Genomic DNA, 56,192 nt, shown 5'->3' with positions numbered 1-56,192 from the left:
TCGTCCAGGCGCAGCAGGCGGCCGGCGGCCACCGCCGCGCCGAACACCGTCGACACGGATCCATGGAAGCCGCGCTGCATGCGGCCGGGGGTCAGCGATTCGTCGATGCGGCCGGCAACCTCGTAGCCCAGCACCATGGCCGCCAGTACCTCGCGACCCGGGCGGTTCAGCCATTCGGCAAGGGCCAGCGCGGTCGTGCTGACGATGGTGCCGATATGGGCGATGCTGCGCAGGTCGCTGTCGTCGGAGGCGGCGGCGTCGCTGGCCACGGCATTGACGCGCGCCGCGCGGGCGACGGGCAGCCGCGCGCCGTGGAACCATAGCGTCGCCTGCGGCGCGCCGCCGTCGTCGATCTCCAGGCCGCGCAGGATCGCCGCCGACTCGATGCGGTACCCCATCGAAGCGCTGGCGATGGTGCTGGCCAGGCTCATCTTGGCATGCTCCAGCGCCAATGGCGGGATCGCGGACAGCGGGGTGTGGACGGCGTGCGCGGCCAGGATTTGCGCGACGGTGCGCGTGTCCGCCGCACGGATGCCGTTCGCGCCATCTCGGGCATGCATCGTCATTGCGTGCCCCCGCGCAAGGACTTGAGGACGGGCAGCCATTTCTCCAGATCGCGCCCGATCAGGGCCGTGAAATCCGCGGACGGTGCCAAGGGCGTCGGCGCCACGTCATAGCCCTGTTCCGTCAGCCTGGTCCGCAGGGCGGGTTGCCGCATGACCGCATCCAGCTCCTTGTGCAGCCGCGCCACGCGATCCGCGGGCACGCCGGCGGGCGCGATGATGCCGAACCACAGGGTGACTTCGTAGCCCTTCAGGCCGCTTTCGTCGAGCGAGGGCACGCCGGGCAGCAAGGGCGACCGCCCCCGGCTGGTGACGGCCAGCGGCTTGAGCTTGCCACCACGGATCAAACCGATGGCGGCAGGGATGTTGTACAGCCCCAGGTCGACTTCCTTGCTCATGACGGCGACCAGCCCCTGCGGCGCGCCGGTGTAGGCCACATGCATGAGAGGCTTGCCCAGGGACTGGCCCAGCACCACGCCGGCAATGTGATGGCTGGTCCCCACGCCGCTGGACGAGAAGCTGAACTTGTTGGCGGGCGCGGCCTTGATGGCCTGCATCAATTCCGCGACCGAGGCGTAGGGCGAACCGGGCGCGACGACGAGGACGTTGGCCACATCGGCCAGCACGGCGATGGGCGTGAAGTCCTTGACGGAGTCATAGCCGGGTTTGTCGTACAGGGCCTGGTTGGTGATCAGCGTGCCCTGCGCGGCCAGCCCGATGGTGTAGCCGTCGGCGGCGGCGCGGGCGATGTCCACCGTGCCTATCGTCCCGCCCGCGCCGGCCTTGTTCTCGACGACCACCGCCTGGCCCAGCTGGCCGGCCAGCTGCGTGGCGACGGCGCGCGAGAGCGTGTCCGCCGCGCTGCCGGCGGCAAACGGCACGATCATTTTCAGCGGACGCGAGGGATAGTCGTCGCGGGCGTGCGCCGGCGCGGCACCCAGCAATAACGCCATGGCCGCGGCTGTTGCGGCGCGGCGAAAGATTGCGATACGCATGATGTCTCCTCCTGGATGTTCCCGATACACCGCCGGGTCCTGTATGTTGAGAATTCTTGTTGTCCCGGATCACGACTATAGGAGGCGGTCCGGCGAGCGTCATGCGAATTTCTTTGGCGATCGTTGAGGATCATTCACGCATCATGCATAAGTTGCGCAATATCCTGGGACCGCTGCGCGTCCTGGACGCGGTCAATCGCGCCGGCGGCGTGGCGCGCGCGGCCCAGACCCTGCACGTCACGCCCGGCGCCGTCAGCCACCAGATCCGCGCCCTGGAGGCGGCGCTGGATACCCGCCTGTGCCGCAAGGAAGGGCGCGAGGCCGTGCTGACGCCCAGCGGCATGCAGCTGGCGTCGCGCGTGGCGGAGCTGTTCGATCGTGTAGAGGAAGCGGTACACGAGGCGACGTCCCTGGGCCGCGCGCGCCGCGTCCGGCTGAAGGTGATTCCCAGCTTCGCGATCAAATGGCTGATGCCTCGCATGGCGGGTTTCTATGCCTCGCATGGGGATATCGACCTGGAAGTCGCGACGGTCGCCCGGGCGGACGACGTGGGCTTGGGCGACGCGGATTTCGTGGTGCGGCGCGGCCACGGCAAGTGGCCGGCCGTTCACGCACAAGCGCTATTCGACGACGTGCTGGCGCTGGCCTGCGCGCCGTCGCTGGCGGCGGAGATCCGCCACCCGCGCGACGTGCTGGAGCACAAACTGCTGCACTCGATGATCGCGCCGGTCAGCTGGGATGCGTGGCTGGCTCAGGCCGGATTGCCGTCGGCCGGGGCGCGGCTGGTGCCCCTGGCCAATGCCGCGCTTTGCCTGCAGGCGGCAGTGCAGGGTGCGGGCATCGCCCTGACGCAGCAGGCTTATATGCGGGATGAGCTGGCCCGCGGGATGCTGGTGCAGCCGCTGGATATCGCCTTGCGCAGCGGCGAAGGCTATTTCCTGGTGAGCGCGCCCGGCACGCTGGACATAAAGCCGTGCGCCGAATTCGCGGCCTGGGTGGCGTCGGTGGCGTGAGGCGGCCGGGGCATCCTGCGTCCCGCGTCGAAAAGCGTTGCTTCACGCCTGCCGCGCGGCCCTATCCGATGCCGCCCATGCCGGCGCCACGGCGCCGGCAAGCCGCCGCGTTCAATCCAGGTGGATATTGCCCTTGCGGATGACCTCCGCCCACTTGGCGTCTTCCTTCTTCAGGTAATCCGCGAACTCGGCCGGCGTCGAACCGACCGGCTGCACGCCCAGGTCCTTGAAGCGCTTTTGCACATCGTCCTCGGCCAGCGTCTGCACCAGGGCGTCGCGCAGCTTGGTCGCGATCGCATCGGGTACGCCGGCCGGCAGGAACACGCCGTTCCATTCGTACACTTCGTAGCCGGGGATCACGGTCTCGGCAACGGTGGGGACGTCCGGCAGGCGCGGCGAGCGCTGCGGCGAGGAGATCGCCAGGGCGCGCAAGCGGCCGGCTTCGACCAGCGGCGAGGAAGCCGCCACCGTGCTGAACATGAAGTCCACCTGGCCGGTCATGACGTCGGTGATCGCCGGGCCGCCGCTCTTGTAGGGAACATGGACCATGTCCAGGCCCAGCTTCTGGCGGAACAATTCCGCCGCCAGGCGCTGGACCGTACCGCTGCCGCCGGAGGCGAAATTGATCTTGCCGGGGTGGGCCTTGGCCTGCGCGATCAGGCCCTGTACATCCTTGTAGGGCGAATCCGCTTTGACGATCAGGATGTTGGGCGCCAGGGACACCAGCGACAAGGGTTTCAGCGCGTCGCTGGCATACGGCATCCGGGGGAACAGATGCGGGTTGATCGAATACGGCGTGGCATCGTAAAGCATGGTGTAGCCGTCCGGCGCCGCCTTGGCGGCGTAGGCCGCGCCGATGGTACCGCTGGCGCCCGGCCGGTTCTCGACCACGATGCTGGTACCCAGCCTGACGGCCATTTTCTGGGCCAGCAGGCGGGCGAGCGCATCGGCCGAGCCCCCTGGCGCGTAGGAAACGACGATCGTGATCGGATGGTCGGGGAATTCCGCGTGAGCGGCCGCCGCGCCCGTCAGGGCCAGCGTGGCAGCCAGGACGCGCGCCGCGCGCCGGAAGAATGAGGGCCGAACGGCCGTTGCTGCGGACATGGATGTCTCCTTCAAGTGATGGCTACGGTCCCCGCGGGAACCGGTGTTTTATGGGGCGCGGTGCCGCGTCCCGATGTGCGATGCGTGCCTGCCGTCGGAACGCATCGCCGAATGCGTGCTGCTTCTAGCGTTAACAGGCCCTAGCGGCCGGGTCCTGCCGTTTGCAGGCGGTAAAGCGGCACGCCGGGCTGCGGCGCGCGGGTCGTGAGAATGGAGCCGGAGACCGATTCCGTGCAGAAAACCGTGCGCCGGTCCGGCCCGCCGAAGGCGATGTTGGTGGTCGACATCCCCTTGGGACTGCGCCAGATCGTGATGGGCTCGGCGCGGGGATTGAGCAGCCAGACATAGCCCAGGCCGGGATTGCAGACCAGCAGGTTGCCTTCGGCGTCCACGGCCAGCCCGTCGGGGCCGCTGGGCCCGTAGGACGTAAAGAACTGGCTGACCTTGCTGACGCTGCCGTCGGCCATCAGGGGAACGCGCCAGACGCAATTGCCGCGCGTGACGGCCAGATACAGCACACGGCCGTCCGGCGACAGGGCCACGCCGTTGGGGCTGGGCACGTTGTCCAGCAGCAGGTCGAGCTGGCCGTTGGCGCGCAGGCGATACAGGCGTCCGTTCGGATCGTGCAGGCCGCTCTGGCCCTGGTCCGTGAAGTACAGATTGCCGTCGCGGTCGAATACCAGGTCGTTCACGCCCCGGAAGCGCTCGCTGTTGCGGCGCTCCAGGTACGGCGTTACGGCGCCGGTCCCGACGTCCAGCAGCATTAGCCCGTTCTTGTAGTCGGTGATCAGCAGGTGGCCGGCGTCCAGGAACTTCATGCCGTTCGGCTCGCCGTCGTATTCGGCCACCAGCGTCCAGGCGCCGGCCGGATCGACGCGGAAGACGCGTCCCCAGGGGATATCGGTCACATAGAGATTGCCGGCATCGTCGAAGACCGGTCCTTCCAGGAAGGAGTCCGTTATCGCGCCGCCGCGATTGGCGTCGGCCCAGGCGCTGCGCGCCGGCTTGCGATACGTCTCGGGCATGGCGGACCAGACATCGAAGTCGACGACGGCCGGCGGATGGGTCAGGAACATCGAAGGTTCTCCTTCATTCTGGAATCGGCGCGGAATAGCGGCCCGGCGGGCAGAACTATTCGGCCTTCAGGCCCAGTTCCTTCGCGAGGGCGGTGTATTCATCGATCTCGTGCGCCATTTGCGCCTGAAACGCATCGCCGCAGGTGTGCCGCGGCTGCATGCCCAGCGCGTCCAGGCTTTTGGCCGTGCCGGCCGCGCCGGAATAGGCCGCCGCCACCTGCTCCAGCCGCTCGCGTGCGTCGGCGGGAATGCCGGCCGGCGCCAGGACACCGTACCAGGCGTCGGCCGCGAATCCATGGACGCCCGCCTGCTCGAAAGTCGGCACGTCCGGCAGTTGCGGCAGGCGCTGCGGTGCCGCTACCGCCAGCGCGGTGAGCTTGCCGGATTGCACTTGCGGCAGGACCGAACCCAGGGTCGCGAACGAGCTGTCGACCTGGCCGCCCATCAGGTCGGAGATCGCCTGCGCGGCGCCCTTGTACGGGATATGGTTCATCGAAGTGCCCGTCAGCTTCAGGAACTGCGCGGTCACGAAATGGCCGGAACTGCCGGTGCCCGGCGTCGCATAGGTATGCTTGCCCGGTTCGGCCTTCAGCCGGGCCATGAAATCGCCCAGGGTCTTCGCCGCCATGGAAGGGCCGACGACCAGCACGGTGGGGCTGACCGCGACGGTGCAGATCGGCGTGAACGAGCGCAAGGCATCGAACCTGACGCGGCTGCTGTATAGAGCGGGGATCATCGTGTGATTGGTGGCGCCGAACAGCAGCGTATAGCCGTCGGCCGGTGCCTTGGCGACGGCTTCGGCGGCCAGGATGGTGTTGGCCCCCGGTTTGTTCTCCACCACGAAGGATTGGCCGAGCGCCTGCGCGGCGTACGACGCGAAGCTGCGCGCGACCACGTCGGTCGGGCCGCCGGGAGAGAAGCCGACGATGATGCGGACCGGGCGGTCCGGATACGCGGCATGCGCCGCGGCGGCCGAAGCGGCCAGGACGATGGCCGCCGCCAGGCGGGCACGGAATCGGGTCATGATGTCTCCTCGGGATCGCGCCGGTGGCCGGGCTCTGCATTGCCCGGTCTTTCGGGGCGGGATCCGTCTTGTCGTTGAACAGCTTGCGGTCGAATCGTCTTCGGTAAGGCGCTACACGGTCGCGATGGGCGTGGCGGGCGATCCGACGGCGCCCGGCAGCCGCAGCGGCGGCGCGGTCAGAAGGAAGCGGCTGCGGCCGTGTGTCCGCAGCCAGCGAGCCAGCGGCGTCAGCCACCAAAGCTCGCCCAGATGGATGCCGTTCTTGAACAGGCAGTGCTCGTGCAAGGGCAGGCGCGGTCCACGCAGCGGCTGGCCCGGCCCGCCGAACTTGACCGGCTGGACCAATTCCACGGCGGGGTTGTCGGAGATCAGGCACGCCAGCCGCGTATCGACGATCCACTGCAGCAGCCGTTCGTCGTGGCCGTCCAGTCCGCTGCCGGTCGCGCGCAGATGCGCGACGTCGGGCTTGCCGCGCATCGACACCAGCATGTCGCCGAAGCCGGTATGCAGGCAGACCATGTCGCCGGGCTCGACGACGATGCCGTCCGCGTCCATCATGCGCATCAGCGCGTCATACCCCACGGCGCGCCGCTCGCGGCCCACGTGATGTTCCAGGTCGATCAACACCGCGCGCCCCTGCGCGCCATGTTCGGCCAGGTTCTCGATGCCCAGGGCGCGCGCCCGAGGTCCGGGGAAGCGCGCCCAATCCGCCACCGCCTTGGGGTCTTCCGGCGCCGCCTGCAAGTCTTCGCCGGCACGAAAGCCGTTGTAGAAGACGGCCTCGGCGACCCCATCGCCATCGGCATCGAAACGGCTGCCCATATGCGCCAGGCTGTCCCACTGCGTGGAGTACTGCGTGTTCATCAGCAGCACGTCGTCGCACACCACGTCGGTCAGCGCGGGGTCCTCGCTGGAGTAGGACCAGCAATAGCCCTGGACACCGGCGCTCTTGCCGTCGCGCAGGGTGGCATAGCGGCGCGGCGGCAGCCGGCGCGGATTCAGCGCCATGCCGCCGGGCAGATCCAGGGGTAGGGACAGGCAGAAGGTCAGTCCTTCGCGTACTTCGGCGATACCCTGCATCACCTTGGCGCGATCTACCAGATTCATCCGGCCGCGCTGGTCATCGTCGCCGAATTCTCCCCAACTGCTGCCGGGTGGCGCGTGCTTCCATCGTTTGCCCATGGCCTTGCTCCCGTATCAATCGCGCGGCGTCGACTGCCGCAGCACGGCCAGCGCGTTTTCGGCGGCGGCCACGCCCATCTTCACGTAGGCTTCGCGCGTGACGCCGCCGATGTGGGGACTGAGGATGATGTTGGGCTCGGTCTGGAAGGGATGGCCGGCCCCCATGGGTTCGCTGGCGAAGCTGTCCAGGCCCGCGGCCTTGACCTGGCCGCCGCGCACCGCGCGCAGCAGCGCGTCCTCGTCGATCAGTCCGCCGCGCGCGGTGTTGACGATCACCACCCCCGGCTTGCATTGCGCCAGGGTGCGTTCGTTGAGCAGGCCGCGGTTGTCTTCCGTCAGGGGGCAGTGCAGCGAGATCGCATCCGACTCGCGCCAGATCGCCTCCAGGCTCACGCTTTCGATGTAGTCGGGCAGGTCGCGGGCATAGGGGTCGAAGCCGATGACCCGCATGTCCATGCTGGCCGCCATCCGCGCCATGCGGCGGCCGATGGCGCCCAGTCCGACCAGGCCCAGCGTCTTGCCGGCCAGTTCGGTGCTCTTGTGCGTGGCCTTGTCCCAGTGGCCGGCGTGCATGCGGCAGTCCAGCGCCACCACCGATTTGACGCAGGCCAGCAGCAGCGCGATGGCCTGTTCGGCGACGGCCGCCGCATTGGCGCCCGCCGCCGCGACCACCGCGATGCCGCGCGCCTGCGCGGCTGCCTTGTCGATCGTGTCGGTGCCGCTGCCGTGCTTGGATATCACCTTCAGCGACGGCGCCGCCTGCATGGCGGCCGCGCCTACCTTGCTGTAGCGCACGATGATCGCGACCGGATCGTGTTCGCGGCACAACGCTACGATGTCTTCTTCGCTGGGGGTCTTGCCGGCGTAGACGACGTCATACGCTTCCAGCAGTGCCAGCGCCTGCGGCGCCAGATCGGCCGCGGTGACCAGGATCGCCGGACGGCCCGATCGTTGCGCGGATGATGCCTGGGTCACAGCGTTTCTCCTTCCTTCAAAACGCCCGCTGCGCGCAGGGCCGAGCCCAGCCACTTGGCCGCGGTGTCGCCGCCCTTGATCGCCGCGATGCGCGCGGCCTCGTCCTTGACCTTCTTGTCGGCGGCCGGCAGCAGGCCTTCGATCTTGTCGCGTTCGACCACCACCACGCCGTCGTTGTCGCCGATGATGAAGTCCCCCGGATGCACCGTCACGCCGCCCACCGTCACGGGGTGGCCAATGCGCCCGCCGATATTCTTGGTCGGTCCGTTGGGGTTGGTGCCGGCGGCGAATACCGGGTAATCCATTTCGATGATTTCGAGGCTGTCGCGCGCGGCGCCGTCCATGACCACGCCGGCCAGTCCCAGTTGCTTGCAGGCGGTCATCATGATGGTGCCCATCAACGCGGAGCTCAGATCTCCCTTGCCGTCGATGACCAGCACATCGCCGGGTCGCGCCAGCGAGATCGCCGCGTGGATCATCAGGTTGTCGCCCGGCCGGACTTCCACCGTGAACGCGGGGCCGGCCAGTTTCATGGAGGGATGCAGCGGGCGGATGCGGCCGTGCAGGGCGCCCCGGCGTCCGGCCACGTCGGCCAGAATGGCGGGCTGGAAGCGTGCGGCCTGCGCGACGATGTTTGCCGGAACGCGCGGGAAGTCCTTGACGATATCGGGAGTGCTCATGGTGATTCCTGTTGCATGGGAGCGGGTGCGGGACCCTGGTGGTTGTGCGAGGGAGCTCAGGCCTTGATGTGCGCCTCGCGAATCAGCCGGCCCCACTTCTCGTAGTCGGCGCGGCGCAGCGCGTCGAGCTGTTGCGGTGTGCCGCCGGCGAGGGTGATGCCCAGCTTGTCGGCCAGCTCGGCCACGCCGGGGCTGCGCAGGGCCTGGCCTATCGCGTGGTTCAGGCGGTCGATGACCGCGGCCGGTGTGCCGGCCGGGGCGAACACGGCCTGCCACTGTTCGACGACGAAATCCTTGAACCCTTCTTCGGTCATCGTGGGCGTGTCCGGCAGGGCGGGCAGCCGCGCGGCCGAGGTCACGGCCAACGCGCGCAAGGCGCCGCTTTTGACGTGCGGCAGCGCGGCGGCGGCCGGCGCGAACATGAACTGGACCTGTCCGCCCAGCGTGTCCTGCAGTGCCGGCGTGTCGCCCTTGTAGGGAACGTGCAGGAATTTCGCGCCGCTTTGCCGCTGCAGCAGTTCGCCCTGCATTTGCAGGATGGTGCCCGTGCCGCCGGATGCGAACGCCAGTTTCCCGGGCGCGGCCAGGGCCGCCTTGACCAGGTCCTTGACGGACGTATAAGGCTCGCGGGCACCGACGACCAGGATGTGCGGGATGGTGCCGATGGTGATGACCGGCGCGAAGGACGCGATCGGGTCATAGGGCAGCTTGCCCATGATGTGCGGCGCGATGGCCTGGGGGCCGATGGACGTACCCAGCAGCGTGTATCCGTCGGGCGCGGCACGCGCGACCAGCGCGGCGCCGATGGTGCCGGTGGCGCCCGGCTTGTTCTCCACGATGACGTTGGTGGCCAACAGCCCATCCAATTGCTGGGTGATGCTGCGGCCCAATACGTCCGTGCTGCCACCCGGGGGATAGGGTACGACCCAGGTGATGGGCTTGCCGCCGGGCCATGGCGCGGCGGCGGCCGCGGTACGGGAAATCGTGGCGGCGCCGGCGGCCAGCATCGCGCTACCGGCAAGAAAGCGCCGGCGGGTCGGCCGCGCGCAGTTCGATAGTGTTTTTTTCATGGTGTCTCCCGGTTCAATCGATGTGCGCGCCGGATTCCCTGACGATCTGCCCCCAGCGGATGCGGTCGTCATGGATCAGCTTGCCGAAAGCGCCCGGTGTGCTGGTGCGTACGGCGGCGCCCTGTGCCTGGAAGAGCTTGCGTGTCGACGGCGCGTCCAGGGCCTGCACCAGGACCTTGTTCAGGGTGGCAACGACGTCGGCGGGCAGGCCGGCGGGCCCAGCCAGTCCGAACCAGGTCACCGCGTCGAAGTTTTTGAAGCCGGATTCCGCGAAGGTGGGGACTTCGGGCAGGTCGTCGCTGCGCTTGGCGGACGTCACTGCCAGCGCGCGCATCGCACCGCTGCGGATGTGGCCGATCAGCGTCGGCACGGAGGACATGTACATATCGATCTGTCCGCCGATAAGGTCGGTGGCCCCTTGCGCCGCCCCCTTGTAGGGGATGTGCGTCAGCTGGATGCCGGCGGCCTTCTGGAACATCTCGGTGGCCAGGTGGGCCACGGTGCCGTTGCCGGACGTGGCCACATCGATCGAACCCGGCTTGGACCTGGACGCGGCCACCACATCGGCCAGGGTCCTGTAGGGCGATTTCGTGGCGACGACCAGCACCAGAGGCGCTTCCGCCACCAGCCCGATCGGCGTCAGGTCCTTTTCCGGGTCGTAGGGAAGCTTCGAATACAGGGTGGGATTGATGGCCAGATTGCTGGTCTGGCCGATGACGAGCGTATAGCCGTCGGGCGCCGACTTCGCGACCTGGTCCACGCCCAGGTTGCCGCCCGCGCCGGGGCGGTTTTCGATCACGAAGTTCCAGCCGTTCATCTTGCCCATCTCGCTGGCGACCTGGCGCGCCAGCGCGTCCGTGCCGCCGCCCGGCGGGAAGGGCACGATCAGGCGGATGGGTTTGTCGGGATAGGCCAGGGCGGCCGTGGCGTGCAAGGCGCAGGCGCCCACGGCAAGGGCGGCGATGGCATGGCGCAGGAATCTCATCGTTGTCTCCATATGTTTTTATCGAATGCGCGCATTGTGGTCCCGTGTTCCACACAATACAATGCCATTTCGTGCATTGAGACATGTTGCGCAGAATGAACGATATGGAAAATGTTCCGGGCCCCGCGGAGGCGGACGGATCCGCCGAGGACGGCGTAGTGGCGGTGCGCCGCGCGATGCGCATCCTGGAGGCCTTCGGCGTCGAAGACGCCTATCTATCGCTGGCGGAGCTCAGCCGCCGGACCGGTTGCCACCGCTCCACGGTGCTGCGGCTGGCGCGTACCCTGGCGATGGACGATTACCTGGCGCAGCGGCCGGACGGTAACTGGCGCCTGGCGCGGGCGGCGGGATGGCTGGGCGCCTGTTATCAGGCGACGTTCAATGTGCTGGAAGTGGTCCAGCCGGTGCTGCGCGAACTATCGGCGGCCACCGGCGAAAGCGCCACGTTCTATGTGCGGGAAGGCAAGCAGCGGATCTGCGTGGCGCGTGTGGAAGGCCCCCGCTCGATACGCCATCACGTGCGCGTGGGCGCGGCCCTGCCGCTTGAACTGGGCAGCCCGGGGCGCGTGTTGCTGGCGTTTTCGGGCGAGCCCGGCGAACCCTACGAATCGGTGCGGCGGGCCGGCTACATGATGTCCCTTGGGGAGCGGGACCCGGAGGTCTCCAGCATCTCCGCGCCCGTCTACGGGATCAACTGGAGCCTGGTCGGCGCGATTTGCATCTCCGGTCCGCTGTCGCGCCTGACCGGGGAGGTGTTGCTCGGACACAAGGAACACATTCTGTCGGCCGCCAGCCGCCTGTCCCGGGCGATGGTCGGCGTGCGCCAGGGGCAGCCGCGCTAGGGCCTGTTAACGCTAGAAGGAGCCTCGCATGAGTACGCAAACCGGTGGATGGCAAGGCACGAAGCGCTGTCGTGGTGGCGCCACGGCGAGCATTCGTAACGCGGCCAGTGCGAGGCTCCTTCTAGCGTTAACAGGCCCTAGGCGTTTGCGCACAAGCGGGTCGTCGCGCCGGGATCGCTCGCGGGTGGATTGCAGCGCCGCGCGGCCGGTCTATGTCTCCGGCGCCGAGGGGGATTTCAGCGCGCCTCGTCCTCTTGCTGTGCGAGCTTGTCCCGCTGCGCGCGCAGGCCCGCGAAAATGGATGCTGCGACGTGGTGCGGGAAACGCGGCGGCAGCATCGCCGCGGCCGCATCGATGGCCGGTTCGGTGGCGTCGATGAGTTCCCGGATGAGCGTGTCGACGGTTTGCCTGTCCAGGCCGATCTCTGCCGCATGCGAGTACCAATGCCGTCGGCGGATGTCGGCGATGCGGTAATGCAGGCCGCTCGCGCCCTTCACGCCCATTGCCATTTTGGCGCGCTGCGGCGCGAGTTGCGCGCGCTTGCCGCCGATGATGGGATGTGCCGAAAGGATGTCGTACAGCGGCGTCGCGTGATATCGGCCGCCTGCCAGCAGCGCGATGCTGAAGTTCTTGGCATGGCCGTCGGTGGCCGCGAGCATCCAGAAGAAGATCTGTGCCTTGTAGAAATCGCGCACGTCGCGCTCGCGTTGGGAATTACCCAGTACCTTGCCGATGATGTCGGTGATGCCGGGGCCGCCATCGGCCTGGTATTTCCGCAGCGGCGATACGCCCAGCGCCTGGCACATGTCTTCCTGCGGCAGGCGCACGATCGCGCCGGTGTCGGTGAAACGGCGGTCGAAGCGTTCGACGACCAGCGCCTTCTGGTCTTCGAAATGGGCGATGTCGCAGTGCGCGACGGCCAGGCCATGGGCCGCCGCCAGCCTGGAGCACAGCCATTCGTTTTCCACGGAGGTGTGCATGTCCGCCTGCATGGCGCCGACCAGGCCCATCGGCAGTTTCAGGATGTGGGTGGTGGGCGTGCTGCCGCGCGGACGCAGCCAGCGTCCCTGATGACGGAGCAGCGCGGTTTTCTCCTGCGCGCCGGCGATGGACAGGCGCAGGTCCGCCGTGCGGTCGTCGTGGCCCAGGGGCGTGCCGCTGACGGCGGATCTCAGGATGGCGGCAATGTCGGCGTCGGTAAGCGGGTCGGCTTCGATATGGTCCAGCCCGGTCGGAACGTCATCGGGCGGCAGCAGTTGTATGGCGCCCACGCAATCCCGGCCCAGCACGGCCAGCAGATCGAAAGGGGCGGTGCTGTTCGCGCGATGATGCTGAGCCAGCCTGCGCCGTATCGTGTCGCTGTCCGGCAGCAGATTGTCGAAGAAGTCATGGACGACCGGACCCTTGTAAGGGGCGTTGTCGTAGCGGAAAGGCAAGGACAGCGACAGCGGCCGGCCGGCCGGATGCTCGATCCACGCGGGGTCGTACGCGAGCGAGGTTTCCCCGGCTTCGTTCGCCCATCGGCCGACCCGTGAGCCGTTCATCCAGATATCCAGCTGGTGCGTGCGCCGGGCCATCTCACCACTCCAGCCTGGATGCGGCGGGATCTTCCTGATCGATGGGCCGCAAGGCCAGTTCGACCCGCAGCAGCTGGAGGATCCGGTATATCCGTTCGAAGCTGGCCTTCGCGGGGGCGGCTTCCAGCTTGGCGTAGCTCTGCTGGCTGATGCCCAGGCGGGCGGCCAGCTGGGCCTGGGTCAGGCCCCGGGATTTGCGGAAGCCCTGCAGCACGGGGCGCAGCTGTTGCAGGGTTCGGACGGGGTAATCCACGGCGGGTCTCCACGCGGGAAGTCATGCAACAGTCTATAGGCTGTATTCCCGGAAAACAACTTTCAGGTAGTATTTTCGGTTAACAACCTATCGGCTGTAATCGAGAAAAACAACCTTCAGGGTGTGACCAGCGGTTCGTCCCGGTTGCCCGCGCCCAGGAAGTGGCTGGGACGGCGCAGGGCGGGGTCGAAGGGATTGATCTGCGCGCCGATCGCGCGCGCTTCCTTGTGCAGCATTTCGACGATCAGCGGCAGTCGCTCGCCGCTCAGGCGTTCCTGCGGGGCGGCGACGCTGAGCGCCGCGATCGTGTCGCCGTTGCGGTCCTCGATGGGAACGGAAAGCCCGGCGATACCGGGGTAAAGCCCCGGTCCGTCGCTGTACGCGTAGCGGGATTCCAGGCATTGCTTGATGCGGACCCGCATCGAGATCTCGTCGATGAAGCCCAGGTGATGCAGGCGCGGGATATTGAAGCGGATGACTTCCTCGCGTTCGGCGGCGGGCAGGCTGGCCAGCAGGACCAGCCCGGCCTGGCCCAGGCCCAGCGGCACCCGGCCGCCGATGTCGCCGGTGTGCGAGCGGACCGGGAAGGGGCCATCGATGCGGTCCAGGCAGATGGCGTCGAAGCCCTGGCGCACCAGGATGAAGATCGTGTCGCTGAGCATGCCGCACAGGCGCAGCATGGACGGCCGGTAGATCTCGCGCAGGTTGGAGCGGTAGCGGCCGGCGGCCGATCCCAGGGCATAGAAGGCGACGCTCAACTGGTAGGCCTTGCTGCCGGCCGGCTGTTCCACCGCATCTTCCTGGATCAGCGCCTGCAGCACCCGGTGCGCGGTGGCGGGCGCCAGCCCCGTCCGTTTGGCGATATCGGTCAGGCGCAGCGGCTCTCCCTTGGCGTCGGCCAGGGCGCGCAGCACGGTGAAGGCCCGTTGCAACACCCCCGGCCCATTCGAGTCGTTTTCCGGTACTTCAGATGCGGCCATTCTGGATTCCATCCAATTGGATAAAACAGTCGACGACAGACATCATAATTCTACTACTCGGAATAAAACAAACAAATCATCAGTCCTACGGAAAAACCCCATTGACCCGCGTTCCCGCGCACTCCTAGACTGCCGTTGCGTTGAACGGGCGGGCCTCCCAGGCCGGGCGGCCACCCATCACGGAAACGGCAGGGTGCGGCATGTCATTTCTTCGCCTGGAAAAGCTATCCAAGGACTACGGCGATCTGCGCGTGGTGCGGGATCTCGACCTGTCCGTGGAGCAGGGGGAGTTCGTTTCCCTGCTCGGGCCGTCGGGCTGCGGCAAGACGACCACGCTGCAGATGATCGCCGGCTTCGCCGATGTGACGCGCGGCCGGGTCGTCCTGGACGGCCGCGACATCACGCATGCGGCGCCGAACACGCGAGGCCTGGGCATCGTGTTCCAGACCTATGCCTTGTTTCCCCATCTGACGGTACGGGACAACGTCGACTTCGGACTGGCCATGCGCAAGGTGGGCCGCGCCGAACGGCGCGACCGCACGCGCGAGGCACTGGCGCTGGTGAAACTGGACCAGCACGGCGACCGCTATCCGCGCGAATTGTCCGGCGGCCAGCGCCAGCGCGTGGCCCTGGCGCGCGCGCTGGTGATACGGCCGCCGGTGCTGCTGCTGGACGAACCGCTGTCCAACCTGGATGCCAAGCTGCGCGAGGACATGCAGTTCGAACTGCGCGCCATCCAGCGCAAGACCGGCACCACTACGCTGATGGTGACGCACGACCAGGCCGAGGCGCTTTCGATCAGCGATCGCGTCGTCGTCATGCAGGAGGGGCGCGCCACACAGATCGACCGGCCGTACCGCATGTACGAGCATCCCGGCAGCGAGTTCATCTCGCGATTCGTCGGCAAGACCAATCTGCTGCCGGGCACCGTGACGCGCGCCGGCGAGCGCGCCGAGGTGCGCAGCGGCGAACTGAGCCTGGACGTGGACGGGCAGGGCCTGAGCCTGGGCGATGCCGTGCGCGTCTGCCTGCGTCCGGAAAAACTGCGGTCCGTGGCCCTCGGGCAGGGCAGGCTGACCGGCACGGTCGCCACGCGCTACTTCCTGGGCAGCCAATGGATGTACGAGCTGGATACGCCGCTGGGCGTGCTGACGATGCTCACCCCCAATGACGGCCGCGCGCCGCATGGCGACGGCGACCGCACCGGCGTGGACTGGCAAGCCGACGTCGCGCGGGTACTGCCGGCGCTGGAGGCGGCCGCATGAGCGCCCCCGGCCTGGACGTTTCCCGCGCGGCGGCATCCACGCCGCGCCGCAGGATGGACGGACTGCCGGCCGTCCTTGGCGCCATGCCGATCGGCGTGGTGTTCCTGGCGCTGGTCCTGACGCCGTTGGGCCTGACCTTCGTCTTGACCTTCCGTCCCTTCGACTACAACACCGGCATACAGCCGGGCATGACGCTGCACCATTACGCCACGGTGCTGAGCGACCCGTATTTCCTGGGCATCTTCTGGCGCACGCTATGGATATCGGTGCTGACCACCGCGATCTGCGTGGCCGTAGGCGTACCCGAGGCCTACATCCTGAGCCGCATGCGCGCGCCCTGGCGTTCGATTTTCCTGCTGGCGGTCCTGTCGCCGCTGCTGATATCGCTGGTCGTGCGCGCCTTCGGCTGGAGCATGCTGCTGGGCCCCGCGGGCCCGCTGGGGCAGGTCGCCCAGGCGCTGGGATTGGGATCGCTGCTGTACACACCCACCGCCATCGTGATCGGCCTGGTGCACATCATGCTGCCCTTCATGATCATCCCGGTGTGGACGTCGCTGCAGAAGCTCGATCCCTCGGTGGAGCACGCCGCCTATTCGCTCAATGCCTCGCGCCTGCAGACCCTGCTGCGCGTGGTGTTGCCCCAATGCATGCCGGGCGTGCTGTCCGGCAGCCTGATCGTCTTCGGCCTGAGCGCCAGTTCCTTCGCCATCCCCGCGCTGCTGGGCGGGCGGCGGCTGAAGATGGTCGCCACGATCGTGTACGACGAATTCCTGACCGAATTGAACTGGCCGCTGGGCGCCACGCTGGCGATCCTGCTGCTGGTGGCCAACGTCATCATCATGATGGCCTACAACCGCGTCATCGAGCGGTCGTATCGCCGCAGCCTGGGATAGCAGACCGCATGCGCACGCAAACCATCGGACGTCGACGCGGGGCAGGCCGTCATTCCCGCGCCAGGTTCCATCCCCGGGAGTCCGGCGGACATGCTTAAGAACGGCCCTCTCGCGCTCGCCTTCAATGCTCTGGTGGTGGCCTTCGTGCTGGCGCCCCTGGTGGTCGTTTGCCTGGTGGCTTTTACGCCGGCCTCGACCTTGAGCATTCCCACCCATGAATTTTCGCTGCGCTGGTTCCGCGCCCTGTTCGCGCACGCCGATTTCATGCAGTCCTTCCGCAACAGCCTGCTGCTGGCAACGCTGTCGGCCACGCTGGCGGTATGCCTGGCGCTGCCGGCGGCCAGCGCCATCACGCGCTACCGCTTTCCCGGCCGCGACGCGCTGAACGGCCTGCTGCTGTCGCCGCTGATGATCCCGCACCTGGTGCTGGGCGTCGCGCTGATGCGCTTCTTCGCCCTGATCGGCAGCAGCGGCAGTTTCTCCTGGCTGGTGGCCAGCCACGTCGTGATCGTCACGCCCTACGTGCTGCGCCTGCTGGTGGGCTCGCTCACGGGCTTCGACCGCTCCATCGAGCACGCGGCGCTCTCGCTCAACGCCAATCGCGCGACGGTCTTCTTCAAAATCACCTTGCCGCTGATCGTGCCGGGCGTCTTCGGCGGCTGGCTGCTTGCCTTCATCAATAGCTTCGACGAGCTGACGATGTCGGTGTTCATCACCGCGCCATCCACCGTGACGTTGCCGGTGCGCATGTATATGTATGCGACCGAATCCATCGATCCCATGATGGCGGCCGTATCCGCGACGGTCATCGCCCTGACGGCCGTCGCCATGCTGCTGCTGGACCGCATATACGGCCTGGACCGCGTTCTGGTGGGACAGCGATGACGGCCGCCGGCATGCAACCGCTGCTGACGCGCCTGGGCGAGCGGGACCGCGCGCCGGTGGACTTCGTGCTGGACGGCCAGGCCGCGCGTGCCCTGGCCGGCGACACCGTACTGACCGCCGTGCTGGTGCAGATGGGCCGCCTGCGCGAGACCGAATTCAGCGGCGCGCCGCGCGCCGGCTTCTGCATGATGGGCGCCTGCCAGGACTGCTGGATGCGGCTGGAGGACGGCACGCGGCTGCGCGCCTGCTCCACCTTCATCGCGCCGGGCATGCGTTTGTTGTCATCCGCGCGCAAGGAGGACGGCCATGCGTGAAGTACGCCCCGTCATTGTCGGCGCGGGGCCGGCCGGCATCCGCGCCGCGCAGGCGCTCGTCGCCGCGGGACTGCGGCCCGTCGTCCTGGACGAGGCGCAACGGGCGGGCGGACAGATCTACCGCCAGCCGCCGGCGGGCTTCCAGCGTCCGGGACGCGAACTCTACGGATTCGAGCATCGCAAGGCCGAGCGGCTGCACGCAACCATGCAGGCGCTGATGCCGTCCATCGACTACCGTCCCGGCTCGCTGGTGTGGAATTGCGAACAGGGTGTGCTGGACGTCCTGCGTGACGGCCGCAACGAGGCCGTGGAGTACACCCACGTCATCCTGGCCACCGGCGCGACCGATCGCGTGCTGCCTTTTCCCGGCTGGACCCTGCCCGGCGTCTACACCCTGGGCGGCGCGCAGGTCGCGCTGAAATTCCAGGGTTGCGGCGTGGGCCGGCGCGTGGCCTTCATGGGCACCGGCCCGCTGCTGTACCTGGTGGCGTACCAATATGCCAAGGCCGGCGCCGACGTGGCCGCCGTTCTCGATACCGCAACCGCCGCGGACAGACTGGCTGCCTTGCCGGGCATGCTGCGCACGCCCGCGCTGGTGGGCAAAGGCCTGTACACCATGGCCTGGCTGCGGCTGCATGGCATCCCCATGTATGCCGGCGTGCTGCCGGATCATGCCATCGGCTATGAAAGGGTCTCCGGCATCGTCTGCCGCCGGCGCGACGGCGCGGGCGGCGGCAAACCGCTGCGCATCGCTTGCGATGCACTGGCCTACGGCCTGGGATTGCGCGCGGAGACGCAGCTGGCCGCGGTGGCCGGCTGCCGCTTCGTTTATCACGAACGTGATAGAGCCTGGCTGCCCGAACGCGACGCCGCCGGAAGGGCGTCGGTGCCCGGCGTATATCTGGCCGGGGACGGCGCCGGCATCGCCGGTGCGGACGCGGCGGAACTGGCCGGCGAGCGCGCCGCCCTGGCGATGCTCGAAGACCTGGGCATGCTCGCAAAGCCGGCGCGCACTGCGGTCTTGCAGCGCGGATTGGCGCGGCAGGAACGCATGCGCGACGCGCTCGAACGCGCGTTTCCCTTTCCGGACGATTGGGCGGCGTCGCTGGACGACGACGTCATCCTGTGCCGCTGCGAGGAAATCACGGTGGGAGCGCTGCGTGCCTCGGCACAGGTCGATGGCGCGTGCGAGCTCAATCGCGGCAAGGCCCTGACCCGCGTCGGCATGGGCCGCTGCCAGGGCCGCATGTGCGGCGCCGCGGCCGCCGAGGTACTGGCGCGCGCCAGCGGTGTGGCGCTGCCCCAGGTAGGCTGGCTGCGCGCGCAGCCGCCCATCAAGCCCATTCCCATCCAGCTGTTCTCCACGGACGCGCGATACGAGCCGTCCGTATACGCCGGCAGCATGCCGCACGCGGCCGGCGGCTCGGGGCCGTCCGGGCAGGGCAGGCCCTGATGGAGCGCCTAAACACCGAAGTCGCCGTCATCGGTGGCGGCATCGTCGGCGCCAGCGCCGCGCTTTTCCTGCGTCGCCGCGGCGTACCGGTGGTGCTGCTGGACGCGGCCGCCTGCGGCGCCAAGGCCAGCGGCGTCAACTACGGCGGCGTGCGCCGCCAGGGCCGCCCGCTGGCGCAGATGCCCTTGACGCAGCGTGCCCATGCCCTGTGGAGCGACCTGCCCGGCCTGATCGGTATCGACGGCGAGTACCAGCGCAGCGGTCATCTGAAACTTGCCTACACCGAGGCCGACCTCGCCGAACTCGAACGCTATCGCGCCAGCACGCGGGGCTTCGGCATGCATCTGCAGATGCTGGATCGCGCCGCGCTGGAGCGCCGCTTCGCGTGGCTCGGAAGCAGCGTGGTCGGCGGTTCGTTCTGTCCGGATGACGGGCACGCCAACCCGCGGCTGGTGTCTCCGGCATTCGCCCTGGCCGCGCGGCGCGCCGGTGCCTGCGTGCGCGAGCACACCCGCGTCGACAGCGCGGCGCACGACGGCGAACGTTTCGTGCTGCGCGCCGGCGCGGCGCTGGAAGTCCGCGCCCGCCTCCTGCTGAACTGCGCCGGCGCCTGGGCAGGGCGGTTCGCCGCGGCGTTCGGCGAACCCGTGCCGGAAACTTCCATCCATCCCTTGATGATGGTCACCGAACCGCTGCCGCGCTTCATGACGGCCAGCCTGGGCGTGCAAGGCGGCGGCGTCTATGCGCGGCAGGTGGACCGCGGCAATTGCGTGATCGGCGGCGGCCGTGGCGTATCGATCGATGCCGATCTTGCCCGGCCCGGCCGCGCGCAGATCGGTACGCTGATGGCAAAGGCCGCGGACCTGCTGCCCACGCTGCGCGGCGCGCACATCATCCGCTTCTGGTCCGGCGTGGAGGGCAGCATGCCCGACCACAACCCGGTGCTGGGCCCCAGCCGCACCACGCCCGGGCTGTTCCATGCCTTCGGCTTCTCCGGCGCGGGCTTCCAGGTCGGGCCCGCCGCCGGCGAGGTCCTGGCGGACCTGGCCGCCACCGGACGGACCGCAATCCCCATTGATGCATTCCGCATCGACCGTTACGCTGCCGACGCTCATGCGGCCGCGGATCGCACGGAACTCGGCCATGGGCATTCGCTGGAGTCGACATGAGCAACCGCAATCACGATCGCAAATCACGCGTCCTTCGACTGGCCGGAGCCGCCATGCTGGCGGCCCTGTCAGTCCTGCCGGCCGGCGCCTGGGCGCAACAGAAAACCCTGTACGTCGGCATGAACGGCGGCGACATGGAGCGTGCGTTCACGCAATACGTCTTCCCCGATTTCGAAAAGGCCAACAACGTCAAGATCGTCGTGGTCCCCGGCACGTCCACCGAAGTCCTGGCCAAGGCGCAGGCCTACAAGGACTCGCCGCAGATGCACGTGATGTTCCTGGACGACGGCGTCATGGCGCGCGCGGTGTCCATGGGACTGTGCGAAAAGCTGCACGCCGATCCCGTGCTGAAGGATCTCTATCCCACCGCGGTCATGAAGGACGGCATGGCCGCCGGCATCGACATGGGCATGACGGGCCTGGGCTACAACACACGGCTGTTCAAGAAAAACGGCTGGGCGGCGCCCACGTCGTGGATGGACCTGGCCGATCCCAAGTTCAAGGGCAAGGTCGTCTTCCAGTCGGCCTCGAACAGCACCTTCGGCCTGCATGCCTTCCTGATGTACAACCGCATCGAAGGCGGCGACGACCAGCACACGGACCCCGGTTTCGCCAAGTGGAGCAGCACCATCGGCCCCAACGTGCTGGAATACATCCCGAATTCGGCCAAGCTGGCGGAAATGATCCAATCCGACGAGGCGGCCATCTTCCCGCTGACGCCGACCGCCATCTCCCGGCTCAAGAAACGCGACATCCCGGTCGAATACGCGCAGCCCAAGGAAGGGTCCGTCATCCTGATGGTGGGCGAGTGCGTCATCGCCAAGAACAGCGAACCGGATCTTTCGCAGAAGCTGGCGCTGTACCTGCTGTCGCCGCAGGCGCAGGCCAATGCCTTGAAGTACGGTGGGCATTTCCCGTCCAACCGCAAGGTGCAGGCCGACCCCGCCAACCAGGACATGCTCAAGCAGTTCCAGACCTATATGGAAACCGCCAAGGTCCTGGACTGGGATGCCATCAATGCCACCCGTCCCGCCTTCAACGCGCGTTGGAACCGCACCGTCGAACGGTAAGCCGGATGCGCTACGATCCTCGCAACGGCGCTTCGACAGGAAGCGCCGCGTGCGCGGGCAGGAGATTCCTTCAATGAGCAATACGACTTTCGATTTCAAGGGCAAGGTCGCCGTGGTGACTGGCGGCTCGCAAGGCATAGGCGAGGCATGCGTGCGCCGCCTCGCGCAGGCTGGCGCCGCCGTCGCGATATGGGACGTCGCCGATGCGCCGGGCCAGGCCCTGGCCGATGCGCTTTCGCGCGACGGCGGCCGTGTCGGCTACATCCATTGCGACGTTGCCAGCAAGGCATCGGTGGACGCCGCCGTCGCCGCGACGCGGCAGGCCTACGGCAGCATCGATCAACTGGTCAGCAACGCGGGCATCGTGCGCACCGCCAACTTCCTGGACATCACGGAAGAAGAATGGGACGCGGTGCTGAACGTCAACCTGAAAGGCGCTTTCCTCGTCGGCCAGGCGGTCGCGCGCGTCATGGTGGAGCAGGGCGGCGGCGCCATCGTCCACATGAGTTCGGTGAACGCCGTCATGGCGATCCCGACCATCGCTTCGTACAACGTCAGCAAAGGCGGCCTGGCACAGCTGACGCGCGTCATGGCGCTGTCGCTGGTCGATCACGGTATCCGCGTCAACGCCGTGGGGCCGGGCACCATCGCCACCGAACTGGCACGCAAGGCCGTGCTGGCGGACGAAACCACGCGCGCGCGCCTGATGAGCCGCACGCCGATGCGCCGCCTGGGCGAACCGTCCGAAGTCGCCGATGCCGTGGCGTATCTGCTAAGCGACGCGTCCAGCTACATCACCGGCGAAACGCTGTATATCGACGGCGGTCGCCTGGCATTGAACTACACGGTGTGACAGGCCCGGTGTGACGGGCCCCGGGGGGGGGCGCGGTCCGGCAGTGCGTGCGCCGGCCGCGCGGGATCCGGCGGCGTGCGATCCTGCCGGTTGCGATCCGGCGTGCCGGCTCGCCATCGCTCAATAGGAATGTTCCGGGGCCGGGAAGCTGCCGTCCTTCACCGCGCGCACATAGGCCTGGACGGCATCCTGGATGCTGCTCGCGCCGTCCATGAAATTGCGCACGAAGCGCGCCTTGCGCCCTGGGAAGACGTTCAGCATATCGTGCAGCACCAGCACCTGCCCCGAACATCCGGCGCCGGCGCCGATGCCGATGGTGGGGATGTTCACATCGGCCGTGATGTCGGCGGCCAGCGCGGCGGGGACCATCTCGTACAGCAGCATGCTGGCGCCGGCATCGCGCATCACGCGCGCCTGCTGCTTCAGGTGCGCCGCGCCCGCATCGTCCTTGCCCTGCACCCGATAGCCGCCCAGCGCATGCACGAACTGCGGCGTCAGGCCCATGTGGGCGCACACCGGTACGCCGCGCTCCGTCAGGAAGGCCACGATGTCGGACATCCACGGCGTGCGGCCGTCCATGCCTTCCACCTTTACCATCTGCGCGCCGGCCGCCATCAGCCGCGCCGCGCTGGCATAGGCCTGCCGGGGGGATTCGTGATAGCTGCCCCACGGCAGGTCGGCCAGCACCCAGGCGGTCTTGTTGCCGCGCGCGACGCATTCGGTGTGATACACCATGTGCTCCAGCGTGACGGGCAGCGTCGACGATTGCCCCTGCACGACATTGCCCAGCGAATCGCCGATCAACAGGATGTCGACGCCGCTCTGGTCCAGCAGCGAGGCGAAGCTGGCGTCATAGCAGGTAAGCATGGCGATTTTTTCGCCGCGCTGGTGCATGGCAACCAGCGTGGCCAAAGTGATGGGCTTGCGAGGCGCTTGCGCGTCGCCGGCGACGGTAGGATACATAGGCGTGCCTGTAGTGGTGGAACATGGGGCGGCGCATCGCCCCGCGGCGATGCACCAATAAGGCGCATTCTATCGGCTGTCGCCGGCGATGGGGATGCCAAGCCCCGGCCGTAGCCACCGAACCCGCCAAAGCCTTGCTGCCGGGCGGCCATGCCGCGGTGCTGGACGCCGCCGTGTACCCGCCAGGCACCCGGGGACCAGGACCTCCATGTCCGCGTCATCCTTTTATGCATCGTTTCCGGGATGGGTGCTAGGACTTTCGCCCACTAGAATTTTGCCGAGGCGCGCGGAATGTCCGCGTGGCACCCGGGGGGCGATTCCGCATGCGTTTGTGCCGCAGTCTTGCCGTGGTGGTGCTATGCCTGGCCGCTGCCGGGCGCGTGCCTGCGTGGGCGGCGCCGCCGCTGGACGCGGGCCAGGCGCGCGATATCGCCGCCGACGCCTACGTCTACGCATATCCGCTGGTGCTGATGGATGTCGCGCGTCGCGTGCAGACCAACGTGCAAGTGCCGGACACCGCGTTCGGCGGCGGTGCGCCGGTCAACCGCTTCACGCACATGAGCCGGCCCGCGGACCCGCTGCTGCACGGTCTGCCTTACCCCGACGTCGACACGCTGTGGTCGCTGTTGTGGTTCGACGTATCCAGGGAACCGCTGCTGATCGAGGTGCCCGACGCGCGCGGCCGCTATTACTCGATCACCCTGGCCGATATGTGGTCCGATGTCTTCTCGGCACCGGGCAGCCGCACGGCGCAGGACGGCCTGCACGTGTATGCGATCGCGGCATCCGACTGGCACGGCAAGCTGCCCAAGCCGGCGGAGGTGCTGCGCGCGCCCACGGATGCCGGCCTGCTGCGTCTGCGCGTGGCGTATCGCGACCTGCGGGACCTGGGCGCCGCGCAGGGTTTCCAGATGGCCGTGGAAGCCACGCCATTGTCGCGCTGGGGCAAGAAGACGGTGCCGCCGGAGGGGCATTTCGACGTGGCGTTGTCGCGGCGCGCGCCGGTCGATCAGGTCGGCGAGATGCCGGCGCAGGAATTCTTCTCGGCGTTTGCGGAGCTGGCCTCGCGTTATCCGCCGCATGCCGGCGATGACCCGATTCTGCAGCGCATGGCCAGGCTGGGCCTGGCGCCCGGCCAACGTTTCGACCCCTCGCGCCTGCCCGCCGACATACGGGCCGCAGTGGAGGCCGGCGCGCTGCGCGGCCAGGCCAGCGTACGCTCGCCCATGCAGCCACGGCCGCGTGGCAAGGATGCCTGGCGCATGCCCGACCGGCGCCTGGGCAGCTACGGCACCGACTATGCGCTGCGGGCCCGGGCCGCGCGCGTGCAGCTCGCCACGCCTTTGCCGGAAGACGAGATCGTGCTGCGCGCCGCCGCCGATTCGGATGGGCGGCAGCTGGATGGCAGTTTTCGCTACGAGGTGCGCTTCGATCGCGGCCAGTTGCCGCCCGCGGACGCGCTCTGGTCGATGACGCTGTACAACGACCGGCGCGAACTGTACGACAACGCGGTCAATCTGTACGCCGTGGGTAGCCGCCACCCCTTGACGCCGGCGGCGGATGGCACGTCCACAGTCTACGTGCAGTACGCACCGCCCGCGGGCGAACAGCTGCGCAACTGGCTGCCCGCGCCCCAGAGCGGCCGCTTCACGTTGATGCTGCGCATGTACCAGCCACGCGAGGATGCCGTCGAGGGATTATGGCGGCCGCCGTCGATACGGCGGATCCAGTAGCGAATCGGCGGAGCGCCGTTCAGCCGGCCAGCCCGCCGAACACCGAAGCGGCCACCAGCATCACGCCCACCCACAGATTGGCCCGGAACAGGCCCAGCCCCAGCTCGGGACGGTCCAGGTCCAGCTTCTTCAGCTGCCAGGCGAGGTGGGCGCCGATCAGCACCATGCCGGCCGCGTAGGGCCAGCCCAGGCCGACCGCATAACCGCCCCAGGCCCATAGCGCCAGCGTGGCGATGTAGAACCCGGCGATCCATGTCTTGCCCGCGGCACCGAAACGCAGGGCGGTGGAATGCAGGCCCAGCCTGCGGTCGTCGCGCACGTCGATGTACGCGTAGATCGTGTCGTAGCCGATCTGCCACAGGATGGTGCCGACGTAGACCGCGATCGCGCCCAGGGGAACTTCGTTGCGGGTGTCCGACCAGGCCATCAGCATGCCCCAGTTGAAGCACACGCCCAGGACCGCCTGCGGCCAGTAGGTGACGCGCTTGCACAGGGGATAGATCACGACGATGGGCAGCAGGGCCACCGCCAGCCAGCGGCTCATGGGATTGATGGCCAGCAGCAGCGAGGCGCATACCGCCAGCTGGGCGAACAGGAACCACAACGCCTGCCGCAGTGTCAGCTGGCCGCTGGTCAGCGGTCGGTAGCGCGTGCGTTCGACGTGCTTGTCGATGTCGCGGTCGAAGATGTCGTTGATGGTGCAGCCGATGCCGCGCATCAGCAGCGCGCCCAGCGAGAACACCACGACCCGCCAGGGCGTCGGCCAGCCGTCGGCCGCCTGGGCCAGCGCGGCCAGCGCCGGCAGCAGGGTCAGCCAAGTGCCGATGGGACGGTCCAGGCGGCACAGCCGCGCATACGGTCCCCAGGACCGGGGCAGCCAGCGGGCCACCCAGTCGTCGAACTCGATGTCGTTCAGGTCGATGCGGCCGGTGGGGTGCTGCGTGGACATGCTGCCGCCCTCAGCCCAGCTGCGCCTTGATCAGCCGGCCCAGCGTCGCCATGCCGCTGCGGATTTTTTCTTCCGGCACGGTCACGAAGCTCAGCCGCAGCGTGTTGCGCGGCGCCGGCGCATTGGCGTAGAAAGGCTGGCCCGGCACGAAGGCGACCTTTTCCTCGATGGCCTGCTGCAGCAGCTGCGTGGTGTCGATGCCTTCGGGCAGCGTCACCCAGATGAACATGCCGCCCTCCGGCCGCGTCCAGGTGGCGGCGGCGGGGAACTCGCGCTGCAGCGCGTCCAGCATGTAGCCGCACTGCTTGCGATAGAGCTCGCGCACGGTGGGCAGGTGCTGCTCCAGGAAGCCGTCCTTGACGATCTCGTACACCGCCATCTGCGTCAGCGTGGACGTGTGCAGGTCGGTGGCCTGCTTGGCCTGCACCATTTTGTCGATCAGCTTGCGCGATGCGGCGATATAGCCCAGGCGCAGGCCGGGGGCCAGCACCTTGGAAAACGAACCCATGCGGATGATGTGCGCGCCGACCTCGCCGCCCAGCGACAGCAGGCTGGGCTGGGGCTCGCCGGCATAGCGCAGTTCACCGTAGGGGTCGTCTTCCACGACGGGCAGGTTCAGGCGCACGGCCTGCTGCACCAGGGCCTCGCGGCGCTGGCGGCTGAGAGTGCGGCCGGTGGGGTTCTGGAAATTCGGCAGCGCGTACAGGAAACGCGCGCCCTGGGCGTTGGCCGGCGTCAGGGCTTCCGGGATCAGGCCGCCCTCGTCGGAGGCCACGGATTCGTAGCGCGGCTGGTACAGGCTGAAGGATTGCAGCGCGCCCAGATAGCTGGGCGTTTCCACCATGACCTTGCTGTCTTTGTCGATGAGCACCTTGCCCAGCAGATCCAGCGCCTGCTGCGAGCCGGAAACGATCAGGATCTGATCGGGCGCGACTTGGGCGCCTTTGCGGTTCAGGTCGTCGGCGACCCAGGCGCGCAGGGGGCTGTAGCCCTCGGTGGGACCGTATTGCAGGGCGGCGCGGCCATTCGAGACCAATACCTTGTCGAACGCCTGGCGGACGACGTCCACCGGGAAGCCGCCGGGAGCCGGCAGGCCGCCCGCGAAGGAGATGACGTCCGGCCGCTCGGTGACTTTGAGGATCTCGCGGATGGCCGAGCTGGTCAGCTGCAGGGCGCGTTCAGAAAAGGTGCATTCGGGTTCGAAGGGCTTGTCCATGGAAGGTAGGCATCAAAGAACGGGGAAAACGGCCACGCGGGCGGCCGCCGGAACGCCGTGCCCGGCCAGCGCGGCCGGGGGAGGGATCCAGGGCTGGAAACCATTGACGGGAGGGCGGAGGCTAACGAGGGACGGCAAAGCGGTATTCTCCCACTTTTTGCCGTGCCGCCCGGGCCGCCGCCGTCCCTGTGCGCCGAAAAGCAGACGTCTACCGACTGTCCCCGGTTTTCCCGGCCGCGCGCCACGCCGGCGCGCGATCCGTTTTGGAGCCATTCGCCATGTTTTCCGCCGTTCCTTCCACCGCCGCCACCAAAGCGGATCGCTATGCCGAACTGGTCGAACAGGCGCGCGGCCTGCTGGCCGGCGAACACGACCGCATCGCCAATGCCGCGAACTTCTCCGCCCTGGTGTACCAATCCCTGCCCGACCTGAACTGGGCCGGTTTCTATCTATACGACGGTACCGAACTGGTGGTCGGGCCTTTCCAGGGCAAGCCGGCCTGCGTGCGCATCGCGCTGGACCGCGGCGTCTGCGGCGCGGCCGCCAGCCAGCGGCGCACGCAGGTCGTACCCGACGTACATGCCTTCCCGGGCCATATCGCCTGCGACGCTGCGTCGCGTTCCGAGATCGTGGTGCCCTTGGTGCACGAGGGCGCGCTGATCGGCGTATGGGACGTCGACAGCCCCTTGCCCGGGCGCTTCGACGAGGACGACCGTGCCGGCATGGAAGCGCTGTGCGGCGTTTTCCTGGCCAGTTTGCGGGGATGAGATCGCGCCGCTAGGGCGCTCTGCCTTTCGGGGAGCGTGTCGCAGGACATGCGCCGTGGGATATGTGTTCCCGGGCATGCGTCCGCCAAGCCTGACCGCCACCAGGATTGCCATGGTGTGTTCACCGCTCCGCCATGCAGGTATGATCACGGCCATGACGACCGCCGCCCACCTTTATGCCCCTGCCCATGCCGCCGGCATGGCCGGCACGTGCGCGTCCGTCGTCAAAGCCAAAAAACAGCCGCTCATCTGACCGGAGCAGCTGTTCCGTCAGAAGAGCGACGGAACAGCGGCAGGGCGGGTCTCCTTCTTCATATCGTCCTTCTCCATACGTATCCGACGCGCTTTTAGCGGACTTCCAGCGGTCTTGCATTGGAGTCGATATGGATACGCCTACTCTCGCCACCGAACCCTTGCCGTTGCGCGCGGCCAGCCGCGCGCCCGCATTCCGCGGTATCTGGGTCCCCCTTGTCACGCCTTTCCGCCACGGCGAAGTCGACCGTGCCGCGCTGCGCCGCCTGGTGCGCCACTACCGCGGCGCCGGCGTGCACGGGCTGGTGGCCTGCGGCAGTACCGGCGAAGCCGCCGCGCTGGATGCCGGCGAGCAGCTTCTGGTGCTGGATACCATCCTGTCCGAAGCCGGCGATCTGCCGGTGGCGATGGGCCTGTCGGGCAATCACCTGGGCCAGGCGCGCGAGCGCATTCGGCAGTTCGGCGAACGGCCGCTGGCCGGCGTGCTGGCGTCGGCGCCCGCCTATGTGCGGCCGGCGCAGGATGGCCTGCGCCTGTGGTTCGAGACCCTGGCGGACGCCTCGCGCGTGCCGCTGGTGCTGTACGACATTCCCTACCGCACCGGCGCCACCCTGGAAACCGCCACGCTGCTGGGGCTGGCGGGGCATCCGAATATCGCCGCCATCAAGGATTGCGGCGGCTCGCTGGACAAGACCATCGCCCTGATCGCCGACGGCCGGCTGGCCGTCATGGCGGGCGAGGATACGCAGGCCCTGTCCACGCTGAGCCTGGGCGGAGCGGGCGCCATCGTCGCTTCCGCCCATGTGCGGCCGGACTTGCACGTGGCGATGTTCGAGGCCGCGCAGGCGGGGGCCTGGGATCGCGCGCGGACCTTGTTCCACGCGCTGGCGCCGGTGATCCGCCTGCTGTACGCGCACCCGAATCCCGGGCCGCTGAAGGCGGCGCTGGGTGCGCTGCACGATTGCGAGGACACGCTCCGTCCGCCGATGACGGCACCCGGCCCAGGCTTGCGCACCGCACTTGCAGAAGCCATCGCGGCCTTGCCCACGGCATGCAAGTGATCTAAAACCCCATGACCGGCTCCGACGAGCCGGCACCTCAATACGCACACATAAGCGGATGCATGGGAGACAGGCGATGACGGTGGCGAGAGGCGGGCAGGCGATGGAGCGGCCGCTGGGGCAGGCGGCCGCACGGACAGCCCCGGCGGAGGGCCTGGAATTCGACTACGTCATCGTGGGCGCCGGTTCGGCCGGCTGCCTGCTGGCCAATCGCCTGTCGGCCGACCCGGACACGCGCGTGCTGCTGCTGGAAGCGGGCGGCCCGGACAGCTGGCACTGGATCCATATCCCGGTCGGCTACCTGTACTGCATCGGCAATCCGCGTACCGACTGGTGCTACCGTACGCAGGCGGATCCCGGTCTCAATGGCCGCGACCTGGGTTATCCGCGCGGGCGCGTGCTGGGGGGCAGTTCATCCATCAACGGGATGATCTATATGCGCGGTCAACGGCAGGATTACGACGACTGGGCGGCGGCGGGCAATCCCGGCTGGGGCTGGGACGACGTGCTGCCGCTGTTCAAGCAGACCGAGGACTACCACGGCGACGCGGGCCCCTATCACGGCAAGGGCGGCGAATGGCGCGTCGAACGCCAGCGCCTGTCCTGGGACCTGCTGGACGCTTTCCGCCGGGCCGCCGCGCAGGCCGGCATTCCGTCCATCGACGACTTCAACCGGGGCGACAACGAAGGCTGCGATTATTTCGACGTGAACCAGCGGCGCGGCGTACGCTGGAACGCGGCCAGCGCCTTCCTGAAGCCCATCATCAAGCGGCCCAACCTGCGCATCGTCACCGGCGCGCACGTTACCCGCCTGGCCTTCGAAGGCCGGCGCGCGGTGGGCGTGCGCTTTCGTGGCGACGCGGGCGGCGAACAACTGGCGCGGGCACGTGCCGAAGTGATCCTGTGCGCGGGCGCCATCGGCTCGCCGCAGCTGCTGCAGGTGTCCGGCATCGGCCCGGGCGCCTGGCTGCAATCGCGCGGCGTGTCCGTGCTGCACGACCTGCCCGGCGTCGGCGGCAATCTGCAGGATCACCTGCAGCTGCGCCTGATCTACAAGGTGACCGGCGCGAAGACGCTGAACGCCATCGCCGGCACGCTGTGGGGCAAGGGCATGATGGGACTGCAGTACCTGTTCATGAAGCGCGGGCCCTTGACCATGGCGCCGTCGCAGCTGGGCGCCTTCGCGCGCTCCGGGCCGGAGCACGCGCGCGCCAACGTGGAATATCACGTCCAGCCCTTGTCGCTGGAAAAATTCGGCGAACCGCTGCATGCCTTCCCGGCCTTCACCGCGTCGGTATGCAATCTGCGGCCCACCAGCCGCGGCCACGTGCGTATCGTCAGCCCGGATGCCGCCGACCATCCGGAGATCCTGTGCAACTACCTGTCCACCGATGAAGACCGCCGCGTGGCCGTGCAGAGCGTGCGCCTGACGCGGCGCATCGTTTCACAGCCGGCGCTTGCCGAATACCAGCCGCAGGAATACCGTCCCGGCCCGGAATTCGAGAGCGACGAGGAGCTGGCGCGCCTGGCCGGCGACATCGGCACGACGATTTTTCATCCGGTGGGCACATGCAGGATGGGCGCCGACGCGGGGGCGGTGGTGGACGCGCGCCTGCGCGTGTATGGCGTGGAAGGCTTGCGTGTCATCGACGCGTCCATCATGCCGACCATCACGTCGGGCAATACCAACTCGCCCACCATCATGATCGCGGAGAAAGGCGCGCGGATGATAGTGGAGGATCGCCGCGCATCGCACCACCTGGGCCACGCCGACGCAAGGGTAGGCGAGGGTGTAGAGACGGTGTGATATCCCGGTAGCCGGGGAATCGATACCTACGATCGCTTGCGCAGTGCCGGCCCGTAACAGTCAGGCCGCGGCAAGCCGGCCTGCCCATTCTTCCGGCGCATTGTCGATTTCCGGGCATCCGGTTCGTCGTCAATGCATCCCCACCGTAAGGAATTTTCCATGAAATACCTTGGCCTGGCCTACTTTACCCCCGAAAAATTCGCCGCGATGGCGCCCGACGACGTCAAGGCATTGGTCAGCCAATGCCCTGCATTGGACGAAAAGATGCGCGCCACCGGCAAGGTCCTGGTCTCCGCGTCGCTGGGCGATGCGGACACGTGGACGACGCTTCGCCCGCGCAATGGCGGGACGCGCATCACCGACGGGCCTTATACCGAGGCGAAGGAAATGGTGGGCGGACTGTTCATCATCGAGGCGGACAGCCGCGACGAGGCGCTGCGCATCGCATCCATGCACCCGGCCGCCACCCTGGGCGAAGAAGGCGGATGGGCCGTCGAACTCATCCCCATGGATTTCTACCTGGCCCCATGAGGGTTCGGGCGGTTGGCTCAAGATGCTTGGGCTCTCTTTGCGTCAAAGACCAGGACACAAACACGGGATGTGCAACCGAGCCAGCGAATTTGGCCATGCCATGGCGGCTGAGTCGAGGAACTCGTGCACCTCGTGTTCCTCCGCGTTTCGCAAATCAACGGCTGCGCCCACTGCATCGACATGCACAGCCGCGATCTCCAGATGAGGCGTATGCCGCCGCTTCGGCACACTTCACGCCCAAAGACCTGGTCGACCTCACGATCACGATCGCCGCAATGAACGCGTTCAACCGACTGGGGGTGCCATTTCGGCTTCCTGTCGCCGCGATGTCGTGATCTGGCTCGAACACGCATATAGCCAATGATTTTCAGCGGCCGCCCGGCCGCTTCTGGCGGTGGACGGACGTCGATGCGGGACCGCGCATAAGGCGCGGCCCGCTGCAAATTCGCCACGCCACCGCCTCCGCGGGCTTTCCTCCCCGGGGCGCGAGCGCCATGCCACGTCCGCCGGCGCGACACCGCAACAACACACGTGCATCCAACCGCTTTGCTTAGGGCGGATGCACGTTCTCTCGCCTATGCCCTAGGGCATTTTCCCTGACCGCTGGCTGATGCGGCTCCCCCGGGTGTGTCTGCCACCGGGGGACGGGCCGCGCCGCCTTCATCCCTCTCTACATCCCGAGTCATGCGGCGCGCGCTCCGCCGCCTTCCCGACGCCTGTTCGCCGTAGGCCGAATCGTCAATTGGTTACGAGTCGATTCAGCCGAATCATGGGCCAGCGCCTCCGCTTGCGCCGCACTACGCCAAGCGGAGGTCCTCCACCGTAGATATGGCAGGCCCGTATATGAATCTGTTCCATAAGACAGTCTGGAACCCGGCCAGGCAGCAATACATCGTCACTTCGGAAATCGCCCGCGGACGCGGCAAATCGGCGTCCACGTCATCCAGCCGCGCGCGTCGCGCCTTGTCCTCCGTACCCGTGCTATCCCTGATGGCCGCCGGCATGCTGGTCCCCGCGCTCGCGTCGGCGTCCAGCTGCAAGACCGGCACGCCCGGCCAATCCGCGCCCGCCGGCGGACAGTGCGCGGTTGCCGACTACAACCCGCCGGGCAGCAACGGCGGCGTGGGCGAGGCCGTGGTGAACAACGGCCAGACCGTGACGCTGCACGGCACGTCGGTCGTGGGGACCGGCTACAACGGCAACACGACCGTGCCGGCCGACACGGTGAACGTCATCTCCGGCACCTTCGGCTCCAGCGCGCTGGTGACCGGGCCGCAGAACGTCGCCGTCAGCGCGCGCAATCCCGCCACGGGGGCCAATGTCGTCTTCCGGACTTTCGATTCCGCCGCCATCGCGGACCAGTCGAACCTGGCCACGCCCGTCAACCAGTTCGAGGACGTGAACGGCGACATGTACTACAAAGCCTCGCTGGGACGCGTGGAGAACAGCGGCGGTACCTTGAACGTTAACCTCGGCGCGACGCCAACGGCCTCGCCGTCGTCGAACGCCATCCTGATGGTGTCCAAGCAGACCTATCTGACTTCCGCCGACGGCAGCGGCAACGCGGACAGCCGTGTCGTCTGGCGCTCACGCAACCAGATCGACATGGGCATCGATCCCGGGCTGCCCACGCCCGACGCCAACGGCCGGCTGACGGTGACGGTGCCCGTGACCACCTACGCCGGCACGGTCAACTTCAACGGTGTGGACTATGCGGTCACCAACGCGGCGCAGCTCGCGGCCTATAACAACGTATTGGTGGATGCGCTGAAGAACGGCGTGCTGACCTCGCAGCTGGCTTACGACACGGCCTTCGCGCAGGCGTTCACCACGGTGGAAACGCCGGTTACCTACATGACCAACACCTCGGACGGCGACCTGACGCGCGTGCCCAACGGCGACCGCTACGCCATACTGGCCAGCGGCGCGCGCGGCAGTGCCACCATTGCCGCGGGCGCGCAGCTGGACATGGTGCGGGCCTCCGGCGCGGTCAAGGCGACGGATGGCGCCACCGTGACCAACCACGGCATCCTGTCCGGCAACGTCATCCAGCAGGTCGCCCAGGTGGAAAGCGGTTCGCATTTCATCAACGCCGCCGACGGCGTGGTGTCCGCGGGCTACCTGGCCGGCGACAAGGCCAACACGGCCACCGATCCCCTGTTCTACTACACCGGCTCCGGCATCATGGCCACCGGGGCCGGCACCACCGTCGAGAACAACGGCGTGGTCAACGTATCGGGCATGAGCTTCAACGGCTACACCACCACCGGTATCGGCCTGGCCAACGGCGCGGCCGGCACCAACAACGGCATGGTCAACGTCGGCGTCAATCCGGGCTATACGGCCACGGCGGTCGGCGTCAACGTCAGTGGCGGCAGTGCCTTCACCAACAGCGCGACAGGCACCCTCTATATCGGCCGGGCCGCCCAGTACGCCACGACGGACGCCGTGCCCGATGTGGAAATCGCCGGGCCCACCTATGGCGTGCGCATCATGGATACCGGCGATACCGCCGTCAACAACGGCCGGATCGTGGTGGGTTCGCAGGCGCAGAATGCGGTCGCCATGTTCTCGACCGCGCCGCTGAATTCGCTATTGCTGAACAACGGCACCATCGATATCAACGGCGCGGCCGGCGGCATGCCCCTGGCCAACATCGGCATGCTCGCGGACGACAACGGCGCCGCGGGTACCGGGGCCATCGTCCGCAATGCCGGCACGATCAACGTCAATGGCGTCAACGGCATCGGCGTGATGGTCAATGCGGACCCCGGCATCGCCGCGAATGCGGAATCCACCGGCACCATCAATGTCAACGGCAACGCCGACCCGGCCAGCGGTACGCGCAACTTCGGCGTCTGGGTGGACGGCGCGCAGGGCGCCGCGTCGGTCAGCGGCGCGATCAACCTCGGCGGCAATGGGGCCATAGGCGTCTTCGCGCAGAACGGCGGCACGGTCAACGTGGCCGCGGGTTCGGTACCGCAATTCGTGGGGGGCAGCGACCAGATCGGCTTCTTCGCGGCCGGCGCCGGTTCCGCCATCAACGTGTCGGCCAGCACGATGGCCGTAAGCACCGAACGCGGCACGCTGTTCCGCGTGGCGGATGGCGCGCGCTTCACGGGCGCGTCCGTCGCGGGCGCCTTCGATACGACGGTCTCGGGCACCGATGCGCGCGGCGTGGTCGCCACGGGCGTGGGCACCACGCTGTCCACCGACAGCTCGACGTTCCGCGTCACCGGTGCCGCGGGTTCGGCGGGGGGCGCCGTCGCCATCGTCAATGAGGGAGGTGCCGCCGGCACCATCGACGCCGGCACCACCATCCTGCTCTCCAGCGCCGGCGCGACGGCCGGCATCGTCGATGGCCAGGGCCATGACCTGACGGGTGCGGCCTGGGGCAATCCCATCGCTACCACGCTGACCAATAACGCGGCGATCCAGTCCGCCACCGACGGCGCGGTGGGGTTCGTCGCGCGCAACCTGGGCACGCTGGTCAACAACAATGCCGTCACCCTGGCCGGAAGGTCGTCCATCGGCGTGGTCGTCGGCGCGCAGGGCACCGTGCGGAACAACGCCACGATCCAGGTCGCGCACGGCGACGGCGCGCTGGTCCAGGGTGCCAACGCCACCCTGGTCAACAACGGCGTGATACGCGCCGACGACGGCAACGCGGCCGTGCACCTGACGGGCGCCGGCGCATCGGTGGCCTTCTCCGGCACCGGATCGATCCAGGCGCAGGGGACGGCGGACGGCATTCTGCTGGACGAGACCGCGGTCGGCGGCAGCGTGGTCGGCACGGCGGGCAGCATCGTGGTGAACGGCACGGGAATGGCGCTGGATAACCGGGCGCCCGGGGGCGTCATCGCGCTGACGGACACCACCCTGACGACCAGCGGCGCGGGCTCCGCGGGTATCAGTTCATCGGGGGCGAACGGCGACGTGATCGTCACGGGCGGGCGCATCGACACCAGCGCCGCGGGCGCGGCCGGCATCCATATCAGCAGCGCCGGTACGCTGCAGCTGTCCAACGCCACCATCGTCACGGCGGGGGACCTCGCGCCGGGCATCATGCTGGACAGCGGCGCGACGGCAGCCCTGATGGGCGGCTCCGTATCGGCCAGCGGCGCGAACGCCGCCGCCTTGCAGGTGGAAGGACCGGCGGGGGCCGCCAGCGTCAACGGAACGCTGCTGCGCAGCGCGGCCGGCCCGGGGGTGGTGGCCAATGCCGGCGGCACCGTGGCCTTGGGCAACGCCACGGTGCAGGGCGGATCCGCTGCCATCGCGGTAACGGACACGGCGGGCACCGGCAACACGTCCACGATTACCGTGGACGGTGGAACGCTGGCCGCGCAGTCGGGCCATGCCATCGATGTGACGGGCGCCAAGGCCAACATCAGCGTGCGCGCGGGCACCGTCGTCACGGCGGCCTCCGGCACGCTGCTGAACCTGAGCAATGCCAGCGCCGTCAACCTGGACGCCCAGGGCGTGACCCTGAATGGCGACCTGATCGCCGACGCCAGCAGCACCGGCTCGGTCGCCCTGCGCAACGGCACCCGCCTGACGGGCCGCATCGACCCGCTGTCGGTCAGTATCGACGCCAGCAGCACATGGAACGTCACGGCCAGTTCCGAGGTCGCGGCGCTGTCGAACGCCGGCACCATCGCCTACATGGCGCCGGGAGGGGATCCGACCCAGGCCGGCAGCTACAAGACGATCACGGCCAATAGCTACACCGGCAACAACGGCACCATTGCGCTCAACACCTATGTGGCCGGCGACGGCGCGCCCTCGGACCGGCTGGTGATCGATGGCGGCAGCGCCACGGGGACGACGGGGCTGCGCATCGCCAACACCGGCGGCAAGGGCGCGCGCACCACCGGCGACGGGATCAACCTGGTGGCCGTGACGGGCGGCGGAACGACGGCGCCAGGGGCCTTCCAGCTTGCCGCGCCCGTCCAGGCCGGCGCCTATCAGTATCTGCTGTATCGAGGCGGCAGCACGAGCGCCGACGACTACTTCCTGCGCTCCGCGCTGGGCGGGCCGACTTCGCCGGGCGATACCACGCCCGCCGGCCCCCCGGCCTATCGTCCCGCGGTCTCGGGGTATGCCCAGATGCCCGCCTTGAACCTGGACTACGGCTTCTCCATGCTGGGCCGCCTGCATGAGCGCGTCGGCGACGTGTATGCCGTCGAGCAGACGCAGAAGGGCAACAAGAACGGCTTCTGGGGGCGCATCGGCGGCGACGGCCTGAATGCCGATTCGGGCGACCGCTTCTCGGTGGACCAGCACACCTTCTTCATGCAGTTCGGCAAGGATTGGACCTTGTCGCGGTCGGAAGAAGGCGGCAGCACGCATGCGGGCGTGACCGCGACGCTGGGCGTTTCCAGCGCCGACTTCAAGGACAGCAAGCGGGACCTGAACCCGACCCTCTCGGACAAGGCGGGCAGCGCGACGACCCAGGCGCAAAGCCTGGGCGGCTATTACACCAAGTACTGGCGCGATGGCAGCTATTGGGATTCGGTGGCGCAGGTCACCCACTACCGCAACAAATACGACGATGTGTATGGCAGCGGCGGCAACCAGGACGGCTTCGGCATCGCGCTGTCGCAGGAAGTCGGCAAGCCCTTCACGCTGATGCCCAAGCTGGCCATCGAACCGCAGGCGCAACTGGTCTACCAGTACTTGAAGCTGGACAGCTTCAACGACGGCGTATCGCGGGTGTCGGGCAACAGCAGCAACGGATTGCGTGGCCGTCTGGGATTCCGGCTGTTCGCGCCCAATCTCAAGACCGAGGACGGGGCGGGGTCCGGGACGCCTTACCTGACCTTCGATGTCCTGCACGATTTCGTGCCGCCGCGCGCCGTGACGGTGGGCGGGACCTCGGTCAACTCGGACTATGGGCGGACGTGGGGGGAAGTGGGCTTCGGGATCACCGAGGCGGTGGGCAAGGGCGGACAGCTGTATGCCAACGTCAAACTGGCCAAGAACTTCGGCGGCGAGGAACGCAGGGGGGTGTTCGGGCAGGTCGGGTACCGGTATAGCTGGTAGCGGGGCCGGTGCGCTTCAACCGGCCGCCGGCGCGTATCGTTCGATCAAGGCCCGGCGGCGGCGCAAATGTTCCGCCTGTTTCAGGTGCGCCATATCCACCAGCACGCCGCCGTCGCCGACCGCTCCCTGGCCGGAGCGATTGGTGTCTTCGATAAGGCGGGTGATCCGCGCGGCCCAGTCCAGCTGGGCCTGCGTGGGCGAGAACGCTTCGTTCGCCAGTTCGATCTGGCTGGGATGGATGGCCCATTTGCCTTCGAATCCCAGCGCCGCGGCACGCGATGCCGATGCGCGATAGCCTTCGGCATCGCGGAAGTCGGTGTAGGGGCCATCGATGGGACGCAGCCCATGCGCGCGGCAGGCGTTGGCGATGCGCGCCATGGCGAAGTGCCATTGGTCGTTCCAATGCCGCTGGCGGGGCGCCGCATCGGATGCGCCGGTCAGTACCGCGTACCGTTCGCTGGGCGCGCCGAAGACGTCGTCGTAGGTCCGCATGTCGACGGTGTAGTCGCCGACGCCGAAGATCATCGCCTCCAGCCGTGCCGACGATTGCGCGATCGCTTCGGCGTTGGCGACACCCAGTGCCGTTTCGATCAGTACTTCGATGCCGGTGCGTTTGGTCCGGTCTGTCTCGCGCTCGATCAGCGTGAGCAGCTGATCGACGAACTGCACGTCGAACGCGCAGCCCGCCTTGGGAAGCAGGATCAGGTCCAGCCGCGGCGCCAGGCGCGCCACGTCCAGGATGTCGCGGTGCGCCCAGGGCGTGTCCAGCCCGTTGACGCGCACGGCCATGGTCTTGTGGCCCCAGTCGATGTCGTTCAGTGCCGCCACCGCGCGCGCCCGCGCCTCGTCCTTCGCCGCGGGCGCGACGGCATCCTCCAGGTCCAGGAAGATCACGTCCGCGCTGCTGGCGGCGGCCTTGGCGAAAAAGCGCGGATTGGTGGCGGGCACCGCCAGTTCGGAACGCTGCAGCCGTTCCGGCCGCGTGAGGTGCGCGGCCGGCGCGTGGCAGGGATGCATGGTCATGATCGGTTTCCTGTAGGGGTATCGGCCCGTGTTGTGGGTGTGGGCGCGCCTGCCCGTGCGCTGCCTTGCGCGCGCCGCTGCACGGCCTCGGCCAGGCGCAGCAGCCGCCGCGCGGGGGCCACCAGGTCGACGGCCACGAAGACGCCATCGACGACGCCGGTGCCGTGTCCGAGCGCCAGTTGCGCTTCGTATGCCGCCACCAGTTGCCGGGCGCAGGCGATTTCCGCGGGCGAGGGCGAGAACACGTCGTTGACGACGCCCACCTGGTTGGGATGAAACACCACCTTGCCCGAGAACCCCATGGACCGCGCGACCAGGGCGTCCTCCCGTGTCGCCCCGGCATCCTTCACGTCGCGGAAGAACGCCGCGTCGATCGCCTGCAGGCCCGCCGCCGCGGCGGCAGCCGCGATCACCGAGCGTGGGTAATGCAGGGTGGTTTCCGTCACGTCCGCCCCCAGCGCGGCGGTGTAGTCCCCCGAGCCGAAGAACAAGGCGCCCGTGCGCGGCACGGCGTCGGCGATGTCCAGGGCGCGCAGCACCCCGCGTGGCGTTTCGATCAGGGCGATCAGTTCGATAGGGCGCGCGCGGCCGCGGTCGGCGTGCAGGGCGGCCAGGCGAGCGTCGATGTCGCGCAGCATGTCGGCGGACTCGACCTTGGGGACCATGATGGCATCGATGCAATCCAGGGGCAGGGCAGCCAGGTCATCCAGGCCGTAGGGGGTGTCCAGCGCATTGATACGCACGCAGCGCTCGCATTCGCCGGCATGCCGCCAGTCATGGTGGGGGGCAGTACCCGGGGCAGCATCCATGCCGCCTCCCATCGACGCCCGCAGCACCTTCGCCACGCAACCGCGGGCGTTGGCCTTCTCCGCCGGGGGGACGCTATCCTCCAGGTCGAAAACCACTGCGTCCGCCCCGTAGGCCGCCGCCTTGCGCAAGCGGTCCTCGCGGTTGCCCGGCGTCATCAGCAGCGTGCGGCGCATACGTGGATCAGGCATCGAGCGCCTCCGCGTCGTGGGCCGCGGCGACCAGGCGGTCGATTTCCTCCGGGACTTCGCCCAGGAACAGGCGCTGAACGTTGGGGTTGTCCAGGAGTTCGCGCGCCGGGCCGGCATAGACCACCTGGCCGGTGTGCATGACGTAGCCGCTGTCGGCGATCTGCAGGGCGCGCGAGGCTTTCTGCTCGACCATGATGATGGTCAGGCCGGAGGCCGCCAGTTCCACGAGCGTGTCGAAGACGGCGTTGACGAACTTCGGCGACAAACCCAGCGACGGTTCGTCCAGGATGATGGCGGTGGGGCTGGTCATCAGCGCGCGGGCGATGGCCAGCATCTGCTGTTCGCCGCCGCTCATCGTCCCGGCCGGCTGCCGCATGCGCTGGCCGATCACCGGGAAGGCGGCCACCACGCGTTCGACGGCCTGCTCGATGCGGGCGCGGTCCTTGCCCAGGATATAGGCGCCTATGTCCAGGTTCTCGCGGACCGTCATCTCCGGCAGCACGATGCGGCCCTGCGGCACGAAGGCCAGGCCGCGCGACAATCGCTTGTGCGGGGCTTCGGCGGTGACGTCGGCGTCGCCGATCAGCACGCGGCCCTTCCATGCCGGCAGCAGGCCGGCCGCTGCCTTGATGGCGGTGGATTTGCCGGCGCCGTTGGATCCGATGACGGCCGTGATGCCGCCACGGGCGAAGCGCAGGTTGGCGTTGCGCACCACGGGTACGTCGCCGTAGCCGGTGGTCACGCCCTGCATTTCCAGGAAGACGGTGTCTTGCGCGTTCATGCGGTGCTCCCAAGGCGGGCGGGACGGCGGCCGGTGCCGCCGTCCCGCGCCGCGTCAGCGCTTGTTCCAGGGCGGCATGGGGATGACCGCGTCGGCGGTCTTCACGTCCAGCGGCATGACGATCTCGCGCTTGCCATCGCGCACCTGCACGAGCAGGCCGGTCACGCCCACCTGCTTGCCGGTCTTGGGGTTGACCTTGTGGTGGCCCATCACTGTGTCGACTTCCAGCGTGGTCAGCACATCGCGCAACTTGTCCTGGTCCAGCGAACCGGCGGCCTTGACCGCGGCTTCCATGACCGTGGCGCCGGCGTAGGAGAAGGCCGAGTAATAGCCCGGCTCGCTCTTGTACGTCTGCTGGTAGGCCTTGACGAACTCCGGATTGCCCTTGGTCTTGAGCGACGGTTCGTACAGCGACATGCCGAAGGCGTACTCGCCGTCCTTGCCCGATGCCTTCAGGAAGTCGTCGATCGACACACCGTTATGGATAAAAACCTTGGGCAGGTAATTCGACGCCTTGAACTGGCGCACCATCTCGATGGCCTCGTTGGGGTATCCGACCGATACCCAGATATCCGGCTGCAGCTGGCGCGCCTGCGCGATCATGGAGGAAAAATCGGTGGTGCCGGCGGGAAAGAATTCCGAAGCCACGACTTTCAGATGGCGCTTTTCGGCGATGGCCTTGATGGATTTCTCCATATCGCGCGCCGCCGGATAGTCGCGCCCGAAAAAGGCGATGGTCTTCATCTTGTGCGCCTCGGCCAGCGGACCGATGCTGGCGACGTAGGCGCTGATCGGCGCGGCGGTCTGGAACACGTACTTGTAGCCGCGTTCCTGTATCTGTTCGGAGGCTCCGCCGGAGTTGAAGAAGACGCGTTTGTGGCGGTTGGCCACGCCCGATGCCGTGGCGGCGGATGCCGAGCCCCACGGTCCGAACAGCAGGTCCACGTTATCGTCGGTGATCAGTTTTTCGTACAGGCGCGCGGCCGTCGCGGGGTCGCTGCGATCGTCATAGACGATCAGTTCCACCTTGCGTCCCAGCAGGCCGCCGCGCGCATTGACCTGGTCGCGCCACAGGGCCACGCCCTCCCAATAGTGCTTGGCGCTGTCGGCCAGGTTGCCCGACTGCGACAGGGCGACGCCCACGCGTATCGGCTTGCCCTCCTGGGCCAGGGCAGTGCCCGCCACGACGGTCGCGGCCGTCATCGCCAGCAGGGCGGCGGCCCTCGCCGCGCGCGGGGCGCGCAGGCGGCGCAGCACGGGTGCAAGGCACATATCCAGCAACTGTTTTTTCATGTGTTGTCTCCTCCGGTGGGTAGGCCGCCTCTTCGATACGGGCGGCGCGGGCGGACCGGGACCGGTCCTGGCGTGCGGTCAGAAGTACGCCTCCTTGACGCGTTCGTCCGCGCGTATGGCAGTGGCATCGCCGTGCGCGATGACCTGGCCTTCGGCCAGCACATACAGGTCGTCGCAGATCTCCAGCACGATGCGCATTTCATGGTCGATGAAGAACACCGTCAGGCCCTGCGCGCGCAGGGCCTGCAAATGTTCGACGATGCGGTTCTGCAGGCGCGGGTTGATGCCGGCGAAGGGCTCGTCCAGCAGCATCACGCGCGGCGCCAGCATCAGCGCGCGGGCGATTTCCACCAGCTTGCGCTGGCCGTAGGAAAGCTCGGCGCCCCATTTGTCGCGCAATGCGCCGATCTCCAGGAAGTCCAGCAGTTCGAGCGCGCGCTGCACGGCCTGGGCGTCGGACAGCCCGTGCGCGACGGCGACCAGGTTTTCCAATACCGTCAGCTCGCCGAACAGCCGCGATATCTGGAAGGTGCGTCCCAGGCCGCGCCGGCAGATCTCGGCGGGCGAGGTGTGCGCCAGGTCCTTGCCATCGAACAGGACCCGCCCGGCATCAGGCGGCAGCGTGCCGGCGACGATATTGAACAGCGTGGACTTGCCCGATCCATTGGGGCCGATCACGCCGGTGATCGAGCCGCGCGGGATGCGCAGGCTGGCGCCATCCAGCGCCACCCGGCCGCCGAAGCTCTTGCTTACGTCCTCTACCACCAGGATATCTTCCTGCGTCATGCGAGGCTCCTTCCAGCGTTGACGTGCCCTAGCCCGGCCGCTTGCGCGGCATGCGCGGCGGATCGACGATGGCCTTGCGCGCCGGCCAGGCCGGGGCCTCGCGCCGTTGCGCCAGCCGCCGCAGGTGGCCGCGCGCCACCGGCACCCACCACCACGCGCGCCGCTGCGCGTAGTTGACGATGCCGCGCGGCATGAACAGCACCGCGACCAGGATGATCGCGCCCACCAGGGCCAGGTAGATCTCCGGCAGCCGCGCCCATAGCACTTCGTTGACCACCGACAGCGCCAGGGCGCCCACCAGCGGCCCCAGTACCGTGCCCATGCCGCCCAGCAGCACCATGGCGATCACGGTCAGCTCGGTCATGGGCGCGAAGGCGGTGGTGGGATCGATGAAGCCCAGGTAGCAGGCGTACAGGCAGCCCAGCGCGCCGGGCATGAAGGCCGACGCGATGAAGGTGCAGATTTTCAGGCGGGTGGTGCGCACGCCCAGCGCTGCGGCGGCGGTCTCGTCTTCGCGGATGGTCAGCAGCTGCAGGCCGAGGCGGGAATTGTCCAGGCGCCAGGTAGCCGCCAGCAGGATCAACAGCACCGCGCCGGCCGCGTAGTACACCCATTCCAGGTCCACGGCCGTCAGGTACAGTCCCGTGCCGCCCTGCGTGATGCCGTCCAGGCCCAGCGCCAGCGACTCGCACACGCGGGCGATGCCGAACATGCCGATGGCGAAGAAGGGGCCTTTCAGGCGCAGCATGATGGCACCCAGCAGCGCGGCGCACAGCGAGGCGAATACCGCGGCCATCAGCGTGGCCCACAGCCAGGGGATGTCCTTGCCGATGGCGATCGCGCCGACATAGGCGCCCAGGCCGAAGAACGCGACCTGGCCGAAATGCGTATAGCCGGCATAGCCGCCGATCAGATTCCAGGAATAGGCCAGCCCGATGAAAATGAAGGTCTGCACCAGGAAGGACATCGCATACGACCCGGCGTAGACCGGCGCGGTCGCGGCGGCCAGCAGAACGATGGCGAGCAGCAGCGTCGATTTCATGCGCGTGCCCCCATGCCGAAGATACCGCGCGGCCGGAAGACCAGCACCACCAGCATCGCCAGGAAGACGGTGGCCGCGCCCAGCACCTGCCCGTACAGATAGCCGGCGAATACCTCCAGCACGCCCATCATCAGGGCGGCCAGCATGGCGCCGGGATAGCTGCCCATGCCGCCGACGATGATGACGGCGAAGGCCTTGATGCCGAAGCGGGCGCCCAGCTGCGCATCGGAAGCGAAGGTGGGCGCCAGCAGCACGCCGGCCAGGCCGGCCATGGCCGCGCCCAGCGCGAAGGTCGCATTGCGCACCTGGTTGATGGAAATGCCTGATATCACCGCCAGTTCCGGCGCCTGCGAAACGGACCGGATGGCCTTGCCGTAGCGCGTGGCCTGCAGGAACCACCATACGCCCAGCGTCGCGGCCATCGCCACCAGGAAGGACACCAGGCGCGACAGCGGAATATCCATGCCGGCGACGGCGACCGAGCCCCCCAGCACCGTGGGCAGGCCGCGATACCCGCCGCCCCAGATCAGGATGGAGATGTTGACGATGATGGTCGACAGGGCGAAAGTGGCCAGCAGCGACATGATCATCGGGCCGTCGGCGATGCGGCGGATGACGATCCATTGCATGGCCAGGCCGAGCGCGGCCGTCAGCAGCGGCACGAGTATCAGCGCGGCGATGTAGGGCAGGTGCATGCCCGCCACCAGCGATACCGTGGTCAGGGCGCCCACCGCCAGCAGGTCGCCATGGGCGAAATTGATGACCCGCATGACGCCGAACACCAGGTTCAGGCCGCAGGCCATCAGCGCGTAGAGGCCGCCCAGCAGGATGCCGGCCACGAACAATTCGATGAAAGGCACGATGACGTTTCCTCCATTGCGCCGCCGTCCGCGGCGCTTTTCAGGCGTGTCTGCCGCGCTGTGCCGCCGGGGCTCGATCGACAGCAGGGCCTTGCGCGGCTTGCCGCGTCCCGCTTGCCGTATCGGCGAACCCTTAGATCACGCCCGCGCGCGTCAGCGCCTCGATGCGTTCCGGCGATAGCCCCAGGCGCTGGCGGTATACCTCGTCGTTATGTTCGCCCAGCGATGGGCCCAGCCTGTCTATGCCGCCCGGGGTGTCGGTCAGCCGCGGCACGACATTGGGCACCGCGTATTCCCCCACGCGCGGGTCCTGGAAGCGGACGATGTTGCCGCGCGCGGCGTATTGCGGATCCTCGAAGATCTCGTCGACGGCGTACACCGGCCCGCAGGGAACCTGGTGTTCCTCGCAGCGCCGCAGCACCTCGTCACGGGTGTATTGCGAACTCCAGGCGCCGACGTAGTCGTCGACCTGCGCGCGCTCGGCCTCGCGCTGGGTGATGGTGCCCCACTTGCCCGTCCCGCCGAATTCCGGCACGCCCATGGCGTGCGCCAGGCGTTCGAATATCTTGTCGCTGGTGCAGGCGATGGCCACCCAGCGGCCGTCCTTGGTGGGATAGTGGCTGTGCGGCACCACGTTGACGGTGCCCGGCCCCATGCGCTGGCGGACATAGCCTTTCATCGCATAGGCGGGCGCCAGTTCGTCCAGGATGCGGAATATGGGCTCGTACAGGCCGATATCGACCACCTGCCCGCGGCCGGTCTTGGCCAGGGATTGCAGGGCCAGCAGCACGCCCAGCGCGCCGTAGAGCCCGGCCATGTAATCCGGAATGGTGGCCGAGCCCGGCGTCACGGGTGGCCGGTCGGGGTAGCCCGCCAGGTAGGACAGCCCGCCGAAGGCGTTGCCGATCCGGCCGAAGCCGGGGCGTCCGCTGTAGGGGCCGGTCTGGCCGTAGCCGGAAATCCGCACCATGATCAGGCGCGGATTCACTTCCTTCAGTACGTCCCAGCCCAGGTTCCACTTTTCCAGGGTGCCGGGCTGGAAGTTTTCCACCAGCACATCGGCATCCTTGATCAGCGCTTTCAGCAGCTCCGCGCCTTCCGGCTTGCGCAGGTCCAGCGTGGCCGATTTCTTGTTGCGGCATTCGGATAGCCAGGGCAGCGAATCGCCGCTGGGCGTGATGGTGCCGAAGCGCCGCAGCGCGTCTCCCACGCCGGGCAGTTCCAGCTTGATGACGTCTGCGCCGAACTCGGCCAGTTGGGTCGAGCAGAACGGTCCGGCCAGGAAACTCGATACGTCGATCACCTTAAGGTGATCCAGGGGCCGGACGGCGGCCGCGGCGTTGTCCATGGATATCTCCTCCCTACCTTTGCGCATGCGCGCGCTGCGTGGCGCGTGCTTTATGGTTGCATCGGGCCGGTGCTCCGGCCCGGGGATATCGATCCGCTGACTTCGATGCTGCGACTTCGGGTCGATTACTTCGATTGCGTCCTTTCCGCCAGCGCCATCACGCGTTGCGCGGCATAGACGATGGGATAGTCGATGAATTGGCCGTCCAGCTGGATCGCCGAGGAACCCTGCGCCTCGGCCTGTGCGAAGGCATCCAGGACCCGGCGGGCGCGTTCGATCTGCGCCGCGGAAGGCGAGAAGGCGGCGTTCACGACGGGGATCTGGTCCGGATGGATGCACAGCTTGCCCTGGAAACCCAGTTCGCGCGCCTTGCGCGCCGATGCGGCGCAGCCTTCCGGGTCCTGCAGGTTCACCCATACGGTGTCCAGCGGCGCCTCGATGCCCGCCGCGCGCGAATGCAGCACGATTTGCGCGCGATAGGCGTTCAGTTCGTCCTCGCCGCGGGTCCACGTCAGGTCCAGGTCCAGCGTGAAGTCGCCGGCACCGAAGGCGGCGCGCCTGACGCGCGGGGTGGCGGCCAGGATCGCCGGCAGGGCGGCCAGTCCGCGGGCGGTCTCGATGATGGGGATAAGGTCCACCCCGCCTTCGGGCATGCCGTGTTCGCGTTCCATTTGGCGGATCAGCCAATCCGCGGTATGCAGGTCGCTGGGGGACTCCACCTTGGGCAGCACCACGCCATCCAGGCCGGGCCGTACCGTCGCGGTGAGATCCCCGTAGGCGAATTCCGTGGAAAGCGGATTGACCCGCACATAGCCCAGGCAGCGGCGCGGCCGCGCCATCGCTTCGTTCACCTTGGGCCGGCTGGCGGCCTTTTCGGAAATGGCGCAGGCGTCTTCCAAATCCAGGATGACCGCGTCGGCCTCCAGCGCCAGGGCTTTTTCGATCCTGCGCGGGTGGTTGGCCGGCGCGAACAGGAATGATCTGAATACCGTCATGCGAACTCCGTCCCTGGCTTCATCCTGATCCGCATTGTCTGTCATAAATGTGCGTTTGTACGTACAATACGTGCCATGCTGGCGCCTGTCAACACGGGGCGTTTACCATCCACCTTTTTGCCGATCCGATGCGCTCGACACCTTCATCCGCGGATGCCTTTCCCCATACCGGCGCGCTCACGGGCGGCCGCAATCCGCTGTATGTCTCGCTGGCCAGGACGCTGGCCGACGACATCCATGGCGGCCGCTACGCCATCGGCAGTAGCTTGCCCACCGAAGGCGAGCTGGCGCTGCGCTACGGCGTCAGCCGGCATACGGTGCGCCAGGCGCTGCGCGAACTCAAGGACGAAGGCCTGCTGTGGTCGCGCCCCGGCATCGGCACCAAGGTGCGCGCGCGGCCGGAGTCGCCGCGTTTTTTCAGCGGCATCCACAATATTTCGGACCTGCTCCAGTTCGTCGACGCCACCGAAATGCACGTAAAGTCCCGGCGCGAGATCGTCGCCGATGCCGGCTTCGCGGAACTGCTGCACTGCCCGCCGGGGCAGGCCTGGTCCGAAACCAACATCGTGCGCAAGGTACCCGGCGGGACCACGCCGCTGTGCTATCTGCAGGCGTATCTGCGTCCCGAGTACGCCGGCGCCATCGGGCGCGCGCGCGTGATCAAGCGCCCCATCTATTCGCTGGTGGAAGAACGCTGCGGCATACGCATTGTCGAAGTCATCCAGGAAATCACCGCCGCGCAGCTGACGCCGGAAATGGCGCATGCCCTGAAGGCCGAAGCCGGCCAGGCCGCGATGCGCATCTCGCGGTACTACCTGGATAAACAGGGCGTCATTGTCGAGGTCGGCATCGGCCATTACCCCAGCGGCCGCTATACCCAGACCACGCGCTTTCGCGCGCATAGCGCCGAAGACTGAAACGCCGGCCCGCGCGCGTGGCGGCATCGCTGCCTTCCCGGCCATCGCCGCGGTTGCCGTCCCGCCGCCGGCGTTATTCCGGGTGTTCATGCGGATGCTCGCGTCCCCATCGCGCGACGGCCTCGCGCGTGCTGCCATGCATGGAATGGCTGCGCGGCGGGATGCCCAGCAGCCCGGCGATGTCGCGCGCGGCCGCCAGTACGGCTTCCGGGGCCAGTCCGGTGTACACGTCCATCAGCGTCATCATGCGCACCATGTCTTCGCTGGGAAAATTGCCCACCGCGCCCAGGGCATCGGGCATGGCGATGCCGCCGCCGATGCCGCAGATCGCGCCTTCCAGCCAGGCCGCGCCGCCGTCCAGGGCCGCGAGCATATTGGCCGTGGCCATGCCCCCCAGGTTATGCACGTGATAGCCCAGCTCCAGATCGGGATAGCGGTCGCGCAGGCGCACGAACAGTTCGTTCACATGCCGGGGGTCTTCCAGGCCGACGGACCCGGCCAGGTACATGCGCCGGATGCCCGCGTCCCGGAACTGCCCCACCAGGGCCGCCACGCGTTCCTGCGGGATCACGCCCTCATACGGGCACCAGAACGCCATGCCGATCGCCAGCACGTAGCGCAGGCCCTTGCCGTCGGCGATGCGAAACGCCTCGATCGCCTGCGCGCCGGCCTGTTCCGGCGTCATGTTCTGGTTCTTTTTCAGGTAGCTGGCGCTGGCGATGGTCAACCCCACGATCTCGTCCACCCGCGCCGCGGCGGCGCGCTCGGCGCCCCGCGCGTTCGGTGCCAGGCCACGGTAGATCACGCCCGGCCGCCGCGCGATGCGCTCGCATACGGCTTCCGCGTCCTGCAGGTTCGGGATGACGCGCGGGTGCACGAAGCCCGTGACCTCGATGACGGGAAAGCCCGCTTGCGACAGGCGGTCCACCATCCGTACCTTGTCTTCGGTCGGTATCCATTTACGCAGGCTTTGCAAGCCGTCGCGCGGGCCGACCTCGACGATATCGATCTGTTCAGGCAAGCGCATCGCCGTCTCCTTCCGGGTGTGGGGCGGCGGGCCCGGTGCCCGCCGAGGTGCGCGTCCGTGCATCGCGGGGGGCGTCCAGGACAATGCCCGCCCGGGCCAGCTCCGCTTCGTCATAGCCCAGGCGTTCCACCAGGATTTCCCGGTTGTGCTGCCCCAGGCGCGGGCCCGGATGGCGGATCGCGCCTGGCGAGGCCGACAGCTTGCCGACCACGTCCTGCATGCGCAGCTCGCAGCCCAGTTCGTCGTCGTACACCGCGCGGATATTGCCGCGCTCGCGGATATGCGGATCGGCGAAGATCTGCGCCACATCGTTGACCGGCGACATGGTGCAGCGTCGGGCCGCCGAACGCGCCAGCAGATCGTCCAGGTCGAAGCGCGCGATCGCCGCCTGCAGCGCCTCGTCCAATGCCTGCACGTGGCGCAGGCGCTGCCGGTTGTCGGAGAAGCGTGGGTCCCGGACCAGCTCCGGAACCTCCAGCGTCTCGCAGATATTGATGAACGCGGATTGCGCGCTGCCTCCCACGGTGACCCATTTATCGTCGCGCGTGCGGTAGGTATTGCGCGGCGCCGTGAAGGGCAGGCGGCTGCCTTCGCGGCGCTGCACCAGGCCCAGCTGATCGAAGTTGATCACGTGCGGCCCGATCAGGGTCAGCAGCGTTTCATAGATCGCCAGATCGATGTACTGCCCGCGGCCGCTGCGGCGCTTTTCCGCCAGGGCCACCATGGCGAGAAAGGCGGCCATCAGGCCGGTCGTGGAATCGGCCAGCCCGAAGCCCGGCAGCAGGGGCGGTCCGTCGGGATGGCCGCTGATCTGTGCGTAGCCGGCATAGGCCTCGGCCAGCGTGCCGAAGCCCGGCCGGTCGCGATAGGGACCGGTCTGGCCGAACCCGGTGATGCGCAGCATGATCAGGCCGGGATTGCGTTCCTTCAGCGTGTCATAGCCCAGGCCCCATTTCTCGAGCGTGCCGGTGCGGTAGTTCTCGATGACGATGTCCACATCGGCCGCCAGCCGCTTCACCGCCTCGACGCCCAGCGGCGTGTGCAAGTCCAGGGTCACCGATTTCTTGTTGCGATTGATGACCTTGTAGTAAAGGCCCACGCCCTCTTTGTTCTCGCCCCAGTAGCGCACCTCGTCGCCTTTGCCGGGACGCTCCACTTTCAGCACATCCGCGCCGAAATCCGCCAGGAACATCGCGCTCATGGGCGCCGCGAGAAAGTTGGAAAGATCCAGCACCTTCACGCCCGCCAGCGCGCCCTCCATGTCTGCCAAGCCAGCCATGGTGTCTCCTTAATGTGCGTTTGTACGTACATTATGGCAGCGCGCATGCCGCGTCAATAGGGTGGGCGGCGGACGTCCGCGCTTGCGGTATAGTCGGCAGCTTCATGACCTTTCACGAGCCACCGCCACATGTCCAGCGCCCGCGATCTGGTGTACGGGGAGTTGCGCCGCCGCCTGATGGCCGGCGCCTTCCTGCCGGGCCAGCGCCTGCGTGAAGAACACATCGCCAGCGAGCTGTCCGTCAGCCGCACACCCGTGCGCAACGCCATCGAGCGCCTGGCCGCCGACGGGCTGGTCAAGCGCGACGGCCGGCGCGGCACGGTGGTGCTGGGATGGCTGGATCGCGATATCGACGAAGCGTTCGAATTGCGGCTCCTGCTCGAGCCCTATGCCGCGCGCGCGCCCGCCGCGCGGGCCACGCCGGAACAGATGGACGAGCTGGAGCGGATCAACCACGCCATGCGCGTGGCGGTCGAATCGGACGACCCCGACCGCGTGGAGCGGGTCCAGCAGCACAACAACTGCTTCCACCATGCGCTGATCGACGCGGCGCAGTCCGCGCGCGTGCGCGCGCTGGTGGAACACCTGCTCGACATGCCGATCATCATCGGCTCGTTCTATTTCTATGGCAGGGAGGACATGCTGGCCAGCGTGGAGCACCACCGCCAGATCATCGCGGCGCTGCGCGCGCGCGACCCCGCCTGCGCGGAGGCCGCCATGCGGCTGCATCTGGCGGCCACCCATCTGCTGTTCCGCAACCATCGCAGGACGGCCGGCGGCGCGGCGCCGGGCCGCGCCGCCGGGCGGGATGCCGGCGCGTGACGCCGGCCGCTTCCCTTATTGCTTCGGAATGCCGGCTTCCTGAACGACCTTGCCGAACACCTCATAGTCGGTGCGATAGCGCCGGGCCAAATCCTGCGGCGTTCCACCCATGACGCTGTAGCCGGCTTCTTCCAGCTTGCGCACCAGCGCCGGTTTCCGCAGGCTGCGATTCAGCGCGGTGTTCAGGGCGGCGACCACGTCGTCGGGCGTCTTGCCCGGTGCCATCAGGCCCCACCAGATGGTCTGGGTGATGGTTGGAAAGCCGCTTTCGGCGAAGGTGGGGACGTCGGGCAGGGCGGGCGAACGCTTGTCGGCCACGACCGCCAGCGCGCGGACCTGGCCGCCTTTGATCTGCGACAGCAGGGTCGCCACCGATCCCGTGTACAAGGCGATCCGGCCGCTCATCAGGTCCGGAAACGCCTGCCCCCAGCCTCTATAGGGCACATGCATCAGCTCCATGCCGGCCGCCTTGCGCCACAGGTGGCCGATCAAATCGCCGCTGCCGCCGATCCCGGGGATACCCAGCGATACCTGGCCGGGCTTGGCCCGAGCGGCCTTCACCACGTCGTCCAGCGTCTTGAACGGAGAGTTGGGCAGCACCACGAAGACGCTGGGCGACGAGGCCACCAGGCCCACCGGCTTGAAGTCCTTGAACGTGTCGTACGTCAGCTTGCGGTACAGCCAGGGGTTCAGGACGATGTTGTCGGTCTGCGCCATGACCAGGGTATGGCCGTCGGGACGGGCACGCGCGGTCGCGTCCAGCGCAAGATTGCCGCCGGCGCCGGGCTTGTTTTCCACCACGACGTTCCAGCCGGTGTCCTGGCTGATGGCCGTGCCGACCATGCGCGTCAGGGTATCGGTACCGCCGCCGGGCGGGAACGGAGAGATGAAAGTAATGGGGGCGCCGCCCAGGCCGGCTGCACCCGCCGCATCCGCCGCACCCGCTGCACCGGGCGCCGCCAGCGCGGCGGCACCTGTGGCCAGGACCGCCGCGGCGGTCATACGCTTGAACATGTTTCGCATTGTCTTCCTCACGACCTTGTTATGGGTGCCGCCCGGGCGCCCCATGGCGCCCGCTTGCGGCGGGAATCATCAGGGCTGCCGGGCCAGCGTGGTCAGCCAGGCCAGCCGCGCCGGCAGGGTGTCGGGGACCTCCGGCGGCGCACCGCCGTTGGCCGCGCGCGCGGCTTCGATACCGCGCGTCGTGCGCGCGAACAGGCGCTCCACGCCATCCAGCACCAGGGGTTGCAGGCCGGCCTCGACCAACTGTTCGCGGGCTTCCCCGACCTCGGCCAGCCGGCGCGGGGCGTGCAGCACGTGCGAACGCGCGAAGGAATCCATGAAGGCCGTCAGCGGTGTCCGGTCGATGTCGGACAAGACCTCGTACAAGGCGTCGCGCAGGCCCATGCGCTCGGCCGCCACCAGGCATTCGACGGTCAGGCTTTCCATGCCCTTGGTCATGATGCTGCGCAATAGTTTCAGGCGGACCGCATCGCCGGCCTGTCCGGCGATGGCTCGTGCGGGCGCGCCGCCGTCGCTGGCGAAAGCCGCGGCGGCGGCGGCGCCGGTACCGGCGCATAGCAAGGGCGTGCGATCGCCCAGCAGCGCGATGGCGCCCATGATGGCCACATCGGCGAAGGCGATGGCGCGGCCGGCGGCGATCTCCGCCGCGGCACGCATGTCGGCGGCGCTGGCCGTGGTGAAGTCGGCGTACAGCGCATCCGGGCGCAAGTGCGGCAGGGCCTGGCTCGCCACGGCCAGCGCCGCGCGTCCGTAGACCGCCGAAACGACGAGGTCGGCGTCGGCCAGCCACGTGCCGGGCGCCGCGTGCAGGGCGGCGCCATAGCCGCTTGCGGTAGCTCGCATTTCAGCGTCGTCGCGCAGCTCGCAGACGGCGTATATCTCGTGTCCCCGGCTGCGCCACGCCTGCGCGTAGCAACGCCCCACCTCGCCGCAACCTATCAGTGCGATTTTCATGTTTTCGTACATTAAAAATACAAAACACCTTTATAACCGGCGCTTCATTGGGCATATCACCCGGGTAAACCCTGAATTGAAATACATGATTAGTACATTCTATCGCCGTCTGTCGCAACTGGGATCGCCGGACGGCGCCCGTCGAAACGGCGCCGCCGGGCTGGACTGCCCGTGTCCCGGATGGCCGGATTCAACGCGGCCCCGGCGAAACCGGCGGGACAAATTATGTATAGTCGCCCAACGCCTCGCGCACGAGCACCGGCAGCCCCGCGCGTCTGGCCGGCCGTCGCAAAACAATACATAAGGGACCCCCACGCATGCCCACTCCGATCGAGTTGATCGCCACCCTGCTGTTCGCCATCGCCGTCCTGCATACCTTTTCGGTTCCCTTCTTCGCGCGGCTGGCCCACCGCAACGGCCCGCATGCCGGCGTCTGGCATCTGCTGGCCGAAGTCGAGGCCGTGTTCGGCGTGTGGGCCGTGGCGCTGATCGTCAGCATGGCCCTGCTGGGGGGGACCGGCAAGGCGATCGAGTACATGGACACGCGCAACTTCACCGAGCCGCTGTTCGTGTTCGCCATCATGGTGGTGGCCGCCAGCCGCCCCATCCTGGAGTTCGTCGACGCCATCGTCCGCGGCATCGCCCGCGTCCTGCCGATACGGAATGAACTGAGTACCTATTTCGTGGTGCTGTCGGTGGTCCCGCTGTGCGGCTCCTTCATTACCGAGCCGGCCGCCATGACGCTGGCCGCGATTCTGCTTCGCGATGCCTATTTCCGCGTCAGCGGGCGCGCCGGTTTCAAGTACCTGACGCTCGGCGTCTTGTTCGTCAATGTATCCATCGGCGGCGTGCTGACTTCCTACGCCGCCCCGCCGGTCCTGATGGTGGCTTCCACCTTCGGCTGGGATGCCGCCCACATGGCGACGCATTTCGGCTGGCGAGCCGCGGTCGCGGTCTTCATCAACGCCGGCGTGCTGACTTTCGTTTGCCGCGACGTGCTGCGCACCGCCGGCCGGGACGCGCCGGTCCTCGACTCCGAGCGCGCCCCGGTACCCCTGCCGGTCATCGCCGTCCATCTGGTCTTCCTGGTCGGCGTGGTGCTCAACGCCCATCATCCCGCCATCTTCCTGGGCTTGCTGATGCTGTTCATCGGTTTTACGGAAGCCTACAGGCGGCACCAGAGCCGCCTGATGATCAAAGAGGGCCTGATGGTCGGCTTTTTCCTCGCCGGCCTGGTGGTGCTGGGCGGTCTGCAGCAATGGTGGCTGCAGGACCTGCTGGGCGGCCTGTCCCCCACCGTGCTCTTCTGGGGCGCCACTGCGCTGACGGCCATTACCGACAATGCGGCGCTGACCTATCTGGGCTCCCTGGTGCAGGGCACCAACGATGTGTGGCGGTACATGCTGGTGGCCGGCGCGGTCACCGGCGGCGGCCTCACCGTCATCGCCAACGCACCCAATCCGGCGGGGTTCTCCATCCTGAAGAACCATTTCCCGGACGGCAGCATTGCCGCCGGGCGGCTGTTCCTGTCGGCATTGCTGCCGACGCTGGTGGCGGCGGGTATGTTCCTGTTGCCGATATAGATAGGCGTCGCCGGCGCTATCCGGACCGGGCACGCGCCAGCCGGCGCCCCGCCTTCACAGGCCGGCGGCAAAAACCCGCTAAAATTCAAGACTTTCCCATACTTTTGCCGGCCCCGCTCCTGCTGCGTTCCGTTTGTTCCGAACGGCGCCCGTGGGCGGGTTCTTTCGTGCCGGCGGCCAGGGAGTGGATTGAATGCCTATCTACGCTTACAAATGCAGCAGCTGCGGACACGCCAAGGATGTGCTGCAGAAGATCTCCGACGCTCCGCTCACGGTATGCCCCGAGTGCGGCGCCAGCGCGTTCACCAAGCAAGTGACCGCGGCCGGTTTCCAATTGAAGGGCTCCGGCTGGTACGTCACGGATTTCCGCAACAACGGCAACAGCGCATCGTCCGCCGGCGCCAAGAGCGACGCCAAGACGGGCGGCGCCACCGCCGATAGCGGCGCGGCCAAGTCCGGCGACGCGGCGCCCGCAGCCACGCCCTCCGCCACGCCTGCTGCCACGCCCGCCGCACCCCCCGCGGCGACTTCCTGACGCGGCCGCTATGGCGATGCGCATTTTCAAGAAGTACTTCATCACCGGCCTGCTGATCTGGGTGCCGCTGGTGATCACCGTTTGGGTGCTGGGCGTCCTGATTGCCACCCTGGAAGGCTTCGTCCCGGGTTTCCTGTCCGCCCAATCCCTGTTCGGCATCGATATCCCGGGTTTCCGCTTCGTGCTGGTCATCCTGGTCGTGCTGCTGACCGGTGTCTTCGCCGCCAACCTGCTGGGCCGCACCATGCTCGAGCAGTGGGAAAAGCTGCTCGGCCGCATCCCGCTGGTGCGTTCCATCTACAACTCGGTCAAGCAGGTCAGCGACACCGTACTGGCGCCGAACGGCCAGGCTTTCCGCCAGGCCGTGCTGGTGCAGTATCCGCGCCAGGGTTCCTGGACGATCGCTTTCCTGACGGGCACGCCCAGCGGCGAAGTGGCGACTCACCTTCCCGGCGACCACGTCAGCGTCTACGTCCCGACCACGCCCAATCCGACCTCCGGGTTCTTCTTGATGATGCCCCGCGCCGAAGTCGTGGACCTGCACATGAGTGTGGATTCCGCCCTGAAGTATGTCGTCTCCATGGGTGTGGTAGCGCCGCCGCCTCCGGCCCCCGTGGACCGGCCCACCGAAATTCCCACCGCGCCCGGCGTGCGCCAGCGCGGTGACACCCCCCCTGAATGAACAATCCGGGCGGGCGTGCAGCCCGCTCCTCGATCCATTATCGTGACGCTCCAAGGCGCCCCAACAAAGTAGAAACGGAGTCATCCCGCAATGCGTACCTGCTACACCGGCCAGGTTTGCCGTGACCACCTCGGTCAGACCGTTACCCTGTACGGCTGGGTAAACCGCCGCCGCGACCACGGCGGGGTCATCTTCATCGACCTGCGCGATCGCGCGGGCCTGGCGCAGATCGTTTTCGACCCCGACAACGCCGCCTTCGCGACTGCCGAGCGCCTGCGCAACGAGTTCTGCATCCGTGTCACCGGCCTGGTGCGCCTGCGCCCGGAAGGCACGGCCAATGCCGAACTGGCATCCGGCGAAGTCGAAGTGCTGTGCAAGGAAGTGGAAATCCTCAACCCGTCGGTCACGCCGCCCTTCCAGCTGGATGACGACAACCTGTCGGAAACCACGCGCCTTACGCACCGCGTGCTGGACCTGCGCCGTCCGCAGATGCAGCGCAACCTGATGCTGCGTTATCGCGTCTCCATCGAAGTGCGCAAGTTCGTGGATTCGCTGGGGTTCATCGATATCGAAACGCCGATGCTGACCAAGAGCACGCCCGAAGGCGCGCGCGACTATCTGGTGCCTTCGCGCGTGAACGCCGGCCAGTTCTTCGCCTTGCCGCAGTCGCCGCAGCTGTTCAAGCAGATGCTGATGGTG

51 protein-coding genes and 1 pseudogene (1 of these 52 running past the window's edge) are annotated in these 56,192 nt (G+C 67.9%); 23 read left to right on the top strand and 29 right to left on the bottom strand.

The genetic code is table 11. The annotated features are described in order from the left end of the window. Positions 1–560, bottom strand: partial view of an MmgE/PrpD family protein gene (locus tag ACO1P8_RS24655; RefSeq protein WP_486298469.1) — the 5' portion only. The gene continues 844 nt to the left of window position 1, outside the view; 560 of the gene's 1,404 nt are visible here — the first part of the coding sequence; the start codon lies at positions 558–560; its stop codon lies off the left edge, out of view. A 2-nt stretch (positions 561–562) separates the two neighbouring features. Continuing rightward, positions 563–1,558, bottom strand: coding sequence for a Bug family tripartite tricarboxylate transporter substrate binding protein (locus tag ACO1P8_RS24650; RefSeq protein ID WP_486298468.1), 996 nt, complete (start codon positions 1,556–1,558; stop codon positions 563–565). 143 nt (positions 1,559–1,701) lie between these two features. Here ACO1P8_RS24650 and ACO1P8_RS24645 point away from each other — a divergent pair, with 143 nt between their 5' ends. Then, positions 1,702–2,571 carry a LysR substrate-binding domain-containing protein gene (locus ACO1P8_RS24645; RefSeq protein WP_486298467.1) on the top strand — a complete coding sequence of 290 codons (870 nt, stop codon included), beginning with the start codon at positions 1,702–1,704 and terminating at the stop codon, positions 2,569–2,571. Positions 2,572–2,682: 111 nt separating this feature from the next. Here ACO1P8_RS24645 and ACO1P8_RS24640 read toward each other — a convergent pair whose 3' ends face one another. The 8 genes from ACO1P8_RS24640 to ACO1P8_RS24605 all read right to left on the bottom strand — a co-directional run bounded on the left by ACO1P8_RS24640 (position 2,683) and on the right by ACO1P8_RS24605 (position 10,667). Further along, on the bottom strand, positions 2,683–3,675 hold the full coding sequence (locus tag ACO1P8_RS24640; protein WP_486298466.1) for a Bug family tripartite tricarboxylate transporter substrate binding protein: 993 nt from the start codon (positions 3,673–3,675) through the stop codon (positions 2,683–2,685). A 140-nt stretch (positions 3,676–3,815) separates the two neighbouring features. Continuing rightward, positions 3,816–4,751, bottom strand: a complete 936-nt coding sequence (locus ACO1P8_RS24635) for an SMP-30/gluconolactonase/LRE family protein (protein ID WP_486298465.1) — start codon at positions 4,749–4,751, stop codon at positions 3,816–3,818. Between the two features lie 55 nt (positions 4,752–4,806). Then, positions 4,807–5,775: a Bug family tripartite tricarboxylate transporter substrate binding protein gene (locus tag ACO1P8_RS24630; protein WP_486298464.1), complete on the bottom strand. Its 969-nt coding sequence runs from the start codon at positions 5,773–5,775 to the stop codon at positions 4,807–4,809. A gap of 111 nt (positions 5,776–5,886) precedes the next feature. Continuing rightward, positions 5,887–6,957, bottom strand: coding sequence for a cyclase family protein (locus ACO1P8_RS24625; protein ID WP_486298463.1), 1,071 nt, complete (start codon positions 6,955–6,957; stop codon positions 5,887–5,889). A gap of 15 nt (positions 6,958–6,972) precedes the next feature. Further along, on the bottom strand, positions 6,973–7,932 hold the full coding sequence (locus ACO1P8_RS24620; RefSeq protein ID WP_486298462.1) for a hydroxyacid dehydrogenase: 960 nt from the start codon (positions 7,930–7,932) through the stop codon (positions 6,973–6,975). Further along, positions 7,929–8,612, bottom strand: coding sequence for an RraA family protein (locus ACO1P8_RS24615; protein WP_486298461.1), 684 nt, complete (start codon positions 8,610–8,612; stop codon positions 7,929–7,931). The genes ACO1P8_RS24620 and ACO1P8_RS24615 overlap by 4 nt, the downstream gene beginning before the upstream one ends. A 56-nt stretch (positions 8,613–8,668) precedes the next feature. Then, the gene (locus tag ACO1P8_RS24610; RefSeq protein ID WP_486298460.1) at positions 8,669–9,682 is read right to left on the bottom strand and encodes a Bug family tripartite tricarboxylate transporter substrate binding protein; all 1,014 of its coding nucleotides are present in this window, start codon (positions 9,680–9,682) and stop codon (positions 8,669–8,671) included. Positions 9,683–9,695: 13 nt separating this feature from the next. Next, positions 9,696–10,667, bottom strand: coding sequence for a Bug family tripartite tricarboxylate transporter substrate binding protein (locus tag ACO1P8_RS24605; protein ID WP_486298459.1), 972 nt, complete (start codon positions 10,665–10,667; stop codon positions 9,696–9,698). Between the two features lie 95 nt (positions 10,668–10,762). Between ACO1P8_RS24605 and ACO1P8_RS24600 the strand changes: the two genes are divergently transcribed. Beyond that, positions 10,763–11,509 (top strand): IclR family transcriptional regulator, encoded by a 747-nt coding sequence (locus ACO1P8_RS24600; protein ID WP_486298458.1) that lies wholly within the window; start codon positions 10,763–10,765, stop codon positions 11,507–11,509. Between the two features lie 236 nt (positions 11,510–11,745). Here the strand turns inward: ACO1P8_RS24600 and ACO1P8_RS24595 are convergent, their stop codons facing one another. From ACO1P8_RS24595 to ACO1P8_RS24585, 3 genes are all read right to left on the bottom strand, one after another. Beyond that, positions 11,746–13,086, bottom strand: a complete 1,341-nt coding sequence (locus tag ACO1P8_RS24595; RefSeq protein ID WP_486298457.1) for a type II toxin-antitoxin system HipA family toxin — start codon at positions 13,084–13,086, stop codon at positions 11,746–11,748. A gap of 1 nt (position 13,087) precedes the next feature. Further along, positions 13,088–13,339 (bottom strand): helix-turn-helix domain-containing protein, encoded by a 252-nt coding sequence (locus tag ACO1P8_RS24590; protein ID WP_094844316.1) that lies wholly within the window; start codon positions 13,337–13,339, stop codon positions 13,088–13,090. A gap of 116 nt (positions 13,340–13,455) precedes the next feature. Beyond that, complete coding sequence (locus tag ACO1P8_RS24585; protein WP_486298456.1) at positions 13,456–14,319, bottom strand: IclR family transcriptional regulator; 864 nt, start codon at positions 14,317–14,319, stop codon at positions 13,456–13,458. A gap of 200 nt (positions 14,320–14,519) precedes the next feature. Here ACO1P8_RS24585 and ACO1P8_RS24580 point away from each other — a divergent pair, with 200 nt between their 5' ends. The 8 genes from ACO1P8_RS24580 to ACO1P8_RS24545 all read left to right on the top strand — a co-directional run bounded on the left by ACO1P8_RS24580 (position 14,520) and on the right by ACO1P8_RS24545 (position 22,221). Continuing rightward, entirely contained in the window at positions 14,520–15,584 is a 1,065-nt protein-coding gene (locus ACO1P8_RS24580; RefSeq protein WP_486298455.1) for an ABC transporter ATP-binding protein, read from the top strand. After that, the gene (locus tag ACO1P8_RS24575) at positions 15,581–16,477 is read left to right on the top strand and encodes an ABC transporter permease (protein WP_486298454.1); all 897 of its coding nucleotides are present in this window, start codon (positions 15,581–15,583) and stop codon (positions 16,475–16,477) included. The genes ACO1P8_RS24580 and ACO1P8_RS24575 overlap by 4 nt, the downstream gene beginning before the upstream one ends. Before the next feature lie 90 nt (positions 16,478–16,567). After that, on the top strand, positions 16,568–17,362 hold the full coding sequence (locus ACO1P8_RS24570; RefSeq protein WP_486298453.1) for an ABC transporter permease: 795 nt from the start codon (positions 16,568–16,570) through the stop codon (positions 17,360–17,362). A gap of 11 nt (positions 17,363–17,373) precedes the next feature. Further along, complete coding sequence (locus tag ACO1P8_RS24565; protein ID WP_486298452.1) at positions 17,374–17,676, top strand: (2Fe-2S)-binding protein; 303 nt, start codon at positions 17,374–17,376, stop codon at positions 17,674–17,676. Next, positions 17,669–19,129, top strand: coding sequence for an FAD-dependent oxidoreductase (locus ACO1P8_RS24560; protein ID WP_486298451.1), 1,461 nt, complete (start codon positions 17,669–17,671; stop codon positions 19,127–19,129). Before ACO1P8_RS24565 ends, ACO1P8_RS24560 begins: the two co-directional genes overlap by 8 nt. After that, the gene (locus ACO1P8_RS24555; protein WP_486298476.1) at positions 19,126–20,298 is read left to right on the top strand and encodes an NAD(P)/FAD-dependent oxidoreductase; all 1,173 of its coding nucleotides are present in this window, start codon (positions 19,126–19,128) and stop codon (positions 20,296–20,298) included. The genes ACO1P8_RS24560 and ACO1P8_RS24555 overlap by 4 nt, the downstream gene beginning before the upstream one ends. Next, a complete protein-coding gene (locus ACO1P8_RS24550; RefSeq protein ID WP_486298450.1) occupies positions 20,295–21,368 on the top strand; it encodes an ABC transporter substrate-binding protein in 1,074 nt (357 codons plus the stop codon). The genes ACO1P8_RS24555 and ACO1P8_RS24550 overlap by 4 nt, the downstream gene beginning before the upstream one ends. A gap of 73 nt (positions 21,369–21,441) precedes the next feature. Beyond that, positions 21,442–22,221: an SDR family NAD(P)-dependent oxidoreductase gene (locus ACO1P8_RS24545; RefSeq protein ID WP_486298449.1), complete on the top strand. Its 780-nt coding sequence runs from the start codon at positions 21,442–21,444 to the stop codon at positions 22,219–22,221. Positions 22,222–22,341: 120 nt separating this feature from the next. On the opposite strand, the gene panB is transcribed toward ACO1P8_RS24545, so the two are convergent. Then, positions 22,342–23,184 (bottom strand): 3-methyl-2-oxobutanoate hydroxymethyltransferase, encoded by an 843-nt coding sequence (gene panB / locus ACO1P8_RS24540; protein WP_486298448.1) that lies wholly within the window; start codon positions 23,182–23,184, stop codon positions 22,342–22,344. 323 nt (positions 23,185–23,507) lie between these two features. Between panB and ACO1P8_RS24535 the strand changes: the two genes are divergently transcribed. Then, positions 23,508–24,917: a DUF1254 domain-containing protein gene (locus tag ACO1P8_RS24535; protein ID WP_486298447.1), complete on the top strand. Its 1,410-nt coding sequence runs from the start codon at positions 23,508–23,510 to the stop codon at positions 24,915–24,917. Between the two features lie 19 nt (positions 24,918–24,936). On the opposite strand, the gene ubiA is transcribed toward ACO1P8_RS24535, so the two are convergent. After that, positions 24,937–25,866 (bottom strand): 4-hydroxybenzoate octaprenyltransferase, encoded by a 930-nt coding sequence (gene ubiA / locus ACO1P8_RS24530; RefSeq protein ID WP_486298446.1) that lies wholly within the window; start codon positions 25,864–25,866, stop codon positions 24,937–24,939. A gap of 10 nt (positions 25,867–25,876) precedes the next feature. Next, positions 25,877–27,082 carry an aminotransferase-like domain-containing protein gene (locus ACO1P8_RS24525; protein WP_486298445.1) on the bottom strand — a complete coding sequence of 402 codons (1,206 nt, stop codon included), beginning with the start codon at positions 27,080–27,082 and terminating at the stop codon, positions 25,877–25,879. Between the two features lie 278 nt (positions 27,083–27,360). Between ACO1P8_RS24525 and ACO1P8_RS24520 the strand changes: the two genes are divergently transcribed. From ACO1P8_RS24520 to ACO1P8_RS24495, 6 genes and pseudogenes are all read left to right on the top strand, one after another. Beyond that, positions 27,361–27,849: a GAF domain-containing protein gene (locus tag ACO1P8_RS24520; RefSeq protein ID WP_486298444.1), complete on the top strand. Its 489-nt coding sequence runs from the start codon at positions 27,361–27,363 to the stop codon at positions 27,847–27,849. 383 nt (positions 27,850–28,232) lie between these two features. After that, positions 28,233–29,162, top strand: coding sequence for a 4-hydroxy-tetrahydrodipicolinate synthase (dapA, locus tag ACO1P8_RS24515; protein ID WP_486298443.1), 930 nt, complete (start codon positions 28,233–28,235; stop codon positions 29,160–29,162). A 103-nt stretch (positions 29,163–29,265) separates the two neighbouring features. Further along, positions 29,266–30,969: a GMC family oxidoreductase gene (locus ACO1P8_RS24510; protein ID WP_486298475.1), complete on the top strand. Its 1,704-nt coding sequence runs from the start codon at positions 29,266–29,268 to the stop codon at positions 30,967–30,969. 159 nt (positions 30,970–31,128) lie between these two features. After that, positions 31,129–31,500, top strand: coding sequence for a YciI family protein (locus ACO1P8_RS24505; RefSeq protein WP_486298442.1), 372 nt, complete (start codon positions 31,129–31,131; stop codon positions 31,498–31,500). Positions 31,501–31,614: 114 nt separating this feature from the next. Next, a pseudogene (locus tag ACO1P8_RS24500) lies at positions 31,615–31,835 on the top strand (carboxymuconolactone decarboxylase family protein); the annotation flags it as partial. A 508-nt stretch (positions 31,836–32,343) separates the two neighbouring features. Then, positions 32,344–37,545 carry an autotransporter outer membrane beta-barrel domain-containing protein gene (locus tag ACO1P8_RS24495; RefSeq protein WP_486298441.1) on the top strand — a complete coding sequence of 1,734 codons (5,202 nt, stop codon included), beginning with the start codon at positions 32,344–32,346 and terminating at the stop codon, positions 37,543–37,545. 15 nt (positions 37,546–37,560) lie between these two features. On the opposite strand, the gene ACO1P8_RS24490 is transcribed toward ACO1P8_RS24495, so the two are convergent. The 9 genes from ACO1P8_RS24490 to ACO1P8_RS24450 form a co-directional block, all read right to left on the bottom strand. Continuing rightward, positions 37,561–38,568, bottom strand: coding sequence for an HpcH/HpaI aldolase/citrate lyase family protein (locus tag ACO1P8_RS24490; RefSeq protein WP_486298440.1), 1,008 nt, complete (start codon positions 38,566–38,568; stop codon positions 37,561–37,563). After that, positions 38,565–39,566 (bottom strand): HpcH/HpaI aldolase/citrate lyase family protein, encoded by a 1,002-nt coding sequence (locus ACO1P8_RS24485; protein ID WP_486298439.1) that lies wholly within the window; start codon positions 39,564–39,566, stop codon positions 38,565–38,567. The genes ACO1P8_RS24490 and ACO1P8_RS24485 overlap by 4 nt, the downstream gene beginning before the upstream one ends. Then, on the bottom strand, positions 39,559–40,347 hold the full coding sequence (locus tag ACO1P8_RS24480; RefSeq protein WP_486298438.1) for an ABC transporter ATP-binding protein: 789 nt from the start codon (positions 40,345–40,347) through the stop codon (positions 39,559–39,561). Before ACO1P8_RS24480 ends, ACO1P8_RS24485 begins: the two co-directional genes overlap by 8 nt. Before the next feature lie 54 nt (positions 40,348–40,401). Then, positions 40,402–41,640, bottom strand: a complete 1,239-nt coding sequence (locus ACO1P8_RS24475; RefSeq protein ID WP_486298437.1) for an amino acid ABC transporter substrate-binding protein — start codon at positions 41,638–41,640, stop codon at positions 40,402–40,404. Between the two features lie 78 nt (positions 41,641–41,718). Next, positions 41,719–42,426, bottom strand: a complete 708-nt coding sequence (locus ACO1P8_RS24470; RefSeq protein ID WP_486298436.1) for an ABC transporter ATP-binding protein — start codon at positions 42,424–42,426, stop codon at positions 41,719–41,721. A gap of 28 nt (positions 42,427–42,454) precedes the next feature. Next, the gene (locus tag ACO1P8_RS24465) at positions 42,455–43,468 is read right to left on the bottom strand and encodes a branched-chain amino acid ABC transporter permease (RefSeq protein ID WP_486298435.1); all 1,014 of its coding nucleotides are present in this window, start codon (positions 43,466–43,468) and stop codon (positions 42,455–42,457) included. Next, on the bottom strand, positions 43,465–44,328 hold the full coding sequence (locus ACO1P8_RS24460) for a branched-chain amino acid ABC transporter permease (RefSeq protein WP_094844280.1): 864 nt from the start codon (positions 44,326–44,328) through the stop codon (positions 43,465–43,467). Before ACO1P8_RS24460 ends, ACO1P8_RS24465 begins: the two co-directional genes overlap by 4 nt. A gap of 133 nt (positions 44,329–44,461) precedes the next feature. Continuing rightward, positions 44,462–45,676 carry a CaiB/BaiF CoA transferase family protein gene (locus tag ACO1P8_RS24455; protein ID WP_486298434.1) on the bottom strand — a complete coding sequence of 405 codons (1,215 nt, stop codon included), beginning with the start codon at positions 45,674–45,676 and terminating at the stop codon, positions 44,462–44,464. Between the two features lie 125 nt (positions 45,677–45,801). Further along, positions 45,802–46,671, bottom strand: coding sequence for an HpcH/HpaI aldolase/citrate lyase family protein (locus ACO1P8_RS24450; RefSeq protein ID WP_486298433.1), 870 nt, complete (start codon positions 46,669–46,671; stop codon positions 45,802–45,804). Positions 46,672–46,799: 128 nt separating this feature from the next. Here ACO1P8_RS24450 and ACO1P8_RS24445 point away from each other — a divergent pair, with 128 nt between their 5' ends. Further along, entirely contained in the window at positions 46,800–47,588 is a 789-nt protein-coding gene (locus tag ACO1P8_RS24445; RefSeq protein WP_486298432.1) for a GntR family transcriptional regulator, read from the top strand. A 73-nt stretch (positions 47,589–47,661) separates the two neighbouring features. On the opposite strand, the gene ACO1P8_RS24440 is transcribed toward ACO1P8_RS24445, so the two are convergent. Together ACO1P8_RS24440 and ACO1P8_RS24435 are read right to left on the bottom strand one after the other, a co-directional pair. After that, entirely contained in the window at positions 47,662–48,615 is a 954-nt protein-coding gene (locus tag ACO1P8_RS24440; RefSeq protein ID WP_486298431.1) for a hydroxymethylglutaryl-CoA lyase, read from the bottom strand. Further along, positions 48,602–49,894 (bottom strand): CaiB/BaiF CoA transferase family protein, encoded by a 1,293-nt coding sequence (locus ACO1P8_RS24435; protein WP_486298430.1) that lies wholly within the window; start codon positions 49,892–49,894, stop codon positions 48,602–48,604. The genes ACO1P8_RS24440 and ACO1P8_RS24435 overlap by 14 nt, the downstream gene beginning before the upstream one ends. A gap of 129 nt (positions 49,895–50,023) precedes the next feature. On the opposite strand from ACO1P8_RS24435, the gene ACO1P8_RS24430 reads away from it, so the two are divergent. Further along, positions 50,024–50,716, top strand: a complete 693-nt coding sequence (locus ACO1P8_RS24430) for a GntR family transcriptional regulator (protein ID WP_486298429.1) — start codon at positions 50,024–50,026, stop codon at positions 50,714–50,716. A 15-nt stretch (positions 50,717–50,731) separates the two neighbouring features. On the opposite strand, the gene ACO1P8_RS24425 is transcribed toward ACO1P8_RS24430, so the two are convergent. After that, positions 50,732–51,739 carry a Bug family tripartite tricarboxylate transporter substrate binding protein gene (locus tag ACO1P8_RS24425; protein ID WP_486298428.1) on the bottom strand — a complete coding sequence of 336 codons (1,008 nt, stop codon included), beginning with the start codon at positions 51,737–51,739 and terminating at the stop codon, positions 50,732–50,734. 69 nt (positions 51,740–51,808) lie between these two features. Further along, a complete protein-coding gene (locus tag ACO1P8_RS24420; RefSeq protein ID WP_486298427.1) occupies positions 51,809–52,693 on the bottom strand; it encodes an NAD(P)-binding domain-containing protein in 885 nt (294 codons plus the stop codon). Positions 52,694–53,010: 317 nt separating this feature from the next. Between ACO1P8_RS24420 and ACO1P8_RS24415 the strand changes: the two genes are divergently transcribed. The 4 genes from ACO1P8_RS24415 to ACO1P8_RS24400 form a co-directional block, all read left to right on the top strand. After that, positions 53,011–54,276 (top strand): putative Na+/H+ antiporter, encoded by a 1,266-nt coding sequence (locus tag ACO1P8_RS24415; RefSeq protein ID WP_486298426.1) that lies wholly within the window; start codon positions 53,011–53,013, stop codon positions 54,274–54,276. Between the two features lie 193 nt (positions 54,277–54,469). Further along, positions 54,470–54,811: an FmdB family zinc ribbon protein gene (locus tag ACO1P8_RS24410; protein ID WP_486298425.1), complete on the top strand. Its 342-nt coding sequence runs from the start codon at positions 54,470–54,472 to the stop codon at positions 54,809–54,811. 16 nt (positions 54,812–54,827) lie between these two features. After that, positions 54,828–55,493, top strand: coding sequence for a DUF502 domain-containing protein (locus tag ACO1P8_RS24405; protein ID WP_486298474.1), 666 nt, complete (start codon positions 54,828–54,830; stop codon positions 55,491–55,493). A 90-nt stretch (positions 55,494–55,583) separates the two neighbouring features. After that, positions 55,584–56,192: amino acid--tRNA ligase-related protein (locus ACO1P8_RS24400; protein ID WP_486298424.1), on the top strand; the 609-nt coding region annotated here is incomplete at its 3' end.

It is taken from the genome of Bordetella sp., assembly GCF_057362025.1.
The sequence above is the reverse complement of the archived record's forward strand: the minus strand, read 5'-3'. Positions and strand labels throughout refer to the sequence as shown.

Excerpts from the sequence above, each read along its gene's own strand:
- ACO1P8_RS24650 (WP_486298468.1), bottom strand. The coding sequence starts at position 1,558 with ATGCGTATCGCAATCTTTCGCCGCGCCGCAACAGCCGCGGCCATGGCG.
- ACO1P8_RS24645 (WP_486298467.1), top strand. The coding sequence starts at position 1,702 with ATGCATAAGTTGCGCAATATCCTGGGACCGCTGCGCGTCCTGGACGCG.
- ACO1P8_RS24640 (WP_486298466.1), bottom strand. The coding sequence starts at position 3,675 with ATGTCCGCAGCAACGGCCGTTCGGCCCTCATTCTTCCGGCGCGCGGCG.
- ACO1P8_RS24635 (WP_486298465.1), bottom strand. The coding sequence starts at position 4,751 with ATGTTCCTGACCCATCCGCCGGCCGTCGTCGACTTCGATGTCTGGTCC.
- ACO1P8_RS24630 (WP_486298464.1), bottom strand. The coding sequence starts at position 5,775 with ATGACCCGATTCCGTGCCCGCCTGGCGGCGGCCATCGTCCTGGCCGCT.
- ACO1P8_RS24625 (WP_486298463.1), bottom strand. The coding sequence starts at position 6,957 with ATGGGCAAACGATGGAAGCACGCGCCACCCGGCAGCAGTTGGGGAGAA.
- ACO1P8_RS24615 (WP_486298461.1), bottom strand. The coding sequence starts at position 8,612 with ATGAGCACTCCCGATATCGTCAAGGACTTCCCGCGCGTTCCGGCAAAC.
- ACO1P8_RS24610 (WP_486298460.1), bottom strand. The coding sequence starts at position 9,682 with ATGAAAAAAACACTATCGAACTGCGCGCGGCCGACCCGCCGGCGCTTT.
- ACO1P8_RS24605 (WP_486298459.1), bottom strand. The coding sequence starts at position 10,667 with ATGAGATTCCTGCGCCATGCCATCGCCGCCCTTGCCGTGGGCGCCTGC.
- ACO1P8_RS24600 (WP_486298458.1), top strand. The coding sequence starts at position 10,763 with ATGAACGATATGGAAAATGTTCCGGGCCCCGCGGAGGCGGACGGATCC.
- ACO1P8_RS24595 (WP_486298457.1), bottom strand. The coding sequence starts at position 13,086 with ATGGCCCGGCGCACGCACCAGCTGGATATCTGGATGAACGGCTCACGG.
- ACO1P8_RS24585 (WP_486298456.1), bottom strand. The coding sequence starts at position 14,319 with ATGGCCGCATCTGAAGTACCGGAAAACGACTCGAATGGGCCGGGGGTG.
- ACO1P8_RS24580 (WP_486298455.1), top strand. The coding sequence starts at position 14,520 with ATGTCATTTCTTCGCCTGGAAAAGCTATCCAAGGACTACGGCGATCTG.
- ACO1P8_RS24575 (WP_486298454.1), top strand. The coding sequence starts at position 15,581 with ATGAGCGCCCCCGGCCTGGACGTTTCCCGCGCGGCGGCATCCACGCCG.
- ACO1P8_RS24570 (WP_486298453.1), top strand. The coding sequence starts at position 16,568 with ATGCTTAAGAACGGCCCTCTCGCGCTCGCCTTCAATGCTCTGGTGGTG.
- ACO1P8_RS24565 (WP_486298452.1), top strand. The coding sequence starts at position 17,374 with ATGCAACCGCTGCTGACGCGCCTGGGCGAGCGGGACCGCGCGCCGGTG.
- ACO1P8_RS24560 (WP_486298451.1), top strand. The coding sequence starts at position 17,669 with ATGCGTGAAGTACGCCCCGTCATTGTCGGCGCGGGGCCGGCCGGCATC.
- ACO1P8_RS24550 (WP_486298450.1), top strand. The coding sequence starts at position 20,295 with ATGAGCAACCGCAATCACGATCGCAAATCACGCGTCCTTCGACTGGCC.
- ACO1P8_RS24545 (WP_486298449.1), top strand. The coding sequence starts at position 21,442 with ATGAGCAATACGACTTTCGATTTCAAGGGCAAGGTCGCCGTGGTGACT.
- panB (WP_486298448.1), bottom strand. The coding sequence starts at position 23,184 with ATGTATCCTACCGTCGCCGGCGACGCGCAAGCGCCTCGCAAGCCCATC.
- ACO1P8_RS24535 (WP_486298447.1), top strand. The coding sequence starts at position 23,508 with ATGCGTTTGTGCCGCAGTCTTGCCGTGGTGGTGCTATGCCTGGCCGCT.
- ubiA (WP_486298446.1), bottom strand. The coding sequence starts at position 25,866 with ATGTCCACGCAGCACCCCACCGGCCGCATCGACCTGAACGACATCGAG.
- ACO1P8_RS24525 (WP_486298445.1), bottom strand. The coding sequence starts at position 27,082 with ATGGACAAGCCCTTCGAACCCGAATGCACCTTTTCTGAACGCGCCCTG.
- ACO1P8_RS24520 (WP_486298444.1), top strand. The coding sequence starts at position 27,361 with ATGTTTTCCGCCGTTCCTTCCACCGCCGCCACCAAAGCGGATCGCTAT.
- dapA (WP_486298443.1), top strand. The coding sequence starts at position 28,233 with ATGGATACGCCTACTCTCGCCACCGAACCCTTGCCGTTGCGCGCGGCC.
- ACO1P8_RS24510 (WP_486298475.1), top strand. The coding sequence starts at position 29,266 with ATGGAGCGGCCGCTGGGGCAGGCGGCCGCACGGACAGCCCCGGCGGAG.
- ACO1P8_RS24505 (WP_486298442.1), top strand. The coding sequence starts at position 31,129 with ATGAAATACCTTGGCCTGGCCTACTTTACCCCCGAAAAATTCGCCGCG.
- ACO1P8_RS24495 (WP_486298441.1), top strand. The coding sequence starts at position 32,344 with ATGAATCTGTTCCATAAGACAGTCTGGAACCCGGCCAGGCAGCAATAC.
- ACO1P8_RS24490 (WP_486298440.1), bottom strand. The coding sequence starts at position 38,568 with ATGACCATGCATCCCTGCCACGCGCCGGCCGCGCACCTCACGCGGCCG.
- ACO1P8_RS24485 (WP_486298439.1), bottom strand. The coding sequence starts at position 39,566 with ATGCCTGATCCACGTATGCGCCGCACGCTGCTGATGACGCCGGGCAAC.
- ACO1P8_RS24480 (WP_486298438.1), bottom strand. The coding sequence starts at position 40,347 with ATGAACGCGCAAGACACCGTCTTCCTGGAAATGCAGGGCGTGACCACC.
- ACO1P8_RS24475 (WP_486298437.1), bottom strand. The coding sequence starts at position 41,640 with ATGAAAAAACAGTTGCTGGATATGTGCCTTGCACCCGTGCTGCGCCGC.
- ACO1P8_RS24470 (WP_486298436.1), bottom strand. The coding sequence starts at position 42,426 with ATGACGCAGGAAGATATCCTGGTGGTAGAGGACGTAAGCAAGAGCTTC.
- ACO1P8_RS24465 (WP_486298435.1), bottom strand. The coding sequence starts at position 43,468 with ATGAAATCGACGCTGCTGCTCGCCATCGTTCTGCTGGCCGCCGCGACC.
- ACO1P8_RS24455 (WP_486298434.1), bottom strand. The coding sequence starts at position 45,676 with ATGGACAACGCCGCGGCCGCCGTCCGGCCCCTGGATCACCTTAAGGTG.
- ACO1P8_RS24450 (WP_486298433.1), bottom strand. The coding sequence starts at position 46,671 with ATGACGGTATTCAGATCATTCCTGTTCGCGCCGGCCAACCACCCGCGC.
- ACO1P8_RS24445 (WP_486298432.1), top strand. The coding sequence starts at position 46,800 with ATGCGCTCGACACCTTCATCCGCGGATGCCTTTCCCCATACCGGCGCG.
- ACO1P8_RS24440 (WP_486298431.1), bottom strand. The coding sequence starts at position 48,615 with ATGCGCTTGCCTGAACAGATCGATATCGTCGAGGTCGGCCCGCGCGAC.
- ACO1P8_RS24435 (WP_486298430.1), bottom strand. The coding sequence starts at position 49,894 with ATGGCTGGCTTGGCAGACATGGAGGGCGCGCTGGCGGGCGTGAAGGTG.
- ACO1P8_RS24430 (WP_486298429.1), top strand. The coding sequence starts at position 50,024 with ATGTCCAGCGCCCGCGATCTGGTGTACGGGGAGTTGCGCCGCCGCCTG.
- ACO1P8_RS24425 (WP_486298428.1), bottom strand. The coding sequence starts at position 51,739 with ATGCGAAACATGTTCAAGCGTATGACCGCCGCGGCGGTCCTGGCCACA.
- ACO1P8_RS24420 (WP_486298427.1), bottom strand. The coding sequence starts at position 52,693 with ATGAAAATCGCACTGATAGGTTGCGGCGAGGTGGGGCGTTGCTACGCG.
- ACO1P8_RS24415 (WP_486298426.1), top strand. The coding sequence starts at position 53,011 with ATGCCCACTCCGATCGAGTTGATCGCCACCCTGCTGTTCGCCATCGCC.
- ACO1P8_RS24410 (WP_486298425.1), top strand. The coding sequence starts at position 54,470 with ATGCCTATCTACGCTTACAAATGCAGCAGCTGCGGACACGCCAAGGAT.
- ACO1P8_RS24405 (WP_486298474.1), top strand. The coding sequence starts at position 54,828 with ATGCGCATTTTCAAGAAGTACTTCATCACCGGCCTGCTGATCTGGGTG.